The 57,671-nt window shown below is 37.5% G+C and carries 45 protein-coding genes and 1 tRNA gene (1 of these 46 running past the window's edge); 26 read left to right on the top strand and 20 right to left on the bottom strand.

Annotated features, from left to right (window positions below; all coding sequences use genetic code 11):
- From BUA71_RS03935 to BUA71_RS03920, 4 genes are all read left to right on the top strand, one after another.
- A protein-coding gene (locus BUA71_RS03935; RefSeq protein ID WP_072876978.1) for a Xaa-Pro dipeptidyl-peptidase crosses the window boundary here: on the top strand, positions 1-797 show its 3' portion. Its footprint begins 1,018 nt before the window's first position; the window shows 797 of its 1,815 coding nt (coding positions 1,019-1,815); its start codon lies off the left edge, out of view; the stop codon is at positions 795-797.
- 311 nt (positions 798-1,108) lie between these two features.
- Entirely contained in the window at positions 1,109-2,185 is a 1,077-nt protein-coding gene (locus tag BUA71_RS03930) for a PA0069 family radical SAM protein (protein ID WP_072876975.1), read from the top strand.
- A 233-nt stretch (positions 2,186-2,418) separates the two neighbouring features.
- Complete coding sequence (locus tag BUA71_RS03925; RefSeq protein ID WP_072876972.1) at positions 2,419-3,201, top strand: DNA-formamidopyrimidine glycosylase family protein; 783 nt, start codon at positions 2,419-2,421, stop codon at positions 3,199-3,201.
- Positions 3,202-3,345: 144 nt separating this feature from the next.
- Positions 3,346-5,643 carry a S9 family peptidase gene (locus BUA71_RS03920; RefSeq protein ID WP_072876969.1) on the top strand — a complete coding sequence of 766 codons (2,298 nt, stop codon included), beginning with the start codon at positions 3,346-3,348 and terminating at the stop codon, positions 5,641-5,643.
- Between the two features lie 211 nt (positions 5,644-5,854).
- Here BUA71_RS03920 and BUA71_RS03915 read toward each other — a convergent pair whose 3' ends face one another.
- The 3 genes from BUA71_RS03915 to BUA71_RS03905 all read right to left on the bottom strand — a co-directional run bounded on the left by BUA71_RS03915 (position 5,855) and on the right by BUA71_RS03905 (position 8,100).
- Entirely contained in the window at positions 5,855-6,523 is a 669-nt protein-coding gene (locus BUA71_RS03915; protein ID WP_394333523.1) for an HD domain-containing protein, read from the bottom strand.
- 48 nt (positions 6,524-6,571) lie between these two features.
- Positions 6,572-7,303, bottom strand: a complete 732-nt coding sequence (locus BUA71_RS03910; protein ID WP_072876966.1) for a lysophospholipid acyltransferase family protein — start codon at positions 7,301-7,303, stop codon at positions 6,572-6,574.
- A gap of 386 nt (positions 7,304-7,689) precedes the next feature.
- Positions 7,690-8,100 (bottom strand): BrxA/BrxB family bacilliredoxin, encoded by a 411-nt coding sequence (locus BUA71_RS03905; protein ID WP_072876965.1) that lies wholly within the window; start codon positions 8,098-8,100, stop codon positions 7,690-7,692.
- A gap of 394 nt (positions 8,101-8,494) precedes the next feature.
- Between BUA71_RS03905 and BUA71_RS03900 the strand changes: the two genes are divergently transcribed.
- On the top strand, positions 8,495-9,229 hold the full coding sequence (locus BUA71_RS03900) for a TerB family tellurite resistance protein (RefSeq protein ID WP_072876964.1): 735 nt from the start codon (positions 8,495-8,497) through the stop codon (positions 9,227-9,229).
- Positions 9,230-9,343: 114 nt separating this feature from the next.
- On the opposite strand, the gene BUA71_RS03895 is transcribed toward BUA71_RS03900, so the two are convergent.
- Positions 9,344-9,829, bottom strand: a complete 486-nt coding sequence (locus BUA71_RS03895; RefSeq protein WP_072876963.1) for a thioredoxin family protein — start codon at positions 9,827-9,829, stop codon at positions 9,344-9,346.
- A complete protein-coding gene (locus BUA71_RS03890) occupies positions 9,829-12,132 on the bottom strand; it encodes a TonB-dependent receptor (RefSeq protein WP_072876962.1) in 2,304 nt (767 codons plus the stop codon). The genes BUA71_RS03895 and BUA71_RS03890 overlap by 1 nt, the downstream gene beginning before the upstream one ends.
- A gap of 125 nt (positions 12,133-12,257) precedes the next feature.
- On the opposite strand from BUA71_RS03890, the gene BUA71_RS03885 reads away from it, so the two are divergent.
- Both BUA71_RS03885 and BUA71_RS03880 read left to right on the top strand, forming a co-directional pair.
- Positions 12,258-12,911, top strand: a complete 654-nt coding sequence (locus BUA71_RS03885; RefSeq protein WP_072876952.1) for a metal-dependent transcriptional regulator — start codon at positions 12,258-12,260, stop codon at positions 12,909-12,911.
- A gap of 1 nt (position 12,912) precedes the next feature.
- Positions 12,913-13,734: a ZIP family metal transporter gene (locus tag BUA71_RS03880; RefSeq protein ID WP_072876950.1), complete on the top strand. Its 822-nt coding sequence runs from the start codon at positions 12,913-12,915 to the stop codon at positions 13,732-13,734.
- A gap of 298 nt (positions 13,735-14,032) precedes the next feature.
- On the opposite strand, the gene feoB is transcribed toward BUA71_RS03880, so the two are convergent.
- The 3 genes from feoB to BUA71_RS03865 all read right to left on the bottom strand — a co-directional run bounded on the left by feoB (position 14,033) and on the right by BUA71_RS03865 (position 17,149).
- Positions 14,033-16,135, bottom strand: a complete 2,103-nt coding sequence (gene feoB / locus BUA71_RS03875) for a ferrous iron transport protein B (RefSeq protein ID WP_072876948.1) — start codon at positions 16,133-16,135, stop codon at positions 14,033-14,035.
- Between the two features lie 5 nt (positions 16,136-16,140).
- Positions 16,141-16,371 carry a FeoA family protein gene (locus tag BUA71_RS03870; protein WP_072876946.1) on the bottom strand — a complete coding sequence of 77 codons (231 nt, stop codon included), beginning with the start codon at positions 16,369-16,371 and terminating at the stop codon, positions 16,141-16,143.
- 112 nt (positions 16,372-16,483) lie between these two features.
- On the bottom strand, positions 16,484-17,149 hold the full coding sequence (locus BUA71_RS03865; RefSeq protein ID WP_072876944.1) for an SCO family protein: 666 nt from the start codon (positions 17,147-17,149) through the stop codon (positions 16,484-16,486).
- Between the two features lie 203 nt (positions 17,150-17,352).
- Between BUA71_RS03865 and rseP the strand changes: the two genes are divergently transcribed.
- The 10 genes from rseP (at position 17,353) to BUA71_RS03815 (ending at position 25,524) form a co-directional block, all read left to right on the top strand.
- Positions 17,353-18,669, top strand: coding sequence for an RIP metalloprotease RseP (rseP, locus tag BUA71_RS03860; protein WP_072876942.1), 1,317 nt, complete (start codon positions 17,353-17,355; stop codon positions 18,667-18,669).
- A gap of 109 nt (positions 18,670-18,778) precedes the next feature.
- Positions 18,779-18,855, top strand: a tRNA-Asn gene (locus BUA71_RS03855).
- Positions 18,856-19,080: 225 nt separating this feature from the next.
- Positions 19,081-19,755, top strand: coding sequence for a hypothetical protein (locus BUA71_RS03850; protein ID WP_072876940.1), 675 nt, complete (start codon positions 19,081-19,083; stop codon positions 19,753-19,755).
- A 124-nt stretch (positions 19,756-19,879) separates the two neighbouring features.
- Entirely contained in the window at positions 19,880-20,170 is a 291-nt protein-coding gene (locus BUA71_RS03845) for a helix-turn-helix transcriptional regulator (protein ID WP_072876938.1), read from the top strand.
- Positions 20,171-20,207: 37 nt separating this feature from the next.
- Positions 20,208-21,389 carry a VapE domain-containing protein gene (locus tag BUA71_RS03840; RefSeq protein WP_072876936.1) on the top strand — a complete coding sequence of 394 codons (1,182 nt, stop codon included), beginning with the start codon at positions 20,208-20,210 and terminating at the stop codon, positions 21,387-21,389.
- Between the two features lie 200 nt (positions 21,390-21,589).
- On the top strand, positions 21,590-22,438 hold the full coding sequence (locus BUA71_RS03835) for a toprim domain-containing protein (RefSeq protein WP_072876934.1): 849 nt from the start codon (positions 21,590-21,592) through the stop codon (positions 22,436-22,438).
- 162 nt (positions 22,439-22,600) lie between these two features.
- Positions 22,601-22,897: a mobilization protein MbpA gene (mbpA, locus tag BUA71_RS03830; protein ID WP_072876932.1), complete on the top strand. Its 297-nt coding sequence runs from the start codon at positions 22,601-22,603 to the stop codon at positions 22,895-22,897.
- Complete coding sequence (locus BUA71_RS03825) at positions 22,894-23,760, top strand: relaxase/mobilization nuclease domain-containing protein (RefSeq protein WP_072876931.1); 867 nt, start codon at positions 22,894-22,896, stop codon at positions 23,758-23,760. The genes mbpA and BUA71_RS03825 overlap by 4 nt, the downstream gene beginning before the upstream one ends.
- Positions 23,761-23,777: 17 nt before the next feature.
- On the top strand, positions 23,778-24,236 hold the full coding sequence (locus BUA71_RS03820) for a DUF6730 family protein (RefSeq protein WP_072876929.1): 459 nt from the start codon (positions 23,778-23,780) through the stop codon (positions 24,234-24,236).
- Positions 24,237-24,600: 364 nt separating this feature from the next.
- Entirely contained in the window at positions 24,601-25,524 is a 924-nt protein-coding gene (locus tag BUA71_RS03815; protein WP_072876927.1) for a hypothetical protein, read from the top strand.
- 318 nt (positions 25,525-25,842) lie between these two features.
- Here BUA71_RS03815 and BUA71_RS17790 read toward each other — a convergent pair whose 3' ends face one another.
- The 3 genes from BUA71_RS17790 to BUA71_RS03800 all read right to left on the bottom strand — a co-directional run bounded on the left by BUA71_RS17790 (position 25,843) and on the right by BUA71_RS03800 (position 28,926).
- Positions 25,843-26,007, bottom strand: a complete 165-nt coding sequence (locus BUA71_RS17790; RefSeq protein ID WP_245812545.1) for a group II intron maturase-specific domain-containing protein — start codon at positions 26,005-26,007, stop codon at positions 25,843-25,845.
- 613 nt (positions 26,008-26,620) lie between these two features.
- Positions 26,621-27,472 (bottom strand): HNH endonuclease, encoded by an 852-nt coding sequence (locus BUA71_RS03805; protein WP_072876925.1) that lies wholly within the window; start codon positions 27,470-27,472, stop codon positions 26,621-26,623.
- On the bottom strand, positions 27,469-28,926 hold the full coding sequence (locus BUA71_RS03800; RefSeq protein ID WP_072876923.1) for an ATP-dependent nuclease: 1,458 nt from the start codon (positions 28,924-28,926) through the stop codon (positions 27,469-27,471). Before BUA71_RS03800 ends, BUA71_RS03805 begins: the two co-directional genes overlap by 4 nt.
- 590 nt (positions 28,927-29,516) lie before the next feature.
- Here BUA71_RS03800 and BUA71_RS03790 point away from each other — a divergent pair.
- The 7 genes from BUA71_RS03790 to BUA71_RS03765 all read left to right on the top strand — a co-directional run bounded on the left by BUA71_RS03790 (position 29,517) and on the right by BUA71_RS03765 (position 39,370).
- A complete protein-coding gene (locus BUA71_RS03790) occupies positions 29,517-30,308 on the top strand; it encodes a DUF4393 domain-containing protein (protein WP_072876919.1) in 792 nt (263 codons plus the stop codon).
- Positions 30,309-30,644: 336 nt separating this feature from the next.
- Positions 30,645-32,273, top strand: a complete 1,629-nt coding sequence (locus BUA71_RS03785) for a class I SAM-dependent DNA methyltransferase (protein ID WP_072876918.1) — start codon at positions 30,645-30,647, stop codon at positions 32,271-32,273.
- Complete coding sequence (locus tag BUA71_RS03780) at positions 32,274-33,467, top strand: restriction endonuclease subunit S (protein ID WP_072876916.1); 1,194 nt, start codon at positions 32,274-32,276, stop codon at positions 33,465-33,467.
- Between the two features lie 49 nt (positions 33,468-33,516).
- Positions 33,517-35,169: an ATP-binding protein gene (locus tag BUA71_RS03775; protein WP_072876914.1), complete on the top strand. Its 1,653-nt coding sequence runs from the start codon at positions 33,517-33,519 to the stop codon at positions 35,167-35,169.
- Positions 35,170-35,235: 66 nt separating this feature from the next.
- The gene (locus BUA71_RS03770) at positions 35,236-35,820 is read left to right on the top strand and encodes a hypothetical protein (RefSeq protein ID WP_072876912.1); all 585 of its coding nucleotides are present in this window, start codon (positions 35,236-35,238) and stop codon (positions 35,818-35,820) included.
- Between the two features lie 53 nt (positions 35,821-35,873).
- Positions 35,874-36,230 (top strand): DUF4145 domain-containing protein, encoded by a 357-nt coding sequence (locus BUA71_RS17785; protein ID WP_245812540.1) that lies wholly within the window; start codon positions 35,874-35,876, stop codon positions 36,228-36,230.
- 80 nt (positions 36,231-36,310) lie between these two features.
- A complete protein-coding gene (locus tag BUA71_RS03765) occupies positions 36,311-39,370 on the top strand; it encodes a type I restriction endonuclease subunit R (RefSeq protein ID WP_245812539.1) in 3,060 nt (1,019 codons plus the stop codon).
- A 70-nt stretch (positions 39,371-39,440) separates the two neighbouring features.
- On the opposite strand, the gene BUA71_RS03760 is transcribed toward BUA71_RS03765, so the two are convergent.
- Complete coding sequence (locus tag BUA71_RS03760) at positions 39,441-40,649, bottom strand: site-specific integrase (RefSeq protein WP_072876910.1); 1,209 nt, start codon at positions 40,647-40,649, stop codon at positions 39,441-39,443.
- A 1,034-nt stretch (positions 40,650-41,683) separates the two neighbouring features.
- Here BUA71_RS03760 and BUA71_RS03755 point away from each other — a divergent pair.
- On the top strand, positions 41,684-42,367 hold the full coding sequence (locus BUA71_RS03755) for an ankyrin repeat domain-containing protein (RefSeq protein WP_072876909.1): 684 nt from the start codon (positions 41,684-41,686) through the stop codon (positions 42,365-42,367).
- A 132-nt stretch (positions 42,368-42,499) separates the two neighbouring features.
- Here the strand turns inward: BUA71_RS03755 and BUA71_RS03750 are convergent, their stop codons facing one another.
- The 8 genes from BUA71_RS03750 to BUA71_RS03715 all read right to left on the bottom strand — a co-directional run bounded on the left by BUA71_RS03750 (position 42,500) and on the right by BUA71_RS03715 (position 53,414).
- Positions 42,500-43,954 (bottom strand): hypothetical protein, encoded by a 1,455-nt coding sequence (locus tag BUA71_RS03750; protein ID WP_072876907.1) that lies wholly within the window; start codon positions 43,952-43,954, stop codon positions 42,500-42,502.
- Complete coding sequence (locus BUA71_RS03745) at positions 43,951-44,493, bottom strand: RNA polymerase sigma factor (RefSeq protein ID WP_072876906.1); 543 nt, start codon at positions 44,491-44,493, stop codon at positions 43,951-43,953. Before BUA71_RS03745 ends, BUA71_RS03750 begins: the two co-directional genes overlap by 4 nt.
- Positions 44,494-44,511: 18 nt before the next feature.
- Positions 44,512-44,982 (bottom strand): hypothetical protein, encoded by a 471-nt coding sequence (locus BUA71_RS03740; protein WP_139277058.1) that lies wholly within the window; start codon positions 44,980-44,982, stop codon positions 44,512-44,514.
- A gap of 154 nt (positions 44,983-45,136) precedes the next feature.
- On the bottom strand, positions 45,137-46,150 hold the full coding sequence (gene recA / locus BUA71_RS03735; RefSeq protein WP_072876904.1) for a recombinase RecA: 1,014 nt from the start codon (positions 46,148-46,150) through the stop codon (positions 45,137-45,139).
- A 162-nt stretch (positions 46,151-46,312) separates the two neighbouring features.
- Entirely contained in the window at positions 46,313-48,715 is a 2,403-nt protein-coding gene (locus tag BUA71_RS03730; protein ID WP_072876903.1) for a glycoside hydrolase family 31 protein, read from the bottom strand.
- Between the two features lie 107 nt (positions 48,716-48,822).
- Complete coding sequence (gene glgB, locus BUA71_RS03725; RefSeq protein WP_072876902.1) at positions 48,823-50,733, bottom strand: 1,4-alpha-glucan branching protein GlgB; 1,911 nt, start codon at positions 50,731-50,733, stop codon at positions 48,823-48,825.
- Position 50,734: 1 nt separating this feature from the next.
- Positions 50,735-52,003, bottom strand: a complete 1,269-nt coding sequence (locus BUA71_RS03720; RefSeq protein ID WP_072876900.1) for a glucose-1-phosphate adenylyltransferase — start codon at positions 52,001-52,003, stop codon at positions 50,735-50,737.
- 1 nt (position 52,004) lies between these two features.
- Positions 52,005-53,414: a glycogen synthase gene (locus BUA71_RS03715; RefSeq protein WP_072876898.1), complete on the bottom strand. Its 1,410-nt coding sequence runs from the start codon at positions 53,412-53,414 to the stop codon at positions 52,005-52,007.
- 852 nt (positions 53,415-54,266) lie between these two features.
- Here BUA71_RS03715 and BUA71_RS03710 point away from each other — a divergent pair.
- On the top strand, positions 54,267-57,305 hold the full coding sequence (locus tag BUA71_RS03710) for a leucine--tRNA ligase (protein WP_072876896.1): 3,039 nt from the start codon (positions 54,267-54,269) through the stop codon (positions 57,303-57,305).
- Positions 57,306-57,671: the final 366 nt, after the last annotated feature.

The raw sequence follows: 57,671 nt of genomic DNA, 5'->3' as shown, positions 1-57,671 counted from the left end.
CGGAAGAAAAAGGCCTGCCCGTAAAGATTTATTATCATCAATACGGTCACGGCGGTCCGCCACCGGTTTCCATGATGAATAAGTGGTTCACCAAATATCTCTTCGGAATAGATAATGACATTGAAAAGGGGCCAAAAGCTTATATTGTGCGAGAAGATGACGATCCCCAAAATCCGACAGCCTATGCAAATTATCCAAACCCTGATGCAGAGGATGTTACCTTATACTTACAAAAAGACGGCTTGAAAAAAGGAAAACTTAGCGTCAAAAAGCCTAAAAATCAGGGGAAGCAGACTTTTATAGATGACCGAAGTTTTTCGGCAGATTCCCTGGCCCAGCTGGATAGCTCTCCACATCGTTTGTTGTTTGCAACACCTATATTAAAAGAAGATTTGCATCTTTCGGGGCTTTCAACTTTAAAAATTAAACTAGCAAGTAGTAAACCGGCGGCAAACCTTTCGGTATGGATGGTTTCCCTGCCCTGGAATTCCAATAAAAATGCCAAGATAACCGATAATATTATCACAAGAGGTTGGGCAGATCCGCAGAATTATAAATCCTTAACTGAAAGTGAACCCCTAGAGCCGGGTAAATTCTATGAGTTATCTTTCGATTTAAATCCGGACGACCAGGTGATACCAGCCGGGCAACAAATTGCACTGATGATTTTTTCCAGTGATAATAAATTTACGCTGTTGCCCGAGCCCGGCACCGAACTCACCATAGACCTTGATGAAACTCATATCGAAATTCCTGTGGTTGGTGGAAAGGAAGAAATGGAAAAAGCTTTGAAATAAATCACTATTGTCCGGTTAAAGAACCAAGATCGCTCCGCTGCAAGAAAAAAGAGACAAGACTCAACTATAACAAAATGAAAACCTTTATTTTTCAGAAATAACATCGCTCAACTAACTCTTTTTTTAATGGTTTCAAATAGCAAGGGAGTAATTATGAAATCGCTTTCAAACCCTGCTATAAAAGAAAGTTTGCTATTTATTTTTGTTTTAACCAGACATCTATAAAAATAAACAGGATAAAATCCTAAAATTAGGAAAAGATCCACTAAATAAATTAACTTTGAGGTTGCAACACATCTCAAAGTTTTTTTATGTCCAATGCTAAAAATCACATAAAAGGTCGAGGCGCTCAAAAAAAGGTGCACAATCGTTTTTTTGAACATAGTCACGAGCTTAGGGACGATTTTCTTAACTATTGTGCTTCGGAAGGAGAGGAAGCACAAAGTTCCAAAACATCGCTTATAGATACTTTCCCTAAAACCATCGTAAATAAGGTAAATAGTCCCGATGTGGGAATGAATTATTCTTTAAACCCCTACCAGGGATGCGAGCACGGCTGTATTTATTGCTATGCCAGGAATTCCCATGAGTATTGGGGCTATGGTGCCGGGCTTGATTTTGAACAGAAAATCCTGGTAAAAAGAAATGCGGTAGAACTTCTGGAAAAGAAGTTAAGCAGTGCGCGATGGGAAGCCAGCCCTATTGTGCTTTCCGGAAATACAGATTGCTACCAGCCCATAGAGAAAAAGTTGAAAATCACTCGAAAACTTCTTCAAACTTTTTTAAAATACAGGCATCGGGTGGGAATCATTACTAAAAATGCACTGGTGCAGCGCGACCTTGATATCTTACGGGAGCTGGCACAGGACAATTTAGTGCATGTAAATCTTTCGGTCACCTCTTTATCAGAAGAAACCCGACGGATTTTAGAACCCAGAACGGCCAGCATTAAAAAGCGACTGGAAACTATAGAAAAGCTTTCTGAAGCAAATATTCCGGTAAGTGTTATGATGGCACCAATAATCCCATCGATTAATTCCCACGAAATTATGCCTTTGGTTAAAGAAGTTTCAGAACGGGGCGCTTTAGGTGTGGGTTATACCATAGTGCGATTAAACGGCGCGATAGGTGGGATTTTCAGAGATTGGATTAAAAAAACAATGCCAGACAGGGCAGATAAGGTGTTGCATCAAATAGAAAGTCTGCACGGCGGAAGTTTAAACGACAGCCGATTTGGCACTCGAATGAAAGGCGAGGGGGAATTTGCAAGTCAGGTAGCGCAACAATTTAAAATTGCCAAAGCAAAATATTTAAAAGGAAGGGAACGCACAGTGCTTAATTGCGATTTGCACGAAGAATTTAAAAATGGACAGATGAAACTTTTCTAAATTCAAAGTACAAGATTCAAAGTTCAAGGTAATTAGGTTTATAGAAGAACCTTAGTGATTTCTTCAGAAGTAATAGCAGAAACAAAAGCCCGATATTAATTGAAATATATTATTTATTCATAGTTTTTTAACTGAAACATTGATAATTTTAACCCATAATCACAAATCGCCATCTCCTTCGTCCTCACGATGATGATAGAAGACTAAAAAGTCAAACCGAAAAATTAAAAAACATGCCAGAACTACCCGAAGTTGCTTATCAAAAGAAATATGCCGACGCTACGATCTTGCATAAAAAGATTATAAAGGTGGAGACCGGAGATAAAAAAATATTTCAGTCTCCAAAAACGCAGTTTGAAGATAGCTTGTTAGACAACGAGTTTGAAGCCTCGGAGCGATTGGGAAAATATTTATTTCTGAAATTAGCTAAAAATGGCGGTTTGGTGCTGCATTTTGGAATGACCGGTAAGTTAGAATTCTACCAGCACGAGGAAACGCCAAAGTATGCCCAACTTACCTTGACATTTCAGGACCATTCCAGGGTTTCTTTTACCTGTCCGCGGAAGTTTGCAAAATTGTACCTGGCAGAAAACCTGACTCAATTTAAAAAAGAACATCAAATTGGTACAGATGCTCTTGTGCTAAAAGAGGATGAGTTTTTGAATATTTTAGAGAGTAAAAAGGGCAGCATCAAAGGCTTGCTGATGAATCAAAAACTCATAGCCGGCATTGGGAACTTATATGCCGATGAGGTTTTGTATCAGTGTAAAGTTCATCCTAATACTAAGGTAAATAACTTAACTGAAAAGAAGAAATCCTGCATTTATAAAGAGATCGAGAAGGTTTTGGAGACCGTAAAGGAAGCGCGAATTGAAGGTGAAAAATTACCAAAAACCTATTTAACCCCGGTGCGGGAAAAAGATGCCGAATGTCCCCGGAAGAATGGAAAGATTCAACAAACCAAAGTGATTGGCAGAACTACTTATTTTTGTCCGGACTGTCAGAAATTAAAGTAGTTTGAAACGCTTGTTTTTTGTAAAAGTTTGCCAGCATTGCACATTTTGATCTTGAGTATAATTACACAAAATAAACTTTAATACAGCATTGGTTGTAACGAATTATATATTTTTCAACTAATATTGGTATAAACCAAACAAATTATGAAAAAACTAATTCAATCATCAATCGTGCTGGTGGTGCTTTTGCTTACGGCTTCGGTAAAGGCGCAGAAATTAAATGGCTCTTATAGCGGCAATTTAGAGGTGCAGGGAAACACTATGGAACTTATCTTTAATATTTCTCCCGCTGGCGATAGCTACGAAGCAACACTGGATGTTCCTGCCCAGGGCGCTTCGGGAATCGAACTGGATTCGGTAATTTTGCAAGAGAAAACCGTGACCATTACTTCGGCGAAATTAAAAATGACCTATACCGGTACCTTAACTGAAAATGGAATAGACGGAACTTACAAACAAATGGGACAGGAGTACCCACTAACATTGAGAAAGATAGTGAAGAAGAAACCAGGAAATACAGATTTACCATCCAGCGAAGCTGAATTGGATAAACTCGCGGCAAAAGAAACCGGCGATTTTAAATATTCGGTAGAAGATTATTTTAAAACCCCAAAAGCATTTGCATTTCAGCTATCTCCAGATGGAAAATATATTGCTTATATGAAGCGCAGGGATTCTGGAGAGCGTGACCTATATTTAAAAGAAACCGCCACCCAAAAAGAAACGCTTTTAAAGAAACAGGAGGAAGATCTAATAAGAGGTTTTTCCTGGGCAAATAATAGCCGAATTTTATATCTTCAGGATAAAGGCGGTAACGAAAACTACCACGTATTTGGAGTGGATATTACCGGCGAAAATGACAATGAACTTACTCCTTTTGAAGGCGTTCGGGTGAATATTCTTGAGCGTTTAAAGGAAGATGAAGATCATATTATCGTTCAAATGAACAAGGATAATTTGCAGCAGGAAGAACCTTACCGACTTAACATTAATACGGGTGAAGTTACTAAATTATACACGGTACAGGAAGGCGACCCGCCGGTAGCTGGTTATGACTTTGACCGCAAAGGAAACCTACGCGCCATAAGCCGAATTGTAGATGGTGTAAACACCGAATTGCTTTATAATATTGATGGCGAGTTTAAGCGCGTAAAACTTACCGAATTTGGAGATACTTTTGGCATTTCTTCCTTTAATCCGAATAGCGATAATCCAGATGATGCTTATGTAGTCTCCAATTTGGAAGACGACAAGATAGAGATCCAACTTTACGATCTAAAAAGGAACGAAAAGATAAAGACTGTTTTTAGTAACGACACTTTTGATGTTTCGGGACTTTCGCTTTCCAAAAAACGCAATTACGAAATTGACTATTTTTCTTATACCGGTGAAAAAACCGTAGTGGTTCCGGTGAGTGATACCTATAAAAAGATTTATAACAGACTACAGCAGGAATTTGGGGAAAAGCAATTCTTTACGGTAGGAAAAACCGATGATGAATCTAAATATATGGTGGCGGTGACCAGCGATAAAATTGTTGGGGAATACTATCTATACGATGTGGAGAAAAACGAAGTAACTTTATTATACAAGTTATTGCCCCAACTAAAAGCTGAAGATATGGCCAGTATGAAGCCTATTAGCTTTAAAAGTAGGGATGGTTTAGATCTGCACGGTTACATTACACTGCCCCATAATTATAAGGAAGGACAGCGCGTACCTTTAATTGTGAACCCGCACGGGGGGCCACAAGGTATTCGGGACCGCTGGGGCTTTAATCCCGAAGCGCAGCTTTTTGCCAGTAGGGGATACGCTACATTGCACGTTAATTTTAGAATTTCTGGAGGATACGGAAAAAAATTCCTAAAGGCCGGTTTTGGTCAAATAGGACGTAAAGCCATGGACGATGTGGAAGACGGCGTTGATTATGTTGTGGAACAGGGCTGGATAGACGAAGATCGGGTTGCTATTTATGGTGGTAGTCACGGCGGATATGCCGTATTGCGAGGGATGACCAAAACGCCAGATAAGTACGCTTGCGGAGTAGATTACGTAGGCGTAAGCAACTTAAACACCTTTATGGAAACCATTCCGCCATATTGGGAGAAATACCGCGAACTTTTATATAAAATTTGGTACAACCCGAATAATCCTGAGGAAAAAAAGATTATGGATGAAATTTCCCCGGCCTTGCAGGTGGATAAGATTAAAAATCCGTTGTTTGTGGTGCAGGGAGCAAATGATCCTCGGGTAAACATCAATGAAGCCGACCAGATTGTGAAAACACTACGTGAAAAAGGAGTAAAAGTGCCTTATATGGTGAAATATGACGAAGGCCACGGATTTGCAAAAGAAGAAAGCAGGTTAGACTTGTATAAAGCCATGATGGGCTTTTTTGCTGAACATTTAAAGGCTGAAGAAGTGAAGCCTGTAAAAGGATAAGCTTATAATAAAGTTTTGCCACGAATTCCCGGTTATTTGCAAGCCCGGAATTCGTGGCATTTTATTATGCAGAAAATTAGTGCAAATTATACACTTTTATGTATCTCTCTGCGGAATTTTTAGAGCGTAAATATTTGGAAGCAAACTTTAAGTACAATTTACAACATACACTATACGACAGTTTTTCTTCTAAGAATTTTTTACACTGCATTTATTTTTTCCCTTCCCATTCAGCATAGAATTGCTCCAGGTATTGTTCCATAAATTCGTAGCGTTTTTGTGCAATTTCTTTTCCCGTTTTTGTATTCATTCGGTCTTTTAGTAAGAGCAACTTTTCGTAGAAATGATTAATGGTGGGGGCGGTAGATGCTTTATATTCTTCTTTGCTCATTTTTAAGTTGGGTTCAATGGCAGGATCATAAAGTGCCCTGCCTTTAAACCCGCCATAATTAAAAGTGCGTGCAATTCCTATCGCACCCAGCGCATCGAGACGGTCGGCGTCCTGTACAATTTCCAATTCTATGGAATTAAAATCCTGCTGAATATTTCCGCCTTTAAAAGATACGTATTCAATGATTTTCACTACGTGGTTTATAATTTCAGTTGAAACCTGTTGTTTTTGAAGAAATTCTGAAGCAACTTTTGGCCCAATGCTTTCATCGCCATTGTGAAATTTTGAATCTGCGATATCGTGCAATAGGGCGCCCAACTCAACAATAAAGAGATCTACTTCTTCTGTTTTAGCGATTAATTTTGCGTTTTTATGCACCCGCTCAATATGAAACCAATCGTGACCACCTTCAGCATCACTTAAAGTCTTTTTTGCAAATTCTGCGGTGTTTTTTAAAATTTGAGGTTTGTTCATAGGAATAATCCTCATTGTCTCGATAATTATGCAGGGTCGAAACCTGTGAGGTTAGGAATTTAGTTATTTGATATCGGCGGTTATCGTTCGCTCTACTCTGGCAACGAGACTTTCTGGATCATCTGATGCTACGGGAATTGGTTCGTGAACTTTTAGGCTAATATGTATCCCTGGCTCTATTGGGAAATTTCCGTGTTTAAATAGTTGCCAGGAATTATTTATGGTAATTGGAACAATTAAAGCTTCTGGCATTTGTTTAAACAGCAGTTGCATTCCGCTTACAGCAAACCTTTTTGGTGCTCCGGTTCTACTGCGGGTTCCTTCAGGAAAAATAACGGCTGAACGATTTGTTTTGTTGAGGTATTTCGCAAATTTAGCCATCTTAATTAAAGATTCTCTCTTGTTTTTTCGGTCTATTAAAACCGAGCCGCCATGCCTTAGATTATAGGAGATGCTGGGAATACCGTGACCCAGTTCTTTTTTACTCACAAACTTGGGATGGTGCTTTCTTAAATGCCAAATAATTGGCGGAATATCGTACATTCCCTGATGATTGGAGACAAAAATACAGGGTTTTTCTATCGGGATATTTTGATCGTTTATTATGCTGAAACGCGTTCCCAATACATTAAGGCAGCGAAGCAGGAAAAAATTAAATATATCGACACTTTTTTTGTGGGCCTGGTAACCGCCAAATTTTAGCGATATCCATTGTATAGGATGAAAAACCAACAAGGTTAGAAAAAAGAAGAAGTAAAAGAGGACCGATAATGGGTATGAAAGAATCTTTTTCATCAAAAAAAATTAAATGGCTAAATTAAGTATTTACAGCTTTGTTTAAAAACAAAGTTTAACTTTTGAATAGAGTTTTAATCTCGAAGTGATAGCCAGGGTTTTAATTCCCCGGGGCTTTCTTCAAAATAAAATATTTTTTTCGGAAGCATACTTCGTACCCTTAGTTCAGGGTTATTGATGTTGGTTCATTATTTCTTTTTTGCATCTTGTTCCAAACAAAAAGAAATAAACCCTAAAGACTCTTCATAAATTTTGATGAGAAAGTTGGATTAAAACAAAAAAGACCGGCCAAAATAAGACGTTTCGACCGGTCATAACTTAACTAATTAAATTTTACTCGATATTCGAGATTTTGTTCGTGGACTTGCCAGGAATTTATTTACTGCCTAGCAGAACTCATTATAAGCTCCCACAAGATTTTCAGCAATCATCTCGGCTGGACGACCTTCAATATGGTGGCGTTCCAACATATGCACTAACTCTCCATCTTTAAACAAAGCCATAGAAGGGGAAGAAGGTGGGAAAGGCACCATAAAACCTCGGGCTTTGTCGGTTGCTTCCTTATCAACACCGGCGAATACAGTATATAAATTATCTGGTTTTTTGGCGTTTTGTAAAGAAATTCTAGCGCCTGGTCTCGCATTGGCAGCGGCACAACCACAAACTGAATTCACTACTACCAATGTAGTTCCTTCTTTTTTCATAGCATTTTCTACTTCTTCAACGCTGTGTAATTCTTCAAAACCTATGCTGGTAAGGTCCTCGCGCATTGGTTTTACTAAATCTGCTGGGTACATATATTATGTTTTTTCTATTAAAAATTCGATTTCCCGCAAAGATACCAAATTAACTTCAGCTCTCCATATTCCAATTAATTATGCGTGAATAGGTTAACTTGATATTATGGTTTTTCTTTGGTAGTAAGTTAATCAATAAGCATACCGATGTTATATAATGGAAGGTACGAATTCACGAATTTTCTTTATGATTGATGTAAAGTTGATTTTATACTTAAAATGCGGGTTTAGAAAACAGGAATTAAGAAGTTTAAAACTTTCGGCAAGTTGTTAGTTTTACTTTTCATAACTCAGAATTCTTACCGCTACCTTGTAAAAAAAACAAGCTCATTTTATAGAATTCGGTTAAAATTCAGTAAAATAGTATCTTTGCCGCTTATTTAAAAATTGCTTGATGTTTAAATGGATTGGAGCCGTGCTAGGCTATATGTATTTCCGGTTTGCCGGGGCTATTCTGGGATTTATAATAGGTACATTAATCGACAACTGGACTCGGGGTAGTCGGGGGGCTTTTCAACAGATGTTTAACCAGGAAGAACAAAGCGTATCTCCGGGGGATTTTGAACTTAATTTACTATCGCTTTGCTCACTTGTGATTAAAGCCGACGGCCAGGTTTCTCAAAAAGAGATGGACTACGTGCGATCCTATTTTGTGCAATCTTATGGGAAAGAACGTGCTAATGCAACCTTTAGAACATTTAACGAACTTGTTAAAGACCGGGAGATTTCGGCTTCCAGGATTTCTCAATATTTAGCTTCCAGAACCAGGTACCCCGCCCGGTTGCAAATTATTCATTTTCTCTTTGGCATTGCTCAGGCCGATGGAAAAGTAGGCGATGCCGAAGCCAGGTTAATTCAGGAAATTGCCGGGTATTTGCGTATAAGCCGAATGGATTTTGAAAGTATTAAAGCGATGTTCTTTAAATCTGCCGATAATGCTTATAAAATCCTGGAGATTGATAAATCTGCTACTGATGCCGAAGTGAAAAAAGCTTACCGAAGTATGGTTAAAAAATACCATCCAGATAAGCTGGGGCATATGGATGAAGCCTATCGCAAAGGTGCCCGTGAAAAATTCAACAAGGTGCAGGAAGCTTATGAGCAAATACAAAAGGAGAGGGGCATTTAGAATAAAGTACTCATATATTAGAAGTAAACTAGAAATAAGCAATCCTAACCTGCATTTTGCAAATTAGGATCGCTTTGAACTAAAACTAATCACGAAAAAAATCTTAGAACTTATTTAACTTTTCTCTTCTAGAATCTTTAATAATTGCGCTACACTTAAATATTGAAAATACCGCGCTCTAGCATTAAAATTATTATCCATAAAAACCATTGCCGGCAGAGAAAAAGGTTTGTTCTTTTGTCTTGCCATCAATAAAGGAATTTGGTGCACGGGATTTCGGCGATTTATTCTTTCATTGACAAATTTTTGATTTCCAAAATGAATGGTATCTGTATTTTCTACATTCATTTTCACCGCATAAAATTCTTCATTTAATTTCTTTATAATCTTAGGATCTGTAAAAACTTCTTTTTGCATTTTTAAACAGGGCGCACACCAATCTGCATAAAAGTCTATAAAAACTTTCCTTGGATGCTCTGCCAAAGAATCTGACAATTGCTCAAAATCAATCCAATTTACCGTTTCCTTTTCTTGAGAAAAGCTAGAATTAAACGGCATTAAGAATAGAGCACTCAATAGAATTAATACATGCGTTTTCATTATAAAGATTTAATTTTTAAACCGGCAAACACCGTTCTTGGTGCTCTGGGGCCATAGATGTAATCGCTATCCCTGTTTTTTCCAATATCGAAATCATCCTGATAGCTGTTGGTTATATTTTTAAGTCCGGCAAAGAACTGCAAACCAGTACTTATTTTTGGTATATCCAGGGTGTACGCTGCGCGCAAACTAAGCTCGGTAAAGGAAGGGGTTTCATAATATTCATCTACATCCTGCCCGGTTCCTTCCCCAGCGTAATGGGCAATATCCATTTTTCCCGTATAAACCAAGTTTGCACTTACATTAAAATTTTTTGTAGGCGTATAAGTTATAGTTGCATATCCATAATCGTTGGGTGTTCTTAAAAACTCCCGTTTTGCAGACAGGCCATCAATATTTTCTACAGCGTCTTCAAATTTGCTGGATTGGTAGGTGAATCCTGCTTCCAGTTCCACTAAATAATCGAAATTGGCACGAGCTTCCAGGGTTAGACCTTTAACAGTGGCACCACTTCCATTTCGTTTTTCAAAGCGTTCCCCAAATTTATCCTGGCCAAGTGGATATAGATAAAAGGCGTCGTTAAGATGGGTATGAAATCCCTCTAAAGTGAATCCGGCGATAAAATGCTCTGTTGCCCTATCATAATTAATAGAAGCAGTAAAACTATTAGAACGTTCTTCCATTAAATCCTCGGCAAGGGAAATACGTGACACACCACCACCGGCAAAAGCAATATGTAAATCTGTATCAAAGGCCTGGGGAGCGCGAAAACCAGTTCCCCAACCCACGCGAAATTGTGTGGTTTCTGCTAGTTTATAGAGTAAAGATGCCCTGGGACTAAAAATAGCATCATCTACCAAATTGTGTTTGTCTAACCTAAAACCAGCCAGGAAGTTAAGATCTTCAGTTACGTCCCAGTCATTTTGTACAAAAGTACCCAGGGTTTTTGTGGTTTGATCGGTTAAGTATTCATAGGCTTCTATTTCGTCATACACATCGTCATAAACGTATTCGGCACCTCCTGTTAATACGGTTTTTCCGCCTAGAAAATTATCAAATTTGTGATTGTATTGGGCACCGCCCTGGTGGGTAACTACTTCTGAAGTACCGTAAGGAGGGTTGGCAAAAAACTTTTGTTTTTCAGCTTCATCTTCCGGGATAATGCCAGTGTAATGATCACGGTCTGTTATTTGTCCGCCATAGTAAAAGATGAGCGAACTTTTATCTTCATTAAAATTTATCTGATAATCCAAACTTCCCATGAGTACATCGTGAGTGCGTTCTTCACTTTGTTGGGCGAGGTAAGCCGGCTTATCTACCATTTCCCCGCCATAGCGATACTCGTGCATACTGCTTAAACTCAGTTCTAATTTAGAGTTTTCTGTGGGGAGGTAAAATGCATTAACTCCAAAAGAATTGTCCTTTAATTGCGGCATTTCAGAAAAGTTATCACCGTTAGAATCGTAGGCTGATCGGTTTCTATTGCTCACAAAAAAGTTAGCACCGGCATTGTAGTCTTCACTTACCACTGTCGCATTTCCGCTAATAAGACTTTGGTCGGCATTTCCATCTATGCTTTCGTATGTATAACCAACGCTGTAATTGTTTTGTTTGGGGATTTTAGTAATCACATTTACCGTACCGCCAATTGCGCTAGAACCGTAAAGCGCCGAAACCCCACCGCGTACTACTTCTATACGTTCTATCATATTCACCGGAATTTGCTCCAAACCATATAATCCGGTTAGCGGACTAAATATTGGCCTGCCGTTTACTAAAATCTGGGAATAGCCACCCTGCAGTCCGTTCATCCTAATTTGCGTATAATTACAGGTTTGACAATCGGCTTCCACGCGAAGACCGGGCTGGAAACGCAAACCATCAGCCAAATCGGTAGCCGTTACCTGTTCCAGGGTTTCACTATTTATAAGGTTGACAATTACCGGGGAATCGGTTTTTCTTTTTTTGGTTCGGGTTCCCGTTACAACTATCTCATCCAGGGCTTCATTGTGTTCTTCCAGCTCAAAATTTACGACACTTACATTCTCATTTACAGTGACATTTTTGGTCTGGGACCTGTAACCTTGCAATTGCGCTATAAGTTTTACTTTTCCTGGAGCTACTTTTAATTTGTATTCCCCATGAACATCGGCACTTGTACCAGACGTTCCATTTTTTACAAATACACTGGCGAAAGCAACCGGCTCACCATTGGAGGTTACCTTACCCGAAATAGTCACCTTATCATCCTGTGCGGTGCCAATACTTGTAGTTAATAATAGTATGTAAAATAAATATTTCATATAATCTAACAAATGTTTAATTATTTGGTGTTTTAAATTTAGACAAATCTAATTAAATAATTTAGACAAATCTAAAATTAGGGTTTTAATTTTAAAAATGTAATTTTGAAATCAAATGAATTAAGATGAGTTTTTCAGAAGAGAATTATTTAAAGGCAATATTTCACTTACAGCGAACTTTTAAAGCGGGTGTTAGCACCAATGCCCTAGCCGAAGAAATGGAAACCAAAGCCTCTTCGGTAACTGATATGGTTAAGAAGCTTTCGGATAAAAAATTAGTTATTTATAAGAAATACCAGGGAGTAAAACTCAGTGAAAAAGGAAAGGCCGTAGCGGTTGCCGTGATAAGAAAGCATCGTTTATGGGAGGTTTTTTTGGTAGATAAACTCAATTTTAATTGGGATGAGGTACACGATATAGCCGAACAACTGGAGCATATTAAATCTAAGAAATTAACCAATGAATTAGATCGGTTTTTAGACTATCCCAAGCGTGACCCACACGGCGACCCTATTCCAGATGCCGAGGGTAATTTTAGTGTTTCCAATCAATTATTATTATCGGGTGTAAATAAATCTGAAAAAGCCGTGTGTGTTGGAGTAAAAGATTCTTCAGCTGAATTTTTACAATATCTCGATAAGAATGAAATTTCTCTGGGAAAAGAACTTGAAGTGTTGGATAAGGAAGCTTTTGATGGTTCCATGCTAATTCTAATCGATAAAAAAGAATTGCGAATCTCGCAGGTGGTGTCAAACAACCTTTACGTAAGAACACTATAATATGGAAGAAATTACTGAATATTTTGAACGTATAGATCCGGTATTGGCTGCACTTTTGGCCACTTTATTTACCTGGGGCTTAACTGCTCTTGGCGCCGCTTTGGTGTTCTTTTTTAAGAAGATGAATAGAAAAATATTTGATGGGATGCTTGGTTTTACCGGCGGGGTAATGGTAGCTGCAAGTTTCTGGAGCTTACTGGCTCCGGGTATTGAGATGAGCCCGGGAGAAGGTTTTGAGAAAACCATTCCTCCTTTAATCGGTTTTGGGACAGGTGCACTTTTTCTTTTTGGCCTCGATAAAGTTTTACCGCATTTGCACGTAAACTTTAAAATGAGCGAGAAAGAAGGTATAAAAACACCCTGGCATAAATCCATTTTACTTACCCTGGCCATTACGTTACACAATATCCCGGAAGGTCTTGCAGTTGGTGTGCTTTTTGGTGCCGCCGGTGCTGGACTAGAAGGAGCTACTATTGGTGGGGCAGTAGCTTTGGCAATTGGTATTGGACTTCAAAATTTCCCCGAGGGTTTTGCAGTAGCTATGCCTTTAAGAGGGCAGGGGATGAGCCGTTTAAAAAGTTTTAATTTCGGTCAGCTTTCTGCAATCGTAGAACCCATGGCGGCCGTTGTTGGAGCCTGGGCAGTATTAACTTTTCAACCTATTTTGCCCTATGCACTTTCTTTTGCAGCCGGTGCTATGATCTTTGTGGTGGTAGAAGAAGTAGTGCCAGAATCCCAAAGGGGAAATTATACAGATATTGCTTCGCTTGGGTTTATTCTTGGTTTTATGGTGATGATGACCTTAGATGTTGGGCTTGCGTAAATTTACTTCATTGTTAAGAGACATTAATATATTGACTGCAGTAATCCCAACTTTATGAGGATTATTTTCAATTTATAGTAGAAATTTTACTTCAAAGAAGTACAAATATTAATCACAACCACAGCCAGAAACCCCGCAAGATTTGGTTTTTTCTGACTTCTTTTTTAAAAAAGCCGGTTTCCAGATAAATTTGGTAAATAAGTATCCTAACGCAAGTGCGAAAGTTATAAAAACTAATATTTCCTGTAACAAATCCATATTCAATAAGTCGTTTTTTATTAATGTTCTTACACTAAAATTACTTTAAAACCTGAAAGGCAATTAGTGAAACAACATAAGCAAAAGCCGTCATTCCCACCAGTTGCACCATAGGCCACTTCCAGGTGTTGGTTTCTTTTTTAACAATTGCCAGCGTACTCATACATTGCATTGCAAAAGCATAGAATAACAATAAACTTATTCCGCTTGCAAAGGTAAACAAGGGACCACCTAATATAGGGTTTTTCTCTGCTGCCATCCTGTTTTTAATGGTTTGCTCGTCGTCGCTGCCTACACTGTAAATAGTGGCAAGCGTACCTACAAAAACCTCCCGGGCCGCAAAAGAACTAATAAGCGCAATGCCAATTTTCCAATCGTAACCCAGCGGAGCTACGGCGGGTTCAATGCCCTTACCCATAATTCCAATATAGGAATTTCTAAGTTTAAATGAAGCTATTTTTTCGTCTAATTCTTCTTTAGAAAGCTGGGTGTTGGGCTGGTTTTCCACGGTTACAATCTCTTCGGCACGGTTAAAGTCATCGCCGGGGCCATAACTGGCCAGTACCCAAAGAATAATAGAAATGGCAAGAATTATTTTTCCCGCTCCAAAAACAAAGGCCTTGGTCTTTTCTACTACGTTAATGGCAATATTTTTACCCAGAGGCAATTTATAATTGGGCATTTCTATTACGAAATGGCTGCGATTTTTAATTTTAAGAAACTTATTAAGAATCCAGGCCGAACCGATAGCGGTGCCAAATCCAATAAAATACATGAGCATTAGGGTAAGTCCCTGTAAGTTAAAACCCCAAAAGGTCTCATCTGGAATCACCAGCGCGATTATAATTAAATATACCGGTAAACGGGCAGAACAGGTAGTAAAAGGCACCACCAGAATGGTGATTAAACGTTCTTTCCAATTTTCAATATTTCGGGTAGCCATAACCGCGGGAATAGCACAAGCCGTTCCAGAAACAAGAGGGACCACACTTTTACCACTCAAACCAAACTTGCGCATCACCCTGTCCATTAAAAACACCACCCGACTCATATAACCGGTTTCTTCCAGTATGGAGATAAAGAAGAAGAGAAAGGCTATCTGCGGAATAAAAATTACAATCCCACCAATGCCCGGGATAATACCCTCAGAAATTAGGTTGGTGAAAACACCGGGCGGGAAGTTTGCTTTGCTCCACTCACTTAAATGAGCAAAAGTTTCATCGATGAGGTCCATAGGGTAGCTGGACCAGCTATAAATTGCTTGAAAAATAAGGAGTAGAATTCCGAAGAAAATAACATATCCCCAAACTTTATGGGTCAATATCCGGTCTAAACGAGAACGTAGGTCTTTAGCGGCATTGGCATCTACCTTTAGCGTATCTTTTAAGGCACCGTTAATAAATTGGTACCTTAAAATAGTTTCTTTATGCTGAAGTCTTTTTAGTTCGGTTTCGGTTTTAGTAATAAAGCCTTTAGCGTGGGTGATTTCATTTCGGTTTATATTTCCGAAGTTAACATCCTGGGTTATGACCAGCCATAGCTTGTATATAGATTGATTGGGAAAAGCTTTTCTTAAACGTTCAAAATATTCGGGAGCAACTACAGAGGCGTTTACACAAGGTTCATTTGAAATGTGTTGATAATTGATGATCGCTTCTTTTAGATCGTCAATGCCCCGATTTTTGCGGGCGCTTACCAAAACAACCTTTGTCTTAAGGTGTTCTTCCAGCAAATCTACATCCAGGGAAATCCCTTTTCGCTCCATTCGGTCTGCCATATTAATAGCCAGAATGGTTGGAATTCCCAGGTCTTTAATTTGGGTAAACAGTAGCAGGTTGCGCTTTAGATTTTCTACATCGCTAATCACCACCGCAACATCTGGATAGTCTTTATCACTTTTGTTGAGCAAGAGTTCTATCACCAGGTTTTCATCAAGTGAAGACGCATTTAAGCTATAAGTTCCCGGGAGGTCGAGGATATGGGCTTTTAAATTTCGCGGAAGTTTACAAACACCTTCTTTCTTCTCTACGGTAATGCCGGGGTAGTTGCCTACCTTTTGGTTGAGTCCGGTAAGTTTATTAAAAACAGAAGTTTTACCGGTATTGGGATTTCCTATTAACGCGACATTTATTTGTTTAGCCATATTAATTAGACTAGGGGATCGATTTCTATAAGTAAAGCTATTTCTTTTCTTATGGCCAGATAGCTGCCATTTACATTTAAATACATGGGGTCCCTAAATGGTGCGATTTGTAATACTTCTACCTCGTTACCGGGTAAACAACCCATTTCAAGAAGTTTTAAAGGAATGTTATCTTCAGAGAATTCTTTGATAATTCCTCGTTCACCACGTTTTAAATTAGCCAGGGTATGCTTCACTTTTTATTTAGATTGATTTTAAACAAGGCAAAAGTAAGGTAAAATTTTCAGCAGGAAAAAAGATTCCTTGGGAAAATTGGGACTCGATCCCTCTTAGCCTGCTGAGTTTTTTTTATTCTTTTTGAAGCACTTTAATATCATGCATAAGATCATCTATTGCTTCAGCATCGGTACCGTCGTAGAATCCGCGGATTCGTTTTTCTTTATCTACAAGTACAAAGTTTTCGGTATGGATCATATCATAGGGACCACCATCACCATTGCTTTTTGAAGCCAGGTAAGATTTTCTTGCGAGGTTATAAATTTGTTTTTTATCGCCCGTAACAAGGTTCCATTTAGCGTCTATCACCCCTTTTTCTTCGGCATATTCCTTTAATACCGGTACTGAATCTGTTTTTGGAAAAACAGTATGTGAAAGTAATAGAACTTCAGGATCATCTTTAATTTTCTCCTGAATTTTCAACATATGATCTGTCATGACAGGGCAAATGGTTAGGCAGGTGGTAAAGAAAAAATCGGCAACATAGATTTTATCCTTATAATCTTCTTGAGTGATGGTATCACCATTTTGATTAAGAAGCTCAAAATCTTTAATCGTGTGATATTTTCTAATATATCTTACAGTAGAATCTACCATCTCGGCATTCACCATATCTGGTTGATAGATGGGAAGGCGTTCTTCAGGCTTTAGCAGCGTATAAATAAAATAAACAATAATTACCGAAAGTATAAAAAGTACTATGGCAAATTTCTTAAGCCAGGCAAAAAGATCACGCATAATTTTAAATTTACTCGTTAATCGAGATATTTATATCCCGCGGTGTAGTCACGGGGTTTTCAGCAAAATTAAGCCCTAACAATCAAATAGTCGCATTTTAAATCTTAAAATTACAGCTGTGATAAATAGTAGGTCTTTTAAACTTTTGTGGAAGATTTATAAAAGATTACTTTTGTGCGATTTTAAAATTTGAAGCATTACGCATGGATCCATTTATAGTAAAAGCCCTACAGTTATTGTTGAGCTTGTCTTTACTTATTGTGTTGCACGAAATGGGACACTTTATTCCCGCCAAATTGTTTAAAACCAGGGTTGAAAAATTCTTTCTGTTTTTTGATGTAAAATTTGCTCTGTTCAAAAAGAAAATTGGTGGTACAGTTTACGGAATTGGCTGGTTGCCTCTGGGCGGTTATGTGAAGATAGCCGGGATGATAGACGAGAGCATGGACAAGGAGCAAATGGCCAAACCGCCAGAACCCTGGGAGTTTAGAAGTAAACCGGCCTGGCAACGTCTCATCATCATGTTGGGAGGAGTTACCGTGAACCTTGTTTTGGGTTTCCTTATTTATATGATGATCATGTTTGTATGGGGGAAAAACTATATTGGGCCAGATGAAATGCCTAAAGGTTTTGCCATTGCCGAAGAATTTAAACAATATGGCTTTGAAGATGGCGACCGGGTCTTACAATTAAATGGTGAAGATCTGCAAAACAGTACCGATGTAAACAGGCATTTGTTTATGCGCGACGTCTCTTCTATTACCGTTTTACACCAAACGGGGGAAGAGGAAGTGATTGAAGTTCCCGAAAATATTGGAGAACAAATGTGGGAACAAGGAGTAATGTTACCATTTATTCCTATTCAAAATCCTGTTTTAGACAATGTTTCTAAAGACATGGCAGCCGAGATGGCCGGGTTACAGAAAGGCGATAGTATTATATCTTTAAATGAACAGGAAATTGGCTATTGGCACGAATTGGGTGAAATTACCAAAGAGAATAAGAATAAGGAAATGGAACTGGTGTTTAAGCGCGGGGATGAAATTAAAAGCGTGATGATAACACCAGATGAAGAAGGAATGTTGGGCTTTAGTATAAAGTCTAATTATGAGATAAAGCACCAGGAATACGGTTTTGCAGAAAGTATTAAAAAAGGTTTTGATTACGGTTATTGGACCTTGCATGATTATGTAGCACAATTTAAGTATGTTTTTACTTCAAAAGGAGCTTCGCAATTAGGCGGATTTGGAGCTATTGGTGGAATGTTTCCAGATACCTGGAACTGGAAAGGTTTTTGGCATACAACAGCTTTGCTTTCTATAATTTTAGCCTTTATGAATATTTTGCCTATCCCGGCTTTAGATGGAGGACATGTGGTGTTTTTGCTCTACGAGATTGTAAGTGGAAGGAAACCAAACGATAAATTTATGGAAGTAGCACAAATGGTTGGATTTTTTATCCTGATTGCTTTAGTGCTTTATGCCAATGGGAATGACGTATATCGTTGGTTATTTGAATGATAGCGCAACAGTAATTTTAGGGCTTAAAAAAAGTTCTAAAAAAAGTGATTTTTGTTTTGCGGTGATCTAAAAATTGGCTTATATTTGCAACCGCAAAAGCGTGAAACACTCCTCAGTAGCTCAGTTGGTTAGAGCATCTGACTGTTAATCAGAGGGTCGTTGGTTCGAGCCCAACCTGAGGAGCCACTAAAGACAAGCCTTCCGAGAAATCGGGAGGCTTTCTTTTTTTATGGGTACAACATAGGTACAACATTTTTTTTTAATCTATTTTTTAGTTAAAAAATAACTTAAAGCATTCGCGATTTATCCAATAAATCTTCAAAATTTCTTTTAAATTAAATTTGAACCATCCCGGGAAGACCTGTTTATTTTTCTTTTGGTTATATTTAGTATTCTGAATAACTGAAAGCTATGGAGAAATTTATTCTAAAATCTGGAAAGTTACTTGCCAGATGGAGATCTGGAATAAATTATTTCCTTGAAGAAAAAATAGACGGGAATGCCACCAACCTTATTCTATTCCTTTTAGCACTTTTCATTTTTATTATTCTAGCCTTCAGCTTATTTTTTGGCTTTAGTTTTATAACAGACAATTATCTAATCTTCCTGATTTTACTGGTGGTTCTCGGGCTGGTTATGCTTTGGGCAGCTATTGTCTACGAATCCAATAAACACCTGGAGACCGATCATCATAATTTTAAGGTAGAAGCTATTAAAAAACACCAGTTAAGGTTTAATTATATTAATCTTGATGAAGCCTCCAAAAGTCAGTTTATCAGGTTGATGAAAGGCAGGCAGGTTCAAAGCAAGATCAATTTTACAATGGGGAACAAAAGTGGTGACTCTGCCAACCATCGTATCCTGTTTGTACTCTTCGATGAATTGCTTGTTGGCGGAATTCAGGATTTCACCGGAGAGCGAAAACGTAGCTTCTTCCAATTACTGATGAATTCCTTTTTAATGAACAATGAACCCCTAAAAGAAAATACCTTAAAAACGAGTTTTTCTGCCTGGAAAGGCGATCAGGAAAAAATTAATTCCCGTAACCAACGAAAGTTTATCCGCCAGATGCTCGGTAAAGAATAATTATAGCATAATCATCTTCTTATTTCATTTACGCTATTGACTTTCAGGCACTTGGTGTCATATGTTTGTCTTGTACAAAAACGTAAAAGGCCTTTTACTCATTTTAATTTTAAATACGAATATTATGAATGAGCAACAAGAAATTGTGGGTTTATTGGAAGATATTAAAGTCTTGCTTTCCCATACCAAGAAAGTAATGAACGTGGAAGATTTGGTACAATATACCGGACTTTCCAAGAGTAAGATCTATAAGCTTACCCATTTAAAACTGATCCCTACCAGCAATAACCCGAACATTCGGCAGAAATTCTTCAATAAAGATACTATTGATGCCTGGCTTATGGGAGAGCCAGACCTATCTGATGCATACCTGGAAGATCAGTTCAATAAGACCCTGATAAAAAACCGGAAATAGGTTTTCACCTTTTAGTCATCTTTTAAATAAGTTAAAAATGAAAAAGAACGAACTTAAACTTTATCAGGTTTCTGAACAGAAGAAGAAAACAATCTACGATGCTGTAGAGGAATATGTTTCTGAAAAATATAACATTCGGTTTAATGAAATATCCCACGAGTTTCAGATTTCCATTAAGGAGTCAAACACCTGGGAAGATTTTGAAGTGAACTCCCTACTTATAGAGTTAGCAAAATCAAACATAGAGATTAACCCGGGAAAACTGGATATTTACTTAAGATCAAACCTAATCCCGAGATTTAATCCTATTACCGAATATTTCGAAAAGCTACCTAGATGGACTGGTGGAGATCATATAAGAAAACTCGCTTCCTACGTCCCAGTCAAAGAACCGGAGCAGTTTCTTTATCATTTAAGAAAATGGCTGGTAAGAACGGTTAAGGGCGCACTGGAAGAGAATTATTTCAATAAGCAATGTTTGGTACTGGTACATTCAGAGCAAAACTCGGGGAAATCTACCTGGTGCCGTTTTCTATGTCCCCCTGGCTTATCCAGGTATTTTGCTGAAGATATGACCACGGATAAAGATGCCAGGATACAACTTACCAGGAATTTCATTATCAATTTAGATGAATTATCTGTGCTGGCTAAAAGAGAAATAAATGCCCTGAAAGCGTATTTCTCTAAAACGATGATCAATGAAAGACTCCCCTATGACCGTAAAAACTCAAACCTGCGAAGAACCTGCAGTTTTATAGGATCTACAAATAGGGCAACATTTCTGAATGATGAAACCGGTTCTGTGCGTTGGTTATGCTTTGAGCTTAATGGTAAAATTGACTTCACTTATTCTAAAGAAGTCAAAATTGATAAGGTCTGGGCGCAGGCTTATTACCTGGCCTATGTGGATGAACATTTCTGTGCAGAATTGACCATAGCTGATATTGCAGCAAACGAAGAAAGGAACAAAACCTATCGCGAAGCCAGTATGGAAGAAGAACTCTTGGTGAAGTATTACCTGCGAAGTTCAGATCCAAATGATTTTAAGACTGCATCAGATATTGTGTTGCAACTTAATGTTATCAATCCACGGTTGAACATGTATTATATGGGAAGAGCGCTAAAAGCTTTAAACTTTGAAAGAGTTAAGTCCCGCGAAAATGGGAGTTATGGCTACCTAATCAAACCAAAATTTAGGAACTCTCCATTAGAAATTTAATAGAATCTATTTACCCTAATTACCCAAAAGTCTGGTAGCGCCCATTAACAAAGATGGTTTCACGGGGTAAATAGACAAACAAAACTATCTACCCCTATCTACCCCTCGGGTAATTAGGGTAGATAGGAAAAAGACTCAAAAAAGAACAAAACCCTTGTATTTACAGGCCTTGGGTAAATAGGTAATTAAAAACTAAAAAAATGAACTTAAACAACAACATATCGTGTAAAAGTGCCCGTAATATTTGCATTGTAAAAACACTTGCAAAATTAGGACACTTTTCCACCAGAACAACGGAAAAAGAAGCTTGGTTTCTGAGTCCCTTGCGGTCAGAAACACAAGCCTCTTTTAGCGTTTCTTTAATTAAAAACCTGTGGTTTGATTTTGGACTCGGAAAAGGCGGAAATACCATAGATCTTCTTATGCTTATCAAATTCTGGTCTGTAAGAGAGGCGCTGGAATTTTTAAAGAGCGATATGGATTCTTTTTCTTTTAACCCGCCAGCTATTGAGCGTCATTCAAAAGAAAACAAAATTCAAATCCTAGAGGTACAAATTATTCATTCGAGAGCATTAGTTGAATATTTAAAATCCCGAAATATCCCTTTTGAAATTGGTAGGAACTACTGCAGGCAGGTTTGGTATAGCTTTAAAGGAAAACGGTTTTTTGCAATTGGACTTCAAAATCACCTGGGTGGCTGGGAACTGAGAAATAAGTACTATAAAACATCCAGTAGCCCGAAGACCTATACCTTTTTCAATAGAAATTCTAAGCAACTTCTTGTTACCGAAGGGATGTTTGATTTTCTATCCCTGGCAACAATCGATGAAGATTTAGTACAAAATTCAGACTGTATCATTTTAAACTCCATCGCATTTATCGACCGGATCAAGGTTTTAATTCCCGAGTATGACCGTGTTTTGCTTTATCTGGATAATGACGAGGCAGGTAAAAAAGCAGCCTTTTCGCTTTTAAACCAATTTGACAATGTCACCGATTATAGTGATGCTTATAGTGGGTATAAAGATCTCAATGAAAAATTGAAGTAGGAAAAACCCTGGAAATGGAAACCTAACAAATGAAACGAAATGGAATAATAACACCGGCGCAGCTCCAAAAGGCAGAATTTCATTTGGAGTAGGAAAGCAAGATGTGTCATTGTAATGACATTCTTGCTTTTCGCCCGGAGGTTGCAAAGGAAAAAAAGAAAAATGAAACGAGAATATATTCAGATACGCTGCTCGATTTACGAGAAAAAGCTACTCAAGAAAAGAGCGGCCAAAGCGGGAATTTCCCTTTCTGAATATCTGCGTGATACTGCTTTTCAGAAGAACATCGTAGAACGAATCACCCCAGAGCAGCTGGAATGTTACCAGCTACTGGTGGAATATAAAAACAATTTTACCCGGATTGCCAATATGTTTAAATACCGGGATCCCATATTGGCCCGGGAAGTAAAACTCCTGGCAACCGAAATTAGAAACCACCTTAAAACCTTTAAAAAATGATTGGGAAAGGACATGCCATAGCGAGCACCGGAGCAGCTTTAGATTACGGCTGGAACCAGGAGAAAGAGGCCGAAGTTGTGCTTAAGGAATATTTGGCCGGAGATAATCCCCGGGAAATTGCGGAGGAGTTTAAGATAATCCAGTCGCAAAATGAGCGGTGTAGTAAAAACACCTTGAGCTTTATCGTTAGTCCAACGATTGAGGACGGCAAGGATTTAAGCAAAAAAGATCTGGGAGAACTGGCTAAACGATTTTTAAAGGAGATGAAACTAGAAAACAATCAGTCTATTGGCTTTGTGCATCGGGACAAAGCACATACCCACGTGCATATCTATACCAACAGAATTGGCTTTGATGGCAAGACCTACAATGACAGCTTTATTGGCAAACGAAGTCAGCTGGCGGCCGAAGAAGTAGCAAAACAGCTTGGATTAAAAAGGGTTCAGGAAGTTCAACAAGAAAAAATACAGGAAGTAAAGTGGCAGCGACAAGCAATGAAACAAATCAATGATCGGGTATTGGAATCCAGACCAAAATCTTTAAATGAATACATGCACAAAATGAAAGCCCGGCAGGTAAAAGTGATTCCCTGCATCAACAAATCCAACCAGCTGCAAGGCTTCCGGTTTGAATATAAAGGAGTGAACCTAAAGGGCAGTGAGATACACCGGTCGATGACCGGAGGCAAATTAACTACGGAAATCACCAGAAACGCCGGATTGACGAAAATAGCAGAGGTGCCAAAAAGCTTAAACCTAATGAATAGCACCGTGCAACTTAGCACCAATATGGCCGCTAAAATAGCCAAAAGCCTGATCAAAAAAGTAATTAAAAGAAGCCTGGATGCCGGAATAGGCTTTTAAAACGAACAATAGAAATTATGAAAAAACTAGATGAAATTATGGAGCTGATGACCGATGAGATGGCGGACTTTAAAACAGCAATCCTAAAACTTCAATTGCTTTCCAAACAGTTAGGCCATTTGAGTATTCCCATTAGCACCGAGGCTTTGGAAAATAAGCTGAACATTTTTCTGGAAAAACAAGAAGCGAAAAATGAAGTACAGCAGGATGTGCTAAAAAGCATCGATAAAAAACTGAAACACGCCAGGCTACTTCCCAATTATATCTTCTACCTCTTCGGAATATTGGGAACACTTGCCCTGGGGCTTCTGGGTTATTTCGGTTATGCTACTAAAACAGCAAAGCAGGAGCAGTTTGAAGTGTACCAAATAATGCAAAACCAGGAATCTCGTTATCAGGAATATTTTTCGGAAAATCCTAAAACTAAAGATGACTATTGCCAATGGTTGGAAACAAAAAATCAGGATTTGTATTGACAATTCACCTTGTCGAGAATTTACTAAAATTTCCAGGAAATGGCTCGAAAGTACCAGTAAAATGGTATTTATTTACTGGAATTTTTTAGTAAAAAACTGGCTTATAACTTGAAAAGGATCTTGAAGTTAGTTAAGAAGAATGAACTCAGCTTTACGGCTGTCAAAAACACTATGTATCAATTAGAGCTGCTACTGTCCCTCATTTTAAACTGTTTTTGGGCACGTAAAAGCAATTTTCAAAAAATGTTGGCACACCGATAAATTTCATCAAAATAAGAAAAATATTATTTTTAAGAGAATTAATTGGTAGTTTTGAGACAGACTGCCGTTAGCAGTAAAGCACCAATCAAACTTCTGAATTTAGATGCAAATAAAAATTGAAACAGAAATTTTAGGAAATTTATTATTTGAAGAAGATATGAAATTCAAACTTCATCCTTATGAAATTAATATCGAATCCAATTCGGAAATAGAAAAACCTATTATTTCAATAAATAAAAAAATTACTAATTATTTAGAATTTCTTCCAAAAATAGAACTTAATAAGAATAATATAAGTTCAATCATTTTACCTAAAGAAGATTATATTAATGAACAAATTGAAATTTTAAAGCATATTGAATCTTTTGGAGCAATTGACAAAGGAATTAAAAAAATTAATTGGGATAATTGCAAAATAATATGGACACCAGAAAATGAGTTAGAAGAAAAAGAATTGCCAATTAGAGAATACTCTAGAAATCTGAATTACAATATTCAGCCTAAAATTATATCGAAAGATTGGCTTAGAAATACCGTTTTATATAGAAAGCAATTACAACATTTATCTTTACCTTTTTCATTTTATAGAGCTGGTGTGAATTATTATCATAGTTTTCAATATCAAGAAGCTTTTATAAATTTTTATCTAATGCTAGAAGGTTTTTTCGCTAACAATCAATTTAAAAATGAAAAGGTTAAATCGGAATTTAAAAAATCAATAATCCTAAAAAAATCTATTAATTCAGTAGTTTTAAGACTGAAAGAAATGAAAGATGTACATTATGAATGGTTTATTACTACTTGTGAAAAGTATAATAAAAAAGCTGACGAAAATGGTATAATACATTTCTTAGTTGAATTAAGAGGAAATTTATCTCATTTTTCAATGGGAAAACCGAACAAACACAGGAATCCATTTGCAGACAAAGATTTTCATTCATTAGCATTTATAATAATGTCTATTTGTTTATTTGCATCAATAGATTTGAGATTAGAACCGTTCCGAAAAGAAAAGCTCTACTGCTAATCGATTGGATGGCTCCGCCATTAAATGACGGAGTGCACCCCTCAAACCAAAGTACGGGTCTCGTATATCGAGGTTCAATAATGAAACTTATCGATTATAGTATTCGATTAAACTAACATAACCTTTCATTTTTAAGCGTTCTACGGTAATGGTGGTACGCAAAATAGGACTTTGAGCTACTGCCCAACCGCCCATTCTGGTACGGCTCCAAGCATAGGCGTGATCATAGTCAATCCTTAAGCGAATCAGGTTTTTCCGCTTTCGCAGGCCATCGCGACATGCTGGCTCGTTCGCTAAAAATGTCCACCGGACATTTTCTTAACGCTCCACCCTCCAATGATGCCAAATGCAATACCGTAAACGATTCCTAAGCCATTCTTCCAGCTTTTTAAGCTTTTCTTGAATCGATGCTGGTCTGAAGTAATTTATCCAGCCCCGAAGTAGTAGGTTAATTCGTTGGATATGTTCTTCAAAACTCAACACGACCGATTTCACCTAAAAAACCATTCACCACATTTCCTTTCTCTGCGCAAAAGCTTCGTTGCAGGAAAAGAGGTTCATTACAAAAATTCTTGGACACGAGGGAAAAAGCTTAGAATATAGCTTACAAAAAGAAAAAATCCGTAAAGCTTTTTTCCTCAAGTCCGCTGCATACTAACTTAAAAGTCCGCTCATAATTTCAGTATATCATTAAGGTATTCAACATCACCTTTCCTTTTGATGCTGAATAAACAAGATTTAAAATTAACCGGAGTGCATAAACCGGTGCCCTATTTATAACTCCTCTTTAATTTTAAACCTTGAAGGAACGATGGCATCAAAAGGTAATGTGAAGGCGCTGAAAGAAGTAAATGAAAAACGGATCAATTTGTTTATTTTGATCTAAACAATTCTTCCATTTTCAGGTAAAGCAAAAGGAAAATGCTCCAGATGAAAAAAGTAAATGTTTGTAGAAATGGAAGGCCTGATATTTACCCCTATTTCGTTACAATATTTATCAAAATTACCCCTTACTTTGTTACAAAAATATATTATAATTGCGGTAACTGGGAGTTATTGAATAAATCAAGTTTATATTTTAGCTAATATTTCAATTCTACCTATAAATTTGAATAATTTTTTTAAATAGCTCCTTGTTTTCATAAATGTGCTTCTTAGTTGTAGTGATGTGATGATTAACTCCAAAATCATGAATATCATTATTCACCTCCTCCTTTAAAAAAAATTCTATTTGGGATGAAGGTAATCCCGCTCTAATTATATATTTAATTGAATTTATAATTTTAAAGAAAGTGTTAGAAAATCGTTCATTGTAACGCTCTATCAATTTCAGCCTATGAAAATGGTCTTTTATTACCTTATAAAGTGCTTTGTCTACCTTTCCTTCTCCATTTTTTATGGAATACACCCCAATCGGTAGCCCATTAATAATTTTAATATCAATGAACAGGAACTGACTCAGTGGTATTGTGTCTGTATATAAATTAATAATACCTCGTTTATTTTTGTTATCTAGCCAATATTCATTTTTTAATTGATTACACGTATAGCAACAAGGAATCAAATTTCGATGATTAATATTGAACTCCGGGAAATCCTCTTTGGGCAGATAATGGTCGAAAGTATTATCGCTATCCATACCGCAAAATTGACAGATTCCCTTAATTAAATCTGGTTGATTTTTTTTGATTCTGATTTTCAGATTATTCAAGGCCTTTACAGGAGATTCATAACAATGTTTCAAAGCATCCTTTTTCCCTCCTACAAAGGGAGAATCAGATAACTTTTCTAAATTATTATTATCAAAATATTTATGATATTCGTTGTATCTCTCCCTAATTTCATTTCGGATCGATGATAATTTTGAAAATGTAGGATCATTCTTTGAACGATGTATCTGATCGAATTCATAGTGAGAGCAAGTTTCGAGGGGTCTCAAATTGATCATTCCAATTCTTTTCCTGGGTTTTTATATAGGCTTATAAGATAGGATTTAGCATTAAGGCTTAAGCTATTATGAAAGAGTTTCAATACTTGTTTATATGACATTTGCTTAGAAATTCGCTTGAAGAATTTTTTATAATTGTCTTCTACATCTTTAGTTTTAAAAACTTCCTGTGAAAGTATTTCTATACTTTCACCAAAACTCTCGACATTCAGATCGTAGATATATGGTGTATCACCTTCTCTGCTAAATACCTTTATAAACTTTGAAGGTATTTCTTGAATTATTATAGGTGAATGTGTAGCTATAATGGCGTACGAATCAAATTTTGTCAACAGATTATCCAAGGACCTGATTAAGTTGGAAATTGCGTTAGGATGGAGATGCATTTCTGGTTCGTCAAACAGTACTAAAGAATTTGGTTTAATATTACCAATCAGTTGAGTTAAAACATACACAAGGAAAATTTGGCCAGAACTTAACCTATCCAAAGCTTCAAAATCTCCTTCATGTAATAGACTTTCATATAATTCTTCTGTTTGGTGTTCGCCAATAATAGTACTGACAGTTTCATACCAGTGTTTTTCTCGACGATATACTTTTATCCTCCCAATTGAATCATTGTAATTCTGGTGAATGCTTTCTGTAGATAGCAATTTACCCTCTATATCCTTTAGCCCACAATATTTATAGCTAAATGAATGATCAGCTTCTGGTCTAGCAAATTTATCAAAGATGCTATAAGATATAGCAATAACTTTGCTGAATAAAGGCCTTTCATTTGAAAATGCAACTTTTTTACTGGTTAAATCACCATTACCACTGAGATCCATCGCCAGATTTGCTAGCAGCTGAGTTTTCCCAGTACCATTTTCTCCTATTATACCAACAATTCGGTTTGGAAGCTTAGATTTAGTATCAAAATTAAATTCAACGATATGCGGTTCGGTAGAGTTCCTAACCGAAGTCTGATAAGTAAAAACAAAATTTCTTTCAATCCTTTCACCTTCTAAATCTTTTTTAGCTTCATAAAAAGCCTTCTCTGCTTCACTATTTCGAAGTAAAGAATGTTTAAATCTATGATGGTGCCTGAAATTATCTGCTATACTATCAAAAAAAGCTGCGTCATTAAGTGCTTTTAGGATTTGATAATAGTCTTCCGGAAAATTTCTTTTCAGAGTCAAATAGTATTCTAAATCTTGTCCAAGAGAACAATATTCATTAAATGGAAGAGTCTCAAATTTTTTGGGTAAAATATCTTTTGTGGTATCTTCTTCAAAATGCATAAGTTTTAATGATCCTATTGGAATATCCACACGAGAATTATTGCCAGAAAAATATAAGTAAAAGGACGTTCTACTAGTATAATCATCCCATGAAGAACCGCTCAAATAAAAGAAATTTGATTCCCCTTTAGGTGCAGACTTTCCATCTAAGTAAAAGTTTAAAGTACTCATTTCAGATTAAGATTTCACTTTTTTTAATCTCATTTGAAAAATAGCAAGATATAATTATTTTTTAAACCAGATAATTTTGGTCTATGCGAAAATTTTCTGTTTAAAATTGCTTTTCTCCAAAGATCAAGGTTTGTACGTGTAGTTAATTTTTTCCATCTTATTTTTTCTTCTTTTTGTCCTTCTTTTTCAGTTCTAAATTTGCATTATATTTAGTTATAAGGAGAATTCAGTCTATGTTTCCCTTAGTTTTAATTCCTATAAAAACAAATCATTATCTGTAAGTTCTTAGCTCTTTTGGCTAAGTATTATGAAAGTAAGAGCTTTTGGTTAACAAAAGCGATAAACTTATACATGATATTGTGGGCTCTATTCCAGAAAAATATTAAATACGATGTCTTAAGAAAAATATCTGCTTGTTTAATATTAGCTAACTTAGGACTAAAGGATGACATCGCAAATAAAGACGGGTTTAATTGAAAAATTGTAATTTTGGAAACCAAGTAAGAAAATGTTTAAGTTGCTAATTTTTATTATATTTTCTCTGTAATTTATGCTTAATCATAAGTGAGTAGCAATGAAATCAAAAATATATGATAGATCCTGAATCTTCTAAAGAAATTATTAAGGAAGCTAAAGCTGTAGTACCCGAGGTATATAAAGATATAGCTAAACCAGCAGCTCAAGAAGTAGGAAATGTAACAGGCAGGACTGTTAAAGCATTATTGGCTCCTTTAAGAGGAATGTTATGGGGCTGGGAACAGATAGAAAAAATAATTGAAGAGGGAGTTAAAAAGAGAATAGAAAACATTCCAGAGAACAAGAGAAAAACTCCTGATCCAGAAATTGCTGTTCCTGCAATTGAATCTTTACGCTATACTGCACAAAATGAGACTTTACGAGAAATGTATCTTAACTTATTAGGAAACTCTATGGATAGTAGAAAAGATAAAATTGTTCACCCCTCATTTGTAGAATTAATAAAACAAATGAATTCTTTAGACGTTAAGATGTTTGATAAAATATCAAAAGCTGACGGAAACTATCAGAAAATCTTTAATCCAACTATTACAGTCAAAGGACAGGGGAAATCCTTCACAAACGCAACTCCCGAATGGTATGCAGGTTGGACTTTAAAAAACTATTCTGAGACAGAAATTTCTTCAAGCTTTATTAGGTTAAGCAAATTTGGTTTAATAGAATTAATGTTTGATAGAACCGCAGGAAAAGATGGCTATGAAAAAATTAAGAATTCTCGATTCTTATTAGATGTACTTGAAAAGTTCAAAAAATTACATCCCCATATGAATTTAGAAATCAGTGGAACGAAGAGTATATTTTACTTGAATGATTATGGCAGGCAATTTAAAGAAGCATGTAAGTAATTGTCGTTAATAACTAGGAGTTCGTAGGACTAATATTAAATACCTCCGCACTTGGGCGGAGTATTGATTAAGCTTGTTAGATTTTGATCAATAAAAACATTCTCCTTTTCCCGTATATTTGTTGTGTTTCCACCCTACAGGAATATTTCCGCAGGCAAATAATAAATTCAAGGCTGCTTAATTAAAACTACATAAGACCCACCTACCAAAATGGCAAAAGCCGATATCGATTTGAAAAAGTAACCCTGGAATGCGACTAACGAACTTAGAGTTTTCCACATCAGAATCCTATAATAAATTTTTATCTTTAACAAAAAAATAAGCCCGCAGCGAAGTATGATTACCACCGACCATAAATCTAAAGTCGATAAAATATGGGAAACCTTCTGGAATAATGGGATTTCCAATACCATAGTTATCGTAGAACAACTTACCTATCTCATCTTTATTAAAAATCTTGATGAAATTGAAACCCGAAATGAGCTTAAAGCGCGGCGCGGATTCGAGATAAAATCCATTTTTGGAACTAAGCAGCAACAATTTCGCTGGAAGAACCTTAAAGAAATGTCTGTAGATGAAAGGCATCAACTTTTTATCGATAATAAAGACGGTATCTTCCCCTTTATTAGAAATCTTGGGGCCGAAAAAAGTATGTTTGCCACCCACATGCGAAATGCCAGTTTTGGAATTACCAAGCCCCAACTTTTGGACTCGGTAATGGATCAGTTGGAAACCATAGATATGAATAACCAGGATGCGAAGGGCGATATCTATGAATATATGCTTTCCAAAATGGAGGGCGGTGGCACCTCGGGGCAGTTTCGAACTCCACGACATATCATTAAATTGATGGTCGCTTTAATGGAACCTTCCCTGGAAGATTCCATTTGTGATCCTTCTGCCGGTACCGCGGGATTTTTAGTGGCGGCAAAGGAATATATAGACCAGCATTACAGCTTTACCGAAATTGACGATCACCGCGAATATCTTGATAAAAAGATGTTCAACGGGATGGAATTCGATTCTACAATGCTGCGTATCGCATCTATGAATCTCTACCTGCACGGCGTACAGGAGCCCAATATTTACGATGTTGATGCACTTTCTAAAGACAATAGCGTAGCCGACGCTTATTCACTTATTCTGGCCAATCCGCCATTTAAGGGAAAGATCGATAAGGAAACTATTTCGCCCAGTCTAAAGAATATCACTAATACAACCAAAACCGAGTTGCTTTTCCTGGCACTTATGCTCCGCCAGTTAAAGACCGGTGGTCGTGCCGCAGTAATAGTTCCCGATGGCGTGCTTTTTGGCAGTAGTAATGCGCATAAAGGTATCCGCAAAGAAATTATAGACAACCATAAACTGGAAGCCGTGATCTCTATGCCCAGCGGGGTTTTTAAACCCTATGCCGGGGTAAGTACCGCCATTATGATCTTTACCAAAACCAATAGCGGTGGAACCGATTATGTTTGGTTTTACGATATGAAGGCCGACGGCAAATCGCTGGACGATAAAAGAAACTTGTTGGTAGATGAAGAACTTTTTGACGCGTTTTCACAATCCAAAGGAGACTTTAGCGCAAAAAAGCTGGAGCAAATGGCGCAGGCTCACGAAAACTTTAACCTGCCGCAAATCCTGGATCATTACCGCTATTTAAAGAGTGATTATTGGGGAAAAATGCATACAAAAGAAGGTGATGTTTTACAGGTTCAGGACACTCCTGATAATCTTGGGTTTGATAAATTTATGGAAAACACCTATACCCATAATTACAGCGACCGCACCTCCCAAAGTTTCCTAGTGCCGCTAAGGGAGATCACGGAAAATGATTGGGACCTCTCCATTAACCGCTATAAGGAAATTGTTTATGAGGAAGTGGAATATGATAAGCCAGAAGTGATTCTTGAAAGAATTTTAAAGTTAGGAGAGGAAAGAAATGCTTTAATTCAAAAGCTGCGATAAATGATTGAATTAGTAGAATTAAAGGAAATCTGTAATATTAGTAGTGGGGGAACTCCAAGTAGAAAAAACAGCTCTTTTTATAAAGGCGAGGTTAAATGGGCTAAAATTTCAGATTTAGAGAAAGCAGGTGATGGATTTATCTACGATACCGAAGAAAAAATAACTACTCTAGGATTGAAAAATATTCGTAATAGAGTATTTGAATCTGAGACTTTATTTCTGGCTATGTATGGCTCTGTGGGAAAAACAGCTATAACTAAAAATAAAATGTCCTGTAATCAAGCTATATTGGGAATAACTGCAAAGGATGATGAGAAACTGAACTTAAAATATCTTAGGTATTGGTTGGATAGTAACAAGGAGAAACTGTTAAATAGTGCAAAAGGAGTAGCTTTAAAAAATTTATCTGCAAGGATGGTTAAAGATTTAAAAATCCCACTACCCTTAATAGAAACCCAAAAACGCATTGCCGAAATCTTAGACAATGCCGCTGCCCTGCGTGACAAAACCAAACAACTCCTCGACGAATATGACCAGCTTGCGAAAAGTATTTTTTTGGAGATGTTTGGGGATCCTGTGACGAAACAGAAAGCTTTCAAACGAGTTGCTTTAGATTCAATTGTGAAAATTTCATCTGGGAGTACTCCTAGTCGAAAAACAGAAAGTTATTGGAATGGAGATATACCTTGGGTTAAAACAGGTGAGGTAAATTCCAAATTAATCCTGGACACAGAAGAAAAAATTTCCGAAGAAGGATTAAGAAATTCTAGTTGTAAAATTTATACAAAAGGTTCAATAATTATTGCTATGTATGGCCAAGGAAAAACTAGAGGGCAAGTAGGCATGTTAGGTGTTAATAGTGCTACAAATCAAGCGTGTGCGGTTTTGCAGCCTTCTGATAAAATTAATTTCTCGTATTTATATGAATACTTGAAACTATCATACAATGATTTAAGAAGTTTGGGAAGAGGTGGAAATCAACCTAATTTAAATGCTGGGTTAATTAAAAATTACCAGATATTTCTGCCTCCCATTGATCTCCAAAACCAATTTGCCGGAAAAATTGCCTTGATCGAGCAACAAAAAGATTTGGCAAAACAGGAGCTTCAAGAAAGTGAAAATTTGTTCCATGCTTTATTGAAATCAGCGTTTAAGGGAGAGTTGGTAAAGGAAGAGAAGTTTGAGACTGCTTGAAGATGAAAAAATGATGAAAATCTAATATATTGAAATTCTATCTACTCCAATGAAAGAAAATAGCCTCTTTGACAAAAAATCGTTAAAAATTATTCAGGGTCCAACAGCCAGCTGGAAGGAACTTGCTAAGGACTGTGTTTGTTTTGCAAATGCCGCCGGAGGAAAAATTTTAATTGGGGTTGAAGATGATTCAGATTTACCACCGCAGAGTCAGAAAGTAAAAGATAGCTCAATAGAACTAATACAAAAGAAAATTTCTGCGTTGACCTTATATGTTGGTATTTCCCCAACCAAAATGATAGCTTCCAATGGTGGTGAATATGTAGAATTAAAAATTTTCAGAAGCACCCAATCTGTTGCTTGTACTACAGATGGTAAATATTACTTAAGGGTTTCAGATGAATGTAAGCCGGTTCTTCCCGATGATCTGGAACGTTTGGTGTCTGAAAGAAATGCGTTTGTGTGGGAAGAAAGGGTAGTTAGAAAAATTCGAATTGAAGAATGTGATATTGAAAAGTATAACCAGTTTATAGCGGATATAAAATCTTCTGAAAGGGTGAGCAATTTTATAAAAGAAATGTCTCCCCAGGAAATAACAGATCATTATTTCCTGACTATTGACGGTTTTCTTACCAATCTTGGAGTGCTATGGATAGGTAAAAGAAACCACAGGGCTACACTACATTATTCTCCTTCTGTACAATTTATAAAATACAACGATAAAGAAAATAAGGTTTATAAAAAGGTATGGGATGATTTCTCCATGAACCCGAAGGAATTGATAAATGCAATTCTTAATGAAATACCTGATTGGAATGAATTTATTGAAGTTTCAGATGGTATTTTCAGAAAAAACATCTATAACTATCCTCCAGAAGTTATAAGAGAGTTAATAGCGAATGCTTTCGCTCATCGTAATTATACGATGCGTGGGGATATTTTTATCAATTTATATACCGACAGGCTTGAAATTCATAGTCCGGGGCTATTACCCTTAGGGGTTACACCGACAAACATTCTTAATAAATCGGTGCAACGAAATGCTCTTCTTGCCAAGCTCTTCTATGATTTGAAATTAATGGAAAAAGAAGGCAGTGGATATGATAAGATATATGAGCTAATGCTGGGTAACGGTAAAGAAGTTCCGGAAGTTTCTGAAGGTGATGATAGAGTGGTAGTAACCTTGAAGAAAAGGATAATTAGTAGCGAAGTCCTTCGTTTAATGGATAAAGCTTCAAAAGAATTACAGTTAAGACAAAGAGAAATGATAAGCCTGGGTTTAATCGCACAGCACGATGGTATATCTGCATTAGAATTGTCCGAATTATTAAATACAGAAAAAACTAATAATCTTCCATCCTGGATAGGTTCTTTGATAGAAAAGAAAGTTGTGAAATCAAAAGGGAAAACTAAAGGGACTTTCTACTATGTAAATCCAGAATTTCTTAGAGTTGCAGATTTTGTTGAAAAGACTAATTTAAAACGTATCGAGCCTCACCGATTAAAAGAGCTTATTTATGAGGACCTTAAAAACTACCCTGTGAGTTCTATTAGTGAGATCAATAAGCGAATTGGTGACGAGATTAAACAAAGAACGCTAAAAGTTAAATTAGATGAAATGCTTGAGGAAGGGGTAATAAATAAAGAAGGAAAAAAAAGATGGACAAAATATTCTATCAACATAAACTACGGTAATAATTGATAAATGTTGATAGAAATGTTGATAGAAATGTTGATAGAAATGAAACCAGGCTTGTAAAAACAATAGATGACAATAAGAAGTATAATAGAAGCAATAGATAAATCCCAGCGGGACACCCTGGTTTCCCTTACCGATTTTCGCGGTCGTGGAAGAGGCAAAGGCACTGAAATATTATCTTCCAGAAGCCGTGGTTTATATTGGCTTTGGTGTAAAACTCCACTGGATCAATTAAAACAAACTGATCATAAGGGTGGAGCTCACGTTCCTATTAAAAAATTGCTTCATAACAGAAATGGACTGGATCATATTTGTAAAATACAAGATGGAGAATATCGGATCTTATATAATGGAATGGGAGGTTATTCCAAATGTAAGAAAGGAAGCGCATATGGCTTAAGGGGAAGAATTAATCAGGAAGTGATTAGCAATAATACTAAGACTGGAACTATCAATATTGCGGGACTAAAATTAGATATTAATGATTGGAAAGTCAGTTTTTTTGATTTTGACGATGCTGAAAATCATCAACTTCTAAGAGAACTTCCAGAGACTGCCAAATTAGATATTGGAGAGATTTATAAAAAATATGCTAATGAGTTGGAGATGCTATGGCGAATGCATTATGGTACTCCTATTTTATGTAGATATTAAATTTTATCTTTATGCGACAGAACCTACTACCAACCAGATAAATTTTACAGTAAATGCTCTCCAACTTTCAGTTTATTGCAGAAAAATGGCCTAATATTTTTAATCGTTTTTCAAAGGCTGAGGAACTGGCCGTGACCGATCCCCGAACTTCTCTGGCTTATTCCCGAATGGGGTTGGAACTCGCAGTAAACTGGATGTTTGAGTACGATCTCGAATTGGAATTACCTTACGATACCAGCCTAAACGGGCTAATGCGAGACTTTAAATTTAACGAGCAGGTGCCGCGAAAGATCATTAACGATCTGCATCTTATAAGAAAAGCTGGAAATCTTGCGCTTCATAATAAATCGGTTAATAAACAGGATAGCTTACAGGCCACCGAGAATTCATTTTTCTTAGTCGGTTTTTAGCATCTTCTTATGCCCCCGGTAAATGCGGGAAACCGGGAATTTTCAATATTGAAGCCATTCCTGAAGATGGAGCCCCAAAATTGAGCAAACGCGAACTAGACGACCTTATTCAAACTTTTGAAGCTTCAGTTGATAAATGGCAGGCCCAGATTAAAGAGATTGAGGAGCGCAACAAAACACTTCAAGATGAAAATACGCTTTTTCAGAAGCAAATTGAAGACTTAAAGCAAGAACTTCAACATAATAAAACCCTTGCTGAAGAACAGGATAAGGTTTATCACCCGGTTAATGAAAAAGAAACCCGCAGGTATTTTATTGATGTTTCGCTTCGGGAAGCGGGCTGGGATCTAAAAGGAGCAAGAGACAAAGAATTTCGTGTAGATTATATGCCCAAATCTACCAATAAAACGGAAACGGGTTATATAGATTATGTGCTTTGGGATGATGATGGTTTGCCCTTAGCACTTGTGGAAGCGAAAAAATCTCTGGAGAATGCTAAAACAGGAGAAAATCAGGCGCAATTATATGCCGATAGCCTGGAGAAGATGTTTGGAAGAAGACCGGTGATTTTCTATTCCAACGGTTTCGAGATTTATATTTGGGATGATGGGTTCTATAAAGCAGCCCGAACCGTGAATGGTTTTTATACCAAAGCTGAGTTGCAAACCTTGATGTACCGAAGGGAACACCGCAAGGATATTAGGCAAATACCTATTGATAAAGAGATTGCCGGTCGCACCTATCAAATGAGGGCTATAAAGAGTATTGCCGAACACTTTGCCGGGAATGATAAACAAACCGGGGAAATTATAGGAACTAACCGGCGGGCTTTATTGGTGTTGGCAACCGGTACCGGGAAAACCCGTACTTCAATAGCTCTTTCAAAATTACTTTTTGACGCCAATTGGGCTAAGCGAATATTGTTTCTTGCCGATAGGATTAGCCTGGTAAAACAGGCTCATCGTAATTTTGTAAACTATCTGCCAGAATATTCCAGTGTTAATCTTCTGCAGGATAAAGAAAACCCAAATACCAGATTGGTATTCTCCACCTATAAGACGATGATGAACCTTATAGATGGAATTCGAGATGGGGATGAGCGTTTTTATGGAGTGGGACATTTTGATATGGTAATTATTGATGAAGCTCACCGCTCGATCTATAAAAAATATCAGGCTATTTTTGAATATTTTGACGCCTTGTATTTAGGTCTAACGGCAACTCCAAAAAATTATGTGCACCACAATACCTATGAAGTTTTTGGCTTGCCCGATAAATCTCCAACTGATGCCTACACTTTTGAAGAAGCCGTGGCCGAGAATTATCTAGCAGATTATAATCCTATTTCCGTGCCTACCAAGTTTATGAGGTCTGGAATAAAATACAGCGATTTATCTCCGGAAGAACAAGAAGAATTCGAAAATGAAATACTGGATGGTGAACCGGCTACAGGAAATGAACATATTTCCCAAGCTGAGTTGAATAAGTGGCTTTTTAATAAGCCTACCGCTGTAAAATCACTTCAATATATTCTTAAAAATGCTATTAAAAAGCGGGGAGGGGATGAAATAGGCAAAACGATTATTTTCGCCCGGAATCGCAAACATGCCGAGTTTCTTAAGGATATGTTTTTGGAAATGGATAAAGAGCAGTTTGGCAATGATTATGTAAAAGTAATTACCCATAGTGAACCTAAAAGTCAGGAGTTTTTGGAACGCTTTTGCGAAGATGAAAAAGAACGGCTGCCACAAATCGCGATTTCAGTAGATATGATGGATACCAGAATTGATGCTCCCAGGGTGGTGAATTTAGTCTTCTATAAACCAGTGAAATCATATACCAAATTCTGGCAAATGATAGGTCGTGGTTCGAGGCTACGACCAGATATTTTTGGTCCCGGAAAAGATAAGCAGGAGTTCCTGATATTTGATATGTGCGAGAACTTCGAGTTTTTTAATCAAAACCCTGAAGGGATACCTCCATCAGTTCAAAAAAGTATAACAGAAACGGTTTTTAATCTTAAGGTTCAATTAGCACAATTCTTAAAAAAGTATCCCGGAGATGAAGAATTTGCAACATTTAGGAAAGAGCTTTTAGATGAATTGCACGATACCGTCTCCCTACTTGATACCGATAGGTTTGACGTAAAGATGAAGATTAAAACTGTACTCGATTATGGAGGCGATAACCGTTCCTATTGGGATCATTTAGACAATAAAGACATAAAAATCCTGGAAGATGAGATAGCCGTGCTTATTAAACCACCAAAAGGAGATAATGATCTGGCCCGGTTCTATGATCGAATGTTGTATTCCTTGATGATTAAACGCCTGGAAACTCCCGAAACAGAAGTCTTCGTTAATGCTTTTAGAGTGCCAATTATAAAAACGGCGACTACCTCTAAAAAGTTGCTAAAGAAAACTTCTATACCTGCTGTAAAAGCTACAGAGAACCTTATTAAACTTCCGTTGGATGAAGACTTCTGGAAAATTGATGGGGTAAAACACCTGGAAAAAGTTAGAAAAGGCATCAGGGATTTAGTGAAATATATTGATCCCACCGACCAAAAATATGTCACCACTAATTTTGACGATGAATTGGATATTCCACCTTCTGGCTCAGGCGGTGATACCAGAGGTACATACCCGTTAAATGATCCAGATCAGGAATATAAATCCCCATTTCAAAATAACCGGAAAAGGCTGGAAGAAATTCTCGAAGAAAATAAAAATCATATTACCATCACCAGAATTAGAAACGGAGATCAAATCACCGAAAAGGAACTTCAGGCGTTAGAAAAAATGATTTTCAATGGAAAATTAAGTAAAGAGGAAGCAGAAAAAGAGATGGGTCCTATAAACCTAATATCTTTAATAATCTCCCTCCACGGCCTCTCTAAAGAGCACGTTGATGAAGCTTTTGCAAATTTTATTAATAAATACCAACTGAACTCAAAACAGATAGAGTTTCTTAATACGATAAAACAATTTGTGACAAGAAAAGGAAAAATTGATCCTCAAAAATTATATGATGCTCCTTTTAATACTTACCACCCCAATGCGGTAGAAGGTGTTTTTAACCCAAAACAGGCCGATCAGATTTTTGAGATAATCAGCGTTTTGAATGGGGATGTCGGATGATAAAGAATATTAATTATACTGCAATTGCTATATTCATGAGCCTTTGATAAATTTATTTATAGAAATTTTCTTAAAGTAACAACTCACTCGCTTCGTCCAATAGTGAACTGTCCAATTCTTTAAGATATGCCTGGGTAACCGTTAAATTCTGATGCCCCATAGATTCACTAATCACATCGGTGGCAACTCCTTTTTGTTTTAGGCAGTTTGCGAAACTATGTCTGGCAACATAGCTGGTTATGTTTTTATCAATTCCACAAACCCTGGCGATTTCTTTTAAATCGGCGTTGTATTGTTTTAAGGTTTTAGATTTTCGATACTCGATTTGTTGAGGGAGCAATTCATCTTTAAGTAATATTGGAAAAATATACTTTGTGCCGTCGTTATTTTTCCGATAATAATCGAGTATTTGTGCTACCGGAGGTAAGATTTTTACGATAAAATTTCCCTTGGTCTTAGAGCGTGTATAAAAAATCCTATCCTCTTTAAAATTCTTCCATTTCAGCTTCAACATATCGGCAAAATTCATTCCCCTGGTATAAAAACTGAAGATAAAATAATTGCGACTATGTAAGAGGTGGGGATGATTACTTATATCCATATTTACAATTTTATGGATTTGTTCTATAGATAAAGCTCTTTTTTGTCCTTTCCCTTTTAGCCGGGATAGTTTATAAGATCGAAAAGGATAGAAAGATGCTTTTACAATCTTCCGGTCAATACCGCGATTATATATCGCTCTAATTGCCCGCATTCGTACTCCAATACCGCCATCGGTACCACCCCTGGCACGTAAAAACACCTCATACTTATCTAAAAAAGATGGGGTGATATCTCTAAATCTTAAATTCCTGGACTTATGAAAAAGCAATACTGAGCGATAAGAGTCTTTATTTGCTCTGGCATTTCCTGCTCTTCCAGCTGCGAGCATCTCCTCAATGATTTCATCCCAAAAATTAAAAAAATTTCTTTGAACCGGATTTCTCTCTATTCTGAATCTTTTTTCAAAATCTTCCAGGGTAAACCCTTCTTTTTCTATTTCTAATTCGGCAAGCAGTTTTAATGCTCTTTCTTCAATATTAAGCAGTAATCGATTATATTGTAAATAATTAGAATTCGATTTTTTAAACTTTCCCGAACTCGAATCCCATTCTTTTTCAAAAGCATTGAAAAGGGTCTTGAAGAATTTAGTTTTTCTATCTTTAGTAATCCTAAAATAAATAGGAAACTGACCATTAGAAAGTCTCTTTTTTCGTATAACTATTTTGGTATTAATCATAAGGCTTAAAATAATGGGTACAACATAGGTACAACAAATAGGGTCTTTTTTGCCTATTAAATGCTAACAAATATAAACTAAAAAATTGTAACTAACTGATAAACAGGTGAAAATAAATTATATGAAGCTTGATGAAACCTAAAAATAGCTTCTGTTAATCAGAGGGTCGTTGGTTCGAGCCCAACCTGAGGAGCCACTAAAGAAAACCAGTCTTGAAATAGGACTGGTTTTTTGTTTGAGACAAACTTGAGTGGGCGAGAAGCCTGTCCTGAGCGAGGAAGGAGTCGAAGGGAGCCCAACCTGAGGAGCCACTAAAGAAAACCAGTCTTGAAATAGGACTGGTTTTTTTGTTTGAGACAAATTTGAGTGGGCGAGAAGCCTGTCCTGAGCGAGGAAGGAGTCGAAGGGAGCCCAACCTGAGGAGCCACTAAAGAAAACCAGGGATCAAGCCTAATTGTTGTGTTTAAGCAAAAATTGTAGTTAATCTCTATAGGAAGAATTCTACATTTTTGACTCTCATGAACTGAGCCCTAAAAGCTTTTATTTTATTACAATCTTTATTCAAATGAACCCTTACTTTGTTACCGAGTAACAATATATTTACCCTTATTTTATAACAAAAAATTGAGTTTCAAAGAAGGTATCAGGTTTTATTAAGATAAATAAAATGAAAGAATAATAGTTAAACTAATTATGTAATTCCTTTAAACAGAAGCTAACAGAAACTTTAAAACATTGATTTGCATCGATGCTTTTCAATACCTTTAAAGCCACATTTGCAATGATAATACTCACTATTTTCCGGTAAAGAAACAAGATCGCTTTGCTGAATGAAAAAAGACTAAACTCTAGCTAACTGAGAATTCTGCTTTTTCATAAGTAATATTCTTCAACTAACTCTTTTTCGTGAAGATTTCGAATAGCAAGGGGGGTAATCATGAAATCGCTCTTAGGACTTGTTATAAAAGAGAATATGCTAATTAGTTATATTTTTAGCGGACATAAATGGAAAATAATAAATACAATTTCTGACTATGAAGAATATAACTCTGGCTTTATGTTTCGTGTTATTTGGTGTTTTTAATGCTTGCGGACAAAAATCTGAAAAAACAGCTAATAAAATAGAAATGGAATTTATTAAAGCAGCTAAAAATAACAACGTACAGAAACTACAGGATTTCTTAAGAAGGAACGTTAACATTGAAGCCACAGATGCCAATAAAAGAACCGCTTTAATGGTGGCGACTTACCAGAACAATATAGAAGCTGCCAAATTATTAATAAGGGCCGGTGCCAATGTAAATGCACAGGACGATAGGTTGGAAAGTCCGTTGTTACATGCCGGGGCTTTGGGATATCTGGAAATTCTAAAGGCTATTCTCGCCACCGGTAACGCAGATCATCTTGTATTGAACCGATACGGTGGCACAGCGCTTATTCCTGCTTGTGAGCGGGGCCATACAGAAGTTGTACAGTCACTGTTGAAAATAGATAATTATCCCATAGACCATATCAATAACCTGACCTGGACGGCTTTAATGGAAGCTATTGTTCTGGGCAATGGTGGTAATACACATACACACATTGTTCAACTATTAGTAGATGCGGGCTGTGATGTAAATATTCCGGATAAAAATGGTATTACTCCGCTTCAGCACGCCAAAAAGAGTGGCTATAAGAACATTGTGGAAATTTTGGAAAAGGCAGGAGCGGAATAGGGATTGAAAATAAAATATCTACCTCTATTCGGCTGTTTAATTTAATGTTTTGCAAGTAGGAAGAAAAAACTATATAATTAAATTATAGCCTTAAAAAACAGATATTTACATCTTCTATCAAATGAATAAAACTTAAAACCTAAAGCTAACCCCAGAGTAAATACCAAAATAGAAAGGATGTACGCCCTCTGTATTGCTAAAGGTGTTTAGCTGGTATTTAAAAATTGGTTCCAAATTAAGTAAAAAACTATCGGTAAGCTTGTAATCCAGGCCTACACCAATATTGGTACTAAAACTTACTTTGTTTAGATTATTAGCTTCTCCCAGCCGTGTTTTTTGATTATTGGCATTTACCTGAACACTATTTTCATCCAGGAACAAACTACTTCCGCCGGCAATGATATTAAGGCCAATTTTCTTATCCAATAAACTATATTCAATTTCCAGTGGTACTTCTATAAATCCAAACCGCTGATTGATCTCACCGGGTAAAGAGCGACTGGTGGGGGAAAATTCTACCGCATTATCTAAATTTGGCGAGTTGGGTAAAGCATTTTCGGCATTATTTACCTGGTAGTGTGTACTTTTATTATCATAGTTTATAGATTTTATATCGCTTGCGACAACGCCTGGAGAAAATAAAATATCTTCTGTATTGTAGCTCATGGCCACTTTAGAAATCCCACTTCTAATTTTAATTTTATCAGAGATGGCATAAGCCAGGTTCATCCCGTAGGCCATGCTCACTTCAGATTTGGTGCTGTTTCCGGCAAATTCAGGGTCTATAGCGTTTCCGCTACCCATATTATCGTAAAATACCGGGGCAGCAAAAGTACTTATTCGCATTTTTTTGCTGGAAGCTTCAGCAATACGCTCTTCCTCGTCTTTCAGGCTTTTTTCTTTTTCCAATTCAGCCAGAGCGTTTGGTATATTGGCAGGTAAGTTTTCTTCTTCAGTTGCCGATTTATCTTCTTCAGAATCTTCAGTAGCAATAGCTTCTGCATTATTTTTATAGGCTGAATTATCAAATTTAGAAGCTTCTTCGGAAGGCTTTTTAGATCCTGAAGTAGTCTTGGAGTCATTTTGCTTGCTTTCTTCAGCAATAGCATTATTATTTTCGTTTACTTCTGAAGCAAAGATTTTATCTGAATTTTTGGAATTTTCAGAAGAAGTTTTATCAGCATTATCTTCAGCAGCGATAGCCGTGTTAGGTCTGGATAGCTGGTTGTTTAGAATGCTGGCATTCGAAGATTGCTCAAGCTTTTTTAAAATTTCTGAAGCCTGGGTAAAACTACTATTCTTTTTAAGGGTGGGGAAATTAATTCTAGGTTTGGCAGTTTCTTCTATTTCAAAGACTACCTGTGTCTGTGTGGTATTGTTTTGCGTAAAAAAGTATCCGCTAAGCATAAGCGCTAAAAATGCAGCTACGCCACCAACTTTTGCCCATAGGGGAATTAAGAAGGCTTTTTTGTCTTCTTTGTCATTTAATTTTTGGGCGATATTTTGCCATACTTCTTCCCGGGGTTCGGGGGTAAAATCCCTAAACTTTTCCTGAAATAGCCGGTCTATGTTTTTTCTTTCTTTCATTGTGATTGCACCTTATTACCGTCCAGGTGATTTTCTATCTTTTTCTTCAGGATATTTCTGGCGCGGGCCAGGTTAGATTTCGAGCTGCCCACACTTATATCCAGCATTTCTGCAATTTCTTTGTGCGAGAAGCCATCTAATGCATACAGGTTAAAAATTTGCCGGTAACGCTCGGGTAATTCCTGAATTTTTTTTAGTAGGAAATCTGTGCTCAAATCCTCATTGTCCACCTCTATTACCGGGTCTTCCAGTAAATCATCATTTATAATTTCAAAATATCTATTCCTTCGGTGATGTTGTAGGGTAGTGTTAATTACAATACGTTTCATCCAGCCTTCAAAAGAGCCCTTGTCTTTATATTGCCCTATTTTGTTAAAAATTGTGATAAAGCCGTCCTGCAGGCTGTCTTCGGCTTGCTCATAGCTGTTAGAATATTTAAGGCACAGGCCAAAAAGTTTCCCCGAAAACATTCGGTAAAGCTTCTCCTGTGCCTTAATATCTTTTTTTTTGCACTGGTGTATGAGTTTCTCTAAACTCACTAACTCAATTGTTATTCATTAGTTTGCCTCTTCCGGTGTTTCCGGTTCTGGCTTTCCTACTGGTACTTCTATATTTAAGTACTGAGCGTTATTATCTTCATCTCCTCCTGTTAAGAGTTTAAAATGATAGTTGTTGTAAAGTTTGCTGTTAATTTTTAATCCGCTAATTTTCTTGCTGTCATTTAACTCACCTTCTTCTGTACATTCGGTAAGATTAGGATCATAAGTTGTTAAAGCTCCAATCTCAATAACTAATGTAGAATCTTTATCCTCACTTTTATATTGATTGGTTTGAAACGTGTAAAAGTCGTGACATGCATTAGGAAGTTGATAAGAAACATCGAAAGCATAAGTTTCCCCAGTTTCAAAATAATCGGGTAGATCTGCATCGGTAATTTCAGCAACCGCATACCCAATATTTGGTCCATCATCGGTATCACAACTCACCAATACCAAAGCGCTCACGAATAATAACATTAATCTTTTCATTACAATAATTTTTGTTTTAAAATGTTTTCTATTCTCTAGATGCAAAAAGGCTTAAAAGGTTGCGTCCTTAAAATAAAAAAATCCCTACACGTAGGGATTTTTTTGTTTGTCTTTCTGAAATTAGAAAAATAATAAGAAATATTTAAAGTTTAAGTTATTCCTTTGCAAGTTTTATAGCGTTTTTTATTTTCTCTTCCAGTTCTTCCATAAGGTCGGGGTTGTCTTTTAGCAGGTTTTTTACTGCATCTCTTCCCTGGCCAAGTTTAGTGTCTTCATAGCTAAACCACGATCCGCTTTTCTTTACTATTTCATAATCGACACCAATGTCAATAAGCTCACCAATTTTGGAGATTCCTTCGCCATACATAATGTCAAACTCTGCGGTCTTAAATGGTGGTGCTACTTTATTTTTTACAACTTTTACCCGGGTTTTATTCCCCATTACATTACTATTACTATCTTTAATTTGGGTAGATCTTCTAATATCCAAACGCACCGAACAATAGAATTTAAGAGCGTTACCACCGGTAGTGGTCTCGGGGTTTCCAAACATTACCCCAATCTTTTCCCTAAGCTGGTTAATAAAGATTACCGTACAATTTGTTTTGCTAATTGAGGAGGTAAGTTTTCTTAGTGCCTGTGACATTAAACGGGCGTGTAGGCCCATTTTAGAATCTCCCATTTCTCCTTCAATTTCACTTTTTGGGGTAAGCGCAGCCACCGAATCTACTACAATAATATCTATGGCGCCAGAGCGAATTAGGTTATCTGCAATTTCTAAAGCCTGTTCCCCGTTATCGGGTTGGGAGATAATTAAGTTTTCAATGTCTACTCCCAGTTTTTCTGCATAAAACCTGTCAAAAGCATGTTCTGCATCAATAAATGCGGCAATACCTCCTTTTTTTTGTGCTTCGGCAATCGCATGTAAAGTCAAAGTGGTTTTTCCCGAGGATTCGGGACCGTAGATTTCTACAACCCTTCCTCTTGGATAACCGCCAACTCCCAATGCAAGATCCAGCCCAAGAGAACCGGTAGAAATAGCTTCTATATCTACAACAGCCTGGTCACTCATCTTCATTACGGTACCCTTTCCGTAGGTTTTATCCATTTTGTCCAGGGTAAGTTTTAAAGCTTTTAATTTTGCTTCTTTTTCTTTATCGTTGCTCATAGTTTGAATCATCTAATTTTGAGAGTTGCTAAATTACTATAACTTTTGCTGCATCACAATTTTATATTTGGGGCATTTTGCTTGAGGGCTCAAAAAGCTGTCACGAATGCACGAATATTTCTTATTATGTGTTACTTCGTGGCTTTTATCTCTAAGCTCCAATTACTTTGCATTTAAGTCCAGTTCGGCAAAGTTCTCTTCTATGATCATAGTAAGACATCCATTGATTTGCAGGTGCTCTAAAGATTTCGTTTGGTTGTCCAGCTGAATGTTTTTAATCTCAAATGGCAGGCCATGAATTTGCAATTTGAACTTCTTGCAATCGCTGGCAAAAGTTCCTTCTTTATGCTGCTGAATAATAAGCTGATCTTTCCTACCTGTTAGTTTAAACGTTCTTAAGCAAAAGCGGCCGCGCGTGTATTCATACCCATCGTGAGAATCATCAAAGAATTGAGAGTTTTCCTTTCCTTCTTTATAGTAGATATCTAAAACTATTTCCTCTATCTTTTTTTCATCCACATGTTGTTGTACAGGATATTTCGGGATAATACTGCCTTCTTTAATAAATATAGGCATACTATCTATATCTGCATCTACCCACATTTCTTTTCCTCCTTTTATTTTTTCATCTGTCCAGAAGTTATACCACTCGCCTCGAGGAACATACATACGCCTGCCCTTGGCATTAGGTTCTAAAACGGGACAAACCAAAATTTTATTTCCGTAGATAAATTCGTCTGTTCTATAATGCGTGTTTCCATCCTCCTGGTCATACATCACCAAAGATTGAATTAAGGGGACTCCTTTTTCGGTATAATCCCAAAAAGCGGTGTAGAGATAAGGTAATAATTGATAGCGGAATTCAATAAACTTTCTAACAATATCGGTCACATCTTCATCAAAAGTCCAGGGTTCCTGGTCACCGTGATCGCCAGAAGAATGTACCCTAAAGAATGGGTGAAAAGTTCCCAATTGAATCCACCGGGTAAAAAGTTCGCCGTGAGGTTGTTCAGCAAAACCTCCAATATCACTGCCGGCAAAAGAAAAGCCAGACATGGCCATACGCTGCACTTGTATGTTGGCAATCCATAAATGTTCCCAATTGGCGATATTATCTCCCGTCCAGGTAGAGGTATAGCGTTGTGTGCCAGAATAGGCTGCCCTGGTAATCACAAATGGTCTTTTGGGGTGTGAAAATTTCTTTACTCCGTGATGGGTTGCCCGCGCCATTTGCATCCCATAAATATTATGGGCTTTTCTGTGGCTGCAAGGATCACCGTCATAATTATGTCTTACATCATTGGGAAAGGTTTTATTGGGAACTTCCATTACTGCAGGCTCGTTCATATCGTTCCAAATTCCTTTAACCCCAATATCTTCAATGAGTTCTTTAAACAGGCCAGACCACCATTCACGTACTTCAGGATTGGTGAAATCTGGGAAATAGCATTCCCCCGGCCATACTTTTCCTTTTACATAAGGGCCGTCTGCACGTTTGCAGAAATAATCATTTTCCAGACCTTCTTTAAAAACCCAATAATCCTTATCTATTTTAATCCCGGGGTCTATAATAGCCACGGTTTTAAAACCATCTTCTTCCAGCTCCTTAACCATTCGTTTAGGGTCTGGAAAGTAATCTTTGTTCCAGGTAAAGCACCTAAAACCTTCCATATAATCAATATCGAGATAAATGGCATCGCAGGGAATTTGAAGTTCCCTAAACTTAGCGGCTATGTCTTTTACCTTGCTTTCTGGATAATAGCTCCATTTACACTGATGAAAGCCTAAAGCCCAAAGGGGGGGCAGATCTGGTTTTCCGGTGAGATCGGTGTAATATTCTACCACATCGGTCATTTTAGGACCGTAGATAAAATAATAATTCATCTCTCCACCCTGCGCCCAAAAACTGGTCACATTGCGACGCTCCTGGCCAAAATCAAAATAAGATCTAAAAGTATTATCGAAAAAAATACCATAAGCCTTTTTGTTGTAAAGCCCGGTATAGAAAGGTATGGTCTTATAAATAGGGTCGGTATCCTTACCGTAGGCATAGGAATCTGTCACCCAATTTTCAAAGCGTTTTCCTTTTAAGTTTAAATGACTGGGTTTATCCCCTAAGCCGTAATAACTTTCGGCGTCGTGAGATACTTTACTCATTTTTACAATATTACCACCAAACTCATAACTGTCTTCCCAATGAAATCCCAGCTCATCTTCGTTGATCAAGCTGCCATCGGCACGATCGTAAAGCTTGATTTTCAAATCTTTTTTTGAAACTTTACAAATAAGCTTTGAAGTGGTGATTACATAAAAACTCGTTTCTTCTTCAATGTCTAATTCATTGTATCCAATACTGGCGTGTTGGGTGATAGCATAAGGAAGTTCACGGGCAAAGGTTCCTGTAGTGGTGTATCTAAAACGCAAAACGCTATCTCTAAGAATAGTGATTTGAAGTACTACATCATCTTCAGTAGTGAAATAAATTTTATCAACATCTTTGCTGAAAGAAATAATTTTGGAGGGAAACACATTTCCTTTTTGTGTTAACTCGGTATTTGTGATCATATTTTAAAAAAGGTTACGCAGGCGTAAATTTTACAGTTTGCAAATATAAGCTAATATCCACTTAATTTTTATTAATATTTATTTTCTTAAGGATTATGCTTACGGGACTAAACAATATAGTTGAATGCTACCAGGGCAAGAGGTGGTAGTTTTAAATCAGCCGAATATTTTTGAGAGTGCCAGGGCTCGTCCGTTGTAGTTATAGTTGCATTTTTATAATCCCCCGTGCCATAAAATTTCTTGTGGTCACTGTTAAAAATCTCCCTTAGCTTTCCTGCTTTCGGCACCCCAATTTTATAATTATGGTGTGCTGTAGGTGTTAAGTTGCAAACTATAATGAGCTTGTCTTCAGCTTTATCACCTTTTCTAATAAAACTTAACACCGAATTTTCGGCATCGTCATAATCAATCCACTCAAAACCCTCCTGTACAAATTGTTTCTCGTAAAGCGCAGGTTCCTTTCTATACAATTTATTCAGGTTTTTTATAAGCTCCATAATTCCCTTATGCGGTGCATATTCCAATAAATGCCAGTCTAAACTATTCTGATAATCCCATTCTTCACTTTGTCCAAATTCACAACCCTGAAACAATAATTTTGCACCCGGGTGCATAAACATATAGGCATAAAGCAGCCTTAAGTTGGCAAAACGCTGCCATTCGTCGCCGGGCATCCTTCCTAAAATAGAACGCTTTCCATAAACCACCTCGTCGTGGGAAAGCGGAAGCATAAAATTCTCGGTAAAGACATAAGTTAGGGAAAAACTAATGTCGTTATGATGGTATTTACGATAGATAGGTTCTTTGGAAAAATACTGTAAGGTGTCATGCATCCAGCCCATCATCCATTTCATACCAAAACCCAGACCGCCCATAAATACAGGTTTAGAAACCCCGGGAAAGGCCGTGGATTCTTCGGCGATACTTTGCACATCTGGAAAAGAGGCATAAATCTCTTTATTGAGTTCTTCTAAGAAGGAAATGGCTTCTAAATTCTTGTTTTCACCAAATTTATTGGGTTCCCATTCACCTTCGTCCCGCGAATAATCCAAATAAATAATAGACGCTACAGCATCAACGCGCAGGCCGTCAATATGAAATTGTTCTAACCAAAAGAGGGCGTTACTAATTAGAAAAGCTCTTACCTCGTTGCGGTTGTAGTTAAATATTAAGCTTTTCCAATCTGGGTGATAGCCTTTCTTAGGATCTGGATGTTCGTAGAGGTGCGTTCCATCAAAATAGCCAAGCCCATGTCTGTCTTCTGGAAAATGGGAGGGTACCCAATCCAGGATGATCCCTATGTCATTTTGGTGTAATTCATCTACCAGGAATTTGAACTCTTCCGGATTTCCAAACCTGGCCGTGGGTGCAAAATATCCCGTAATTTGATAACCCCAACTTGGGTTATATGGATATTCCATAATGGGCATTAGCTCTACGTGGGTAAAGCCCATTTCTTTTACATACGAAACTAATTCATCGGCAAGTTCTACATAAGTTAGCGAGCGATCTTCTTCAATTTTCTTCTTCCACGAGGCCAAATGCACCTCATAAACCGAAAATGGTGCATTTAAAGCATTGTGTTTCTTTCGCTTCTTAAGCCATGATTTATCTTTCCAGGTATAATCGTCCTCCCAAATGACGGAAGCCGTATTCGGGGGGTGTTCACAATAACGGGCATAAGGATCTGCTTTTTCGGTAATGATATTATTATGGTTGCTGTGAATTTTATACTTGTACAAACTCCCTTTTGATAGCTTCGGAATAAAACCTTCCCATATCCCGCTGCCATCCCAACGCACCTGTAGTTGGTGTTCACCGTCCTGCCAGTGATTAAAATCTCCAACCACCGAAACTTGTTTGGCGCCGGGAGCCCATACCGCAAAGTAAGTTCCCAACTCTCCATCGAGCTTTAAAGGATGTGATCCAAATTTCTCATATAACCTAAAATGTTTTCCAGACTTAAATAAATTAATATCAAATTCTGAAAATAAACTATGCGCGATCACTGTTGCCATATTATCCTATTGTGGTGCCTGGTTGAAGCACCGATTCTTTTTTAAGCACTACAATTCCATCTTTAATTACATAGGAATCTGTTTCGGTATCTTCCAGGTGCTTTCCGCCTTTAATAATGGTGTTATCTCCAATTCGGCAATTTTTATCGATAATAGCATAATTGATATCGCAGTTTTCGCCAATCCCCGCCAGAATCTCGATATGTTTATTTTCAATATCCTCTAAAGATTCATAAGCATCGTTCCCCATCATATAGGTGTTTTTCACTACAGAACCTTTTCCAATTCTGGAACGAACACCAATAACGGAATTTTCAATTTTTTTGGCACTAATAATACAACCTTCGGCAATTACTGTTTTATGTAATTTTGTGTCTTCAAATTTGGAGGTAGGTAATATCCTGGGACGGGTAAATACCCTGTTTTCCTTATCGTATAAATTAAATTTTGGGATATTATCGGTTAGGCCAATATTCGCTTCAAAGAAGGAGTCTATATTTCCAATATCGGTCCAGTACCCTTCAAATTGGTAGCTACATACTTTTTTGTTCCCAATGGCCTGCGGAATAATCTCTTTGCCAAAATCTACGGTATCGGGATCATCCATTAATTTAACGAGTAAATCACGGCTAAAGACATAAATTCCCATAGAGCCAAGATGAGAACGTCCTTCGGCCTCCATCTCCGGGCCGGTTGGTGAGGTCCACTCGGGCAATAGTTCAGCTTTGGGTTTTTCTATAAAAGAAGTAATATTATGGTCTTTATCGGTTTTTAAAATACCAAAACCGGGAGCGTCTTTTGCGGTAACAGGAACGGTGCCAATAGTAATATCGGCCCTGGTTTCTATGTGTTGGTTGATCATTAGGTTGTAATCCAAATGATATAATTGGTCGCCGGAAAGGATAAGAAAATAATCAAACTTATGTCTTAAAAAATGATGCATTCCCTGGCGCACGGCATCTGCAGTGCCTTGGTACCATGTTTTGTTCTTTGGGGTTTGCTCGGCTGCCAAAACATCTACAAAAGCCGAACTAAAAAAACTAAAATTAAAGGTATTCTTAATATGCCTGTTTAGGGAAGCCGAATTAAACTGGGTTAATACGTACATCCTTCTTATACCAGAATTAATGCAGTTTGAAATAGGGATATCTACCAGCCTGTATTTCCCGGCGATGGGAACTGCGGGTTTAGATCTACTTTCTGTCAATGGGTGAAGCCTGGTGCCCTGGCCGCCTCCTAAGATTACCGATAATACATTTTGGTCTATCATTTTAACGCTTATTTAGTTGGTTGTACAAATCTCTATATTGCTGCGCAGATACATTCCAGGAATGATCTATCCCCATAATGTGTTTTCTAATCTTTTTGAAATTGAGCGGTTCTTTATAAAATTCAATTGCCCTTTCCATTGTTTGAAAAATAGCTGCTTCTGAAGCTTCACTGTGGCAAAGGCCAAACCCATCATCTTCAATATCTATAACGGTATCTTTTAAACCGCCAATACTTCTCACTATGGGAATAGTACCATAGCGAAGTGAATACAATTGGTTAAGTCCGCAGGGCTCTACCCGGGAAGGCATTAAGAGAAAATCTGCCCCTGCGTATATAATATGCGACAATTTTTCATCATATCCAATAAAAGCATTGTAATTACCGGTGAACTGTGCCTTTAAATCGATTAATTGCGCTTCAACATTTTTGTCGCCAGAACCTAAGATCAAAATATTACAATCGTTTTTTGCAAGGGCCGTTTTAAAAACTGCCGGTAGAAGATCGGCTCCCTTCTCATATACCAGTCTTCCTATAAAAGCGATTAATGGTTTTGAAACTTTAAGCCCAAATTCCTTACATAAATACTTTTTGTTTTCAGCTTTTCCAGACTGTAAGTTTTTAACCGTATAGTTTTTTACGATGAAATCATCGGTTTTAGGGTTCCAAACAGCGGTGTCAATTCCGTTTAAAATACCAACACATTTTTTATTTTCGTGACTCAATAAAGCTTCCAGGCCATTCGCATCTTGTTGCAACTCTTCCATATAACTGGGGGAAACCGTGGTTACCTGCCAGGCACATTTTATTCCTGCCGCCAGCGGATTAATAATACCGTCCCAGTCTAACAAGCCAATATTGGAAATATTGAAAGCCGGGATATAATTTGCTTTTTCATAAGGAAACCAGCCCTGGTATTGGGCATTGTGAATGGTTAAAACTACCGGAATGTCGTTTAAGGATTCATACTTAAAACTTTCCTGCGCCATAAAAGGAATCAAGCCCGTATGGTGGTCGTGACAGTGAATAATATCGGGTTTGCTTTTTAAGCTAAGTAGCCAATCCATAAAGGCGATTTGGAAAGCCATAAAGCGGTCGGTATCATCTGTAGAGTACACAAAATCTTTAAATAGAAGTTCAGGGATATCAATAAAGAAAACCGGGATTTCCAATACCTCTTCCTCTAATTGAAGCACTTTGTATGCATAGGTTTTCTCCCCCAGAAGTAATTCAGCCTTATAGACCGCGTGAAATTTATGAGTTTCCGTAAAATTATTGTCATAAAAAGGCATTACTACATTGGCATCAATCCCTTCCTGTTGTTGGTATTTTGGCAGGGCACCCACCACATCTGCCAAACCTCCAACTTTGGCAATTGGGTAGCATTCGGCACTTACGTGAAGTACGTTCATAAATTATCGTTTTGTAAAAAAGCTTATTAGGTTAGGCTTCTAAAGCTGCTAATTTTAAAGGCTCATTCTGGTCATTACCCTATAAATTTAGCAAAATAACGGGACTAATCTGCATAATTAATGATTTTCAAAAAAAATTATGGATAAATCAGTTTTCTGATTATTTGTAAGTTTTTTTTGAATTGAAAAGCGGTATTGACTGTACTTTCTTGATTGTTTTCTTAAGTTTTCCTGTTGGTAGATGCTGTTTTTGAGAGCATACAGTAGCAAGAACAAAGAGAACCCCTAACGGATTTTTGAAAAATAAGCTTAGTACTGAAGCTTATTTCCCTGGTCATTTTGATGAATTAAAAGCGCTCCTTCCCTTTGAAGGGAAGGTGGCTTCTTCTGCGATAGCGAAAGAAGTCGGAAGGGTTGATATTTGATAGGGTTTAGGTTAATTCAATCAGTTTAAATCATTTTTTCCAAACCTAAAAATCATTAAAAATTTCTACTATTCGGGAATTAGAGGCACCTTGTTTACCATTCTAATCTGAATCTTACGTCAATATTGCCGTTTTCCACCCCAGGCGAACAGGTTCAAAACTTCCTGCCCGCCACTATACGAATAGAAGACAGGCCTGCCCAAAATAGGCAGGCGGGTTTTTAGTGGGGCTATTACTGCCAATCTTTTTCAATAAGTTCAGCTAAAATTTTTAATATTCAAAAATGATGAACCCTCGGGATAATCCCCTAAAACTAAATTATCATAACTGGTTTAAAATTGTAAATTTGCAGGCATTAACAGCGTACCGGCTAATATGTTAGTTTGCCGCTAGATCGCAGCTAACGAAAGCATAGAAAAACAAGAACATGAGTTACAATTTTAACGAGATTGAAGCCAAATGGCAGGAGTATTGGGCTAAAAACCAAACGTTTAAATCACAAAACCCCGGCGAAACTAATGCCGGTAAACTGGGAACACCTTTTTACGTTCTAGATATGTTTCCTTATCCGTCTGGAGCGGGGCTGCACGTTGGGCACCCGCTGGGTTATATTGCCAGCGATATTTATGCGCGATACAAACGTCATAAAGGCTTTAATGTGTTGCACCCACAGGGCTATGATAGTTTTGGTTTGCCGGCCGAGCAGTATGCCATTCAAACCGGACAACATCCCGCTTTAACCACCAAGCAAAATATTAAGCGTTACCGGGAGCAGCTGGATAAAATTGGTTTTTCTTTCGATTGGAGCCGCGAGGTGCGCACCAGCGACCCCGAATATTATAAATGGACGCAGTGGATTTTTCTTCAATTATTTGAATCCTGGTACGACCTGGAAGCCGATAAATCCCGCGTGATTTCAGAATTGGAGGAAATTTTTTCTGCGGAAGGGAACTCTCGAATAAATGCAGCTTGTGATGATGAGGTTGAAGAATTTTCGGCCGAGACCTGGAATAATTTTTCTTCCGAAGAAAAACAAACAGTTTTACTAAAATATAGATTAACCTATTTGGCTGAAACCGAAGTAAACTGGTGCCCACAGCTGGGAACTGTTTTAGCAAACGACGAGATTGTAAACGGTGTTTCAGAACGTGGCGGCTATCCTGTGGTGCGCAAAAAAATGACGCAATGGAGTATGCGAATTTCGGCATTTTCAGAGCGTTTATTACAAGGCCTGGACCGGCTGGACTGGACCGAAAGCTTAAAGGAAAGTCAGCGTAACTGGATTGGAAAATCGGTGGGAGCTCACGTCGATTTCAAAATTCAAGATTCAGAATTCAAAATTGGAGCTTTCACTACTCGTCCCGATACCATTTTTGGCGTGACTTTTATGACCCTGGCGCCCGAACATGAACTGGTGGAAAAAATCACTACCCCGCAGCAAAAAGAAGAAGTAGCGGCTTATGTAGCCGCGAGTGCAAAACGCAGCGAACGCGACCGGATGGCCGATGTTAAGAGTATTACCGGCGTGTTTACGGGTGCTTATGCCGAACACCCGTTTACTAAAGAACCTATTCCAATTTGGATTGGCGATTACGTTTTGGCCGGTTATGGAACCGGGGCCGTGATGGCAGTACCTTGTGGTGATCAGCGGGATTATGATTTTGCGAAGCATTTTGATATTCCGATTAAAAATATATTTCAGGATATAGATATTTCTGAAGAAGCTTTTGCCGGAAAAGAAGGTACCGTAATCGCAAACTCAGATTTCCTTAGCGGACTCGAATATAAAGAGGCACTTCAAAAAGTGATCCTGGAACTGGAAAAAACCGGACACGGCTACGGAAAAACTAATTATAGATTGCGTGATGCAGTATTTAGCCGACAAAGATATTGGGGGGAACCATTTCCTATTTATTATAAAGACGGGTTACCGCAAACAATAGATGCAAAACATTTACCGTTGCATCTTCCCGAAGTGGAAAAATATTTACCTACGGAAACCGGCGAGCCGCCTTTAGGAAACGCCAGCACCTGGGCCTGGGATACCGAAAAGAATGAAGTTGTTTCAAATGATAAGATAAATAACGAAACAGTTTTTTCCCTTGAATTGAACACCATGCCTGGCTGGGCAGGCAGCTCCTGGTATTTGTTTAGGTATATGGATGCCCGCAACAACGAAGAATTTGTCTCTAAAGAAGCCCAGGAATACTGGAAAAACGTAGATCTATACATAGGCGGAAGCGAACACGCCACCGGTCACCTTTTATATTCCCGCTTCTGGACCAAGTTCTTGCACGACCGCGGACACCTCTCGGTAGAAGAGCCTTTTAAAAAGTTGATTAACCAGGGGATGATTTTAGGGGAGAGTGCTTTTATTGATAGTATTTCTTTAGAATATGCTTTGAAATATTCTGAGGATTTATCAGACGACTTGATTAAAATTGCTGATATTCAACTTGCAATAGAGTCTCATTATAATAAGAATATATGGGTGTCTAGTTCATTGTTTCCTGAACCTAAACAGTTTGATGAACTTTTAGAGAAACACATTATTAATTTAAAGAAATCTACTTTAGAGATGTGTGACAGAAGGAATTTCCCTATTGAGGATATACGTTTCGATGTTGTTTTGACACCTGATTATTATACTCACGCAGATGTTTCTTATGTTGATGCCAGCAATAACTTGGATATTGACTCTTTTAAAAATTCTCAACAAGGTTTTCAAGATGAGTTTTTCTTAAGAGATAAAGACGGGAATTTTAAGGTTAGACGAGAGATCGAAAAAATGTCTAAATCCAAATACAACGTGGTAAATCCCGATGATATTTGTGAAGACTACGGCGCCGATACTTTGCGAATGTATGAGATGTTTCTGGGACCTTTAGAACAGGCAAAACCCTGGAATACCGCCGGTATTACCGGAGTACATAATTTTCTAAAAAAGCTTTGGAAATTGTACCACAAAGGCGAGCAGTTTGAAGTTTCAGAAGAAAAAGCATCAGCCGATTCTTTAAAGACTTTACATAAAACCATAAAAAAGGTAACGGAAGATATTGAAGATTTCAGTTTTAATACTTCGGTTTCCACGTTTATGATTTGTGTAAATGAGCTTGCGGCTCAAAAATGCAATAGCCGGGAGGTTTTAGAACCTTTGGCTGTTTTAATCGCACCTTATGCGCCACATATCGCCGAGGAACTCTGGCAGAAATTAGGACATTCAGAATCTATAGTAACTGCAGAATATCCTGTTTTTGAAGAGAAATTTTTGGTAGAAAGCACTAAGAACTATCCGATTTCCTTTAACGGCAAAATGCGTTTTACAATGGAATTGCCTTTGGATATGTCTAAGGAAGAAATAGAGAAAACGGTAATGGCAGATGAACGCACCCAAAAGCAATTAGATGGAAGAACACCGAAAAAAGTGATCGTTGTTCCCGGGAAAATTGTGAATATTGTAGGGTGAATTGATTTGAAGATTTGAAGATGGGTTAATTTGAAGGTGTAGATTGCCGCGCTCCTTCGTCGCTCGCAATGATGGTTGGCGCGGTTTTGATAAGCTGGTGGCTTGGGTTTTTAAAACTCAAATATTATCGAATCGCCACGTCAACAAATCATCACCAATTGCCACGTCGCTGCGCTCCTCGCAATGACGATTAGTGGGGTTCGGTCAGCTGTCGCCGTGCTAATTGTGACGATTCAGACGTCATTGCGAGACCCACTACAAAAAATTTGAAAAACGGCAATATTGACGTAAACTTACGGTACAAATCAAAAGCGGCCATTTGTAACCGTCTTAGCTATAGTGTATTGTTACCTGTTCGCGAGTGTG

The organism is Salegentibacter echinorum, from assembly GCF_900129445.1.
GTDB classification, from domain to species: domain Bacteria; phylum Bacteroidota; class Bacteroidia; order Flavobacteriales; family Flavobacteriaceae; genus Salegentibacter; species Salegentibacter echinorum.
This window is presented reverse-complemented; position numbering and strand designations above follow the sequence as displayed.

Bases quoted from the DNA above. Each gene is read 5' to 3' on its own strand.
- BUA71_RS03845 (WP_072876938.1), top strand. From the start codon at position 19,880: ATGAATGAGCAACAAGAAATTGTGGGTTTATTGGAAGATATTAAAGTC.
- BUA71_RS03905 (WP_072876965.1), bottom strand. From the start codon at position 8,100: ATGTACCCAGCAGATTTAGTAAAACCAATGCGCGAGGACCTTACCAGC.
- BUA71_RS03825 (WP_072876931.1), top strand. From the start codon at position 22,894: ATGATTGGGAAAGGACATGCCATAGCGAGCACCGGAGCAGCTTTAGAT.
- BUA71_RS03925 (WP_072876972.1), top strand. From the start codon at position 2,419: ATGCCAGAACTACCCGAAGTTGCTTATCAAAAGAAATATGCCGACGCT.
- BUA71_RS03770 (WP_072876912.1), top strand. From the start codon at position 35,236: ATGACAATAAGAAGTATAATAGAAGCAATAGATAAATCCCAGCGGGAC.
- BUA71_RS03800 (WP_072876923.1), bottom strand. From the start codon at position 28,926: ATGAGTACTTTAAACTTTTACTTAGATGGAAAGTCTGCACCTAAAGGG.
- BUA71_RS03785 (WP_072876918.1), top strand. From the start codon at position 30,645: ATGATTACCACCGACCATAAATCTAAAGTCGATAAAATATGGGAAACC.
- recA (WP_072876904.1), bottom strand. From the start codon at position 46,150: ATGAGCAACGATAAAGAAAAAGAAGCAAAATTAAAAGCTTTAAAACTT.
- BUA71_RS03920 (WP_072876969.1), top strand. From the start codon at position 3,346: ATGAAAAAACTAATTCAATCATCAATCGTGCTGGTGGTGCTTTTGCTT.
- BUA71_RS03715 (WP_072876898.1), bottom strand. From the start codon at position 53,414: ATGAACGTACTTCACGTAAGTGCCGAATGCTACCCAATTGCCAAAGTT.
- BUA71_RS03865 (WP_072876944.1), bottom strand. From the start codon at position 17,149: ATGCGTGATCTTTTTGCCTGGCTTAAGAAATTTGCCATAGTACTTTTT.
- glgB (WP_072876902.1), bottom strand. From the start codon at position 50,733: ATGGCAACAGTGATCGCGCATAGTTTATTTTCAGAATTTGATATTAAT.
- BUA71_RS03930 (WP_072876975.1), top strand. From the start codon at position 1,109: ATGTCCAATGCTAAAAATCACATAAAAGGTCGAGGCGCTCAAAAAAAG.
- BUA71_RS03815 (WP_072876927.1), top strand. From the start codon at position 24,601: ATGCAAATAAAAATTGAAACAGAAATTTTAGGAAATTTATTATTTGAA.
- BUA71_RS03710 (WP_072876896.1), top strand. From the start codon at position 54,267: ATGAGTTACAATTTTAACGAGATTGAAGCCAAATGGCAGGAGTATTGG.
- BUA71_RS03805 (WP_072876925.1), bottom strand. From the start codon at position 27,472: ATGATCAATTTGAGACCCCTCGAAACTTGCTCTCACTATGAATTCGAT.
- BUA71_RS03760 (WP_072876910.1), bottom strand. From the start codon at position 40,649: ATGATTAATACCAAAATAGTTATACGAAAAAAGAGACTTTCTAATGGT.
- BUA71_RS03720 (WP_072876900.1), bottom strand. From the start codon at position 52,003: ATGATAGACCAAAATGTATTATCGGTAATCTTAGGAGGCGGCCAGGGC.
- BUA71_RS03915 (WP_394333523.1), bottom strand. From the start codon at position 6,523: ATGAGGATTATTCCTATGAACAAACCTCAAATTTTAAAAAACACCGCA.
- BUA71_RS03910 (WP_072876966.1), bottom strand. From the start codon at position 7,303: ATGAAAAAGATTCTTTCATACCCATTATCGGTCCTCTTTTACTTCTTC.
- BUA71_RS03900 (WP_072876964.1), top strand. From the start codon at position 8,495: ATGTTTAAATGGATTGGAGCCGTGCTAGGCTATATGTATTTCCGGTTT.
- BUA71_RS03755 (WP_072876909.1), top strand. From the start codon at position 41,684: ATGAAGAATATAACTCTGGCTTTATGTTTCGTGTTATTTGGTGTTTTT.
- BUA71_RS03895 (WP_072876963.1), bottom strand. From the start codon at position 9,829: ATGAAAACGCATGTATTAATTCTATTGAGTGCTCTATTCTTAATGCCG.
- BUA71_RS17785 (WP_245812540.1), top strand. From the start codon at position 35,874: ATGCTCTCCAACTTTCAGTTTATTGCAGAAAAATGGCCTAATATTTTT.
- BUA71_RS03780 (WP_072876916.1), top strand. From the start codon at position 32,274: ATGATTGAATTAGTAGAATTAAAGGAAATCTGTAATATTAGTAGTGGG.
- BUA71_RS03850 (WP_072876940.1), top strand. From the start codon at position 19,081: ATGGAGAAATTTATTCTAAAATCTGGAAAGTTACTTGCCAGATGGAGA.
- BUA71_RS03820 (WP_072876929.1), top strand. From the start codon at position 23,778: ATGAAAAAACTAGATGAAATTATGGAGCTGATGACCGATGAGATGGCG.
- mbpA (WP_072876932.1), top strand. From the start codon at position 22,601: ATGAAACGAGAATATATTCAGATACGCTGCTCGATTTACGAGAAAAAG.
- BUA71_RS03880 (WP_072876950.1), top strand. From the start codon at position 12,913: ATGGAAGAAATTACTGAATATTTTGAACGTATAGATCCGGTATTGGCT.
- BUA71_RS03775 (WP_072876914.1), top strand. From the start codon at position 33,517: ATGAAAGAAAATAGCCTCTTTGACAAAAAATCGTTAAAAATTATTCAG.
- BUA71_RS03840 (WP_072876936.1), top strand. From the start codon at position 20,208: ATGAAAAAGAACGAACTTAAACTTTATCAGGTTTCTGAACAGAAGAAG.
- BUA71_RS03740 (WP_139277058.1), bottom strand. From the start codon at position 44,982: ATGAAAAGATTAATGTTATTATTCGTGAGCGCTTTGGTATTGGTGAGT.
- BUA71_RS03835 (WP_072876934.1), top strand. From the start codon at position 21,590: ATGAACTTAAACAACAACATATCGTGTAAAAGTGCCCGTAATATTTGC.
- BUA71_RS03790 (WP_072876919.1), top strand. From the start codon at position 29,517: ATGATAGATCCTGAATCTTCTAAAGAAATTATTAAGGAAGCTAAAGCT.
- BUA71_RS03730 (WP_072876903.1), bottom strand. From the start codon at position 48,715: ATGATCACAAATACCGAGTTAACACAAAAAGGAAATGTGTTTCCCTCC.
- BUA71_RS03885 (WP_072876952.1), top strand. From the start codon at position 12,258: ATGAGTTTTTCAGAAGAGAATTATTTAAAGGCAATATTTCACTTACAG.
- feoB (WP_072876948.1), bottom strand. From the start codon at position 16,135: ATGGCTAAACAAATAAATGTCGCGTTAATAGGAAATCCCAATACCGGT.
- rseP (WP_072876942.1), top strand. From the start codon at position 17,353: ATGGATCCATTTATAGTAAAAGCCCTACAGTTATTGTTGAGCTTGTCT.
- BUA71_RS03890 (WP_072876962.1), bottom strand. From the start codon at position 12,132: ATGAAATATTTATTTTACATACTATTATTAACTACAAGTATTGGCACC.
- BUA71_RS03750 (WP_072876907.1), bottom strand. From the start codon at position 43,954: ATGAAAGAAAGAAAAAACATAGACCGGCTATTTCAGGAAAAGTTTAGG.